Origin of the sequence: Anabaenopsis sp. FSS-46, from assembly GCF_029891665.1 — a bacterium.
Taxonomy (GTDB): Bacteria; Cyanobacteriota; Cyanobacteriia; order Cyanobacteriales; family Nostocaceae; genus Anabaenopsis; species Anabaenopsis arnoldii.
In genome coordinates this window covers 1-57,671 of record NZ_JANQDG010000111.1, presented here as the reverse complement: position 1 = coordinate 57,671, position 57,671 = coordinate 1, and the positions used below count along the sequence as shown (strand labels likewise).

Here is a 57,671-nt window from a genome sequence, read left to right as displayed (position 1 = left end):
ATTAAAAAGAGGTTTGCTGACCAGGGTAAAGAAGATGATAGTAATATTATAGACAAGTACGAGAAAAAGTTAGAATCACCAGCATTTAAGGAATTACTCAAAGAAGAGTTAATTAATTTAAGTGCAGAGCAGGATCATAAAATCATTGAGTTAGCAGAAAAATTACTGAAGCAGGGAGAAGCTGAAGAACCGGCAGCATCTAAGTATAATACAGTCTTTCAAGGAGAAGTGAAGGGGGCGCAAGTAGGCGATCGCAACACACAGAACAATACATTTACCTAACTATATTTACTTAAAAGTCGAGTAATTCAGTGGATCAAACAAGTTCTCAATATCATTCACCCTTTGAACAAGAAGTCAAAAGTGCTGTAGTTGGCGAACATAACGTTATTTACAACTACTTCTACTACAGAGAACAAGTCAACCCCCCAAGCCCATCCAGCCCAGATGATGAAAATCTCCCTTGTCCCTATCAAGGCTTATTTCACTTTGGACCAGAGGAAGCAGATTTTTTCTTTGGGCGGGAAATATTTATCGAACAACTGTATACTGCTACACAAAGCCGTAAATTTATCCCCTTACTGGGTGCATCAGGTAGCGGTAAATCCTCAGTAGTCTTAGCGGGATTAGTACCTAGGTTACAAAAACAAGGTAGTTGGCAATTTACCCACTTTCGCCCTGGTTCAGAGCCATTCCATGCCCTAGCCTTAGCATTAGTTCCACTTTATACCCCCGAATTAAACGCCACAGAAAAAATAGCCCAAGGGCGCACCTTAGCCACATACTTAGAACAAGGCACTATCAGTTTATCCGATGTTTTCGCCCAAATTCAGCAGAACCACCCGACTCACCGGGTGTTACTGATAGCAGACCAATTTGAAGAAATTTATACCCTATGTCCCCAGCAAGAAATTCGCCATCAGTTTTTAGATTGCCTACTAGCTAGTTTAACAAAACCAAGCTCCCAGATGGTTTTAGTTACCACCATGCGGGCGGACTTCCTCGCCAATGCCCTATCCTATCGTCCCTTTGCCGACGTTTTGCAAAATGCTGACCTGAAAATTGCCGCCATGAACCGGGAGGAACTCACACAGGTGATTACCAAACCGGCAGAGAAATTAGGAGTATCCTTTGAGGGGGGACTAGTAGAAAGAATTTTAGATGATGTAGCAGACCAGCCAGGAAATTTACCATTACTAGAGTTTGCCCTAACACAGTTGTGGAACCAGCGCCTGGGTAAACAATTAACTCACAGCATTTATGAAGCAATTGGGGAAGTAGAGGGAGCATTAGCTCGCTATGCAGATGAGAAATATGGCAACTTGACAGCAGCACAAAAAGAAAAAGTCCAGCGGATTTTTATTCAACTAGTACGCCCAGGGGAGGGAGCCGAAGACACAAGACGCATAGCAGTGAAAGCAGAAATGGGGGAAGAAAGTTGGTCGTTAATCAAAGAATTAGCAGATGCGCGGTTAGTGGTGACTAGTCGTAACGTCACCGCACAAGAAACAGTGGAAGTAGTCCATGAGGCGTTAATTCGTAACTGGGGAGAACTGCGGACATGGATAGATAGTAACCGGGAGTTTAGAGCCTGGCAAGAAAGACTCAGAGCCGCCAAGGAACAATGGAAAGCCACGGATAAAGATCCTGGTTCATTGTTGCGTGGGGCTGCACTAGCCCAAGCCCAGGAAAAACTGCAAGAGCGCCCAGAGGATTTAATTGATGAACGAGAGTTTATTGAGCAGAGTATTCAAGAACAGAGCCGCATAGAACAGGTGGAAATTGCACGGCGAAAACGGGAAATCACCACCGCTTGGGGAATTGCGGCGGGTTCCTTAGTAGCAGTGGTGGTCAGTATTGCCTTGGGTCTAACAGCTATGCAACAGCGGAACCAAGCCGAACTAAATGAAGCCGAATCTCTGGGGCGGTATAGCTTGTCTCTGTTTAAAGAACATAATCAGTTAATGGCCCTGGTCGAGGCTATTAGAGCCGGGAAAATCCTTCAGGATAGAAGGGAAAACCATCCCGAGGTAATTGCTGCATTACAAAATATTTTTTACGCCAGCCAGCGCTGGCGCTGGCAAGGGCATGATAGAGGGGTTTCGAGTGTCACCATCAGCCCGGACGGCAAAACCTTGGCTTCTGGGAGTTGGGACAACACCATCAAAATCTGGGATGTAGGTACGGGGGAACTTCGGCGCACCCTCCAAGGGCATGATAGAGGGGTTTATAGCCTCACCATCAGCCCGGACGGCAAAACCTTGGCTTCTGGGAGTGATGACAACACCATCAAAATCTGGGATTTAGGTACGGGGGAACTTCGGCGCACCCTCCAAGGGCATGATAGAGAGGTTAATAGCGTCACCATCAGCCCGGACGGCAAAACTTTGGCTTCTGGGAGTTGGGACAACACCATCAAAATCTGGGATGTAGGTATGGGAGACCTGTGGCGCACCCTGGAAGGGCATAATGGCGGGGTTTTGAGCGTCACCATCAGCCCGGACGGCAAAACCTTGGCTTCTGGGAGTACTGACAAGACTATCAGAATCTGGGATGTAGACACCCAGAAAATCATCCACACCCTGGAAGGGCATAATAGCACGGTTTTGAGCGTCACCATCAGCCCGGACGGCAAAACCTTAGCTTCTGGGAGTGGTGACAAGACCATCAAAATCTGGGATTTAGGTACGCGGGACCTAATCCGCACCCTCCCAGGGCATAATGGCGGTGTTTCGAGCGTCACCATCACCCCGGACGGCAAAACCTTGGCTTCTGGGAGTCATGACAACACCATCAAAATCTGGGATTTAAATACCGGTAACCTGAAGCGCACCCTCCAAGGGCATAATGACGTAGTTTCGAGCGTCACCATCAGCCCGGACGGCAAAACCTTGGCTTCTGGGAGTTGGGACGACAGCATCAAAATCTGGGATTTAGCCACTGGTGGCCTAATCTGCACCCTGGAAGGGCATAGTAGCTGGGTTTTGAGCGTCACCATCAGCCGCGACGGCAAATTAGCTTCTGGGAGTTACGACAAGCCCATCAAAATCTGGGATTTAGATTTAGATTTAGACTCTTTAATACAGCGCAATTGTGATTGGGTGCGGAATTATCTCCAGAATAGTTCCGAGGTCAGTCAGGAAGATAGGGGCTTGTGTGATGACATCCGCTCATCAATCTGAATATAAAGCCTTTTGGTGTGTCTTATGAAGTACACACCAATTTACTCCTTACTCCCTGTTCCCTGTTCCCTGTTCCCTGCTCCCTGCTCCCTGCTCCCTGTTCCCTGTTCCCTGTTCCCTGTTCCCTCTTCCCTAAAACTCAAACACCGTTTACCTCACATATATGGGGCGTAAAGTATCTAAATCCGACCTACCTGAAAAAATCTGTCCTGTATGTCAACGTCCCTTCACCTGGCGCAAAAAATGGCAAGATTGTTGGGATGAGGTGAAATACTGCTCAGAACGTTGTCGTCGTCGTCGTTCTCAAGTTCAAAATTAAAGGGACTGCAAAAAACACTATTTCCTAGTTACATTAATGGGAATACACACGCACATAGCGCAAGGGTGATAAATCATGAGGGTGCAACCAAAAGTAATTATTCATGGGGGAGCTGGTAGTTCTCTCCAAGGTAAAGGAGGTTTAGAGTCCGTACGCCATTCACTACATACCATAGTCGAGGCGGTTTATTCTCTACTACTGTCAGGCGCAACTGCATCTGAGGCGGTGTTGCAAGGTTGCAGAATGTTAGAAGATAACCCCCGCTTTAATGCTGGTACTGGTTCGGTACTGCAATCGGATGGTCAAATTCGTATGAGTGCTTCTTTGATGAATGGCGCATCGGGGCGTTTTAGTGGTGTAATTAATGTTTCACGGGTAAAAAATCCCATTGAGTTAGCACAATTTTTACAAAGTTCCCCAGACCGGGTACTGTCGGACTACGGAGCGGCGGAACTAGCACGGGAGTTACAAATTCCCAGTTATAATGCTTTAACTGATTTAAGATTACAAGAATGGATACAAGAACGCCAGGATAATTTTCAAAGCACTATGGCTGGTGTGGTGGCAGAACCGGAATTAGCCCCAAGTAGTAATGCAGGGCGGGGGACTATTGGCGTAGTAGTTTTAGATACTTATGGTTGTGTGGCTGCGGGTACTTCTACCGGCGGTAAAGGCTTTGAGCGCATTGGTAGAGTCAGTGATTCTGCTATGCCGGCTGGTAATTATGCTTCTAGTTATGCTGGGGTTAGCTGTACCGGTATTGGGGAGGATATTATTGATGAGTGTTTAGCCGCTAAGATTGTGGTGCGGGTAAATGATGGTATGTCTCTCAAGGATGCAATGCAGCGCTCCTTTACGGAGGCGAGTCAAAATCATCGGGATTTAGGGGCGATCGCACTAGATGCGACTGGGGTAATCTCATGGGGTAAAACCAGTCAAGTCTTACTTGCTGCCTATCATAATGGTGAGGCGATTGGTGATACTTTAGAATGGAATGATGGCCAGTTAATCGGCTATTGTTAAATTCACCGGAAGGCTATCTAGTCCCCTCCCCTTGTCAGGGGAGGGTTAGGCTGGGGTGAGACTTCAACCATGAATGAGTTGTAAAGCCTGCGTTAATATTTCTGATTCTTCAACCATAGTGGCTAATTCTTCAGCTTCATAACGCCCTTCAAAGGCTTCTACGGATGCTTTTTTGAGTGCTATTTCATATCCTTGTTGGAGAATATCGCGCATTTGTGCATAGTTGAGATAATTACCCCCTGATTTGCGCCGCTGATTGATTTTTTTGATTTCCCGCACAGCATTGGCCATGGAAATCTCCCAAGAGCGAGTTAAACGTTTTTCTGCTTGCTGTTTAATTAAGTGGATGAGAAGAATAACCCCATAACTATCAATTTTATTGATTTTGTCGCTGAGGCTCATTTCTTCTAACTCATCCACCAGCAGTAAAGCTTGCTCAATTTTGCCTTGTTCTAGAAGTCGCCTGAGTTCTAGTAGTTCTTCCATGTTGAAGACGAGAATTTGGGCTACACTATTAATCTAACTAATTTAACCATCCTTTTTTATCTGCCAATCTGGTTTGACTACCTGACGACTACGAGCAATTACCAAGGAATTATCAGGAACATCTTCTGTGACAGTGGAACCTGCGGCTACGTAAACATCATCACCTAAAGTCACCGGTGCTACTAAAACACTATTAGAACCGGTTTTAGTGCGATCGCCTATGGTGGTATGATGTTTGTTCACACCGTCATAGTTAGCGGTAATTGTCCCAGCGCCAATATTGACTTGTTGACCGGTGGTTGTATCGCCTAAGTATGATAAATGTGCCGCATTAGTGCGATCGCCTAACTGAGTATTTTTCAATTCTACAAAATTACCGACCCGGCAATGACTACCTACCTCAGCATGACCGCGTAAATGAGCATAGGGACCAATCTTACTACCAGTCTGCACCACACTATCAGTAATTACCGAATACTGCACCCTGACATTTTCACCCAAGTGGCTATTTTCAATTAAACACCCAGGTCCAATGCGACTCCCGGTATTAATAAAAGTATGACCTCGCAGGTGGGTTTGAGGTTCAATAATCACATCTGCCTGTAACTCTACCGTATCATCAATAGTGATGCTGTGGGGGTCAATCAGGGTAACACCAGCAGTCATCCATTTTTCTTTGACTCGCCCTTGTAAAATTTCGTATGCTGTGGCTAATTGTAGGCGGTCATTAATGCCTAAAATTTCTTGGTAATCTTCCACATCCACAGCCATCACCTGACCCACTTGAGTCACAGCATCAGTGAGATAATATTCCTTCTGAGCATTATTTGCTTGTAGGTGGGGTAGAACCTGCTCTAATTGCGGCCAATTAAAACAATAAACCCCCGCATTAATGCGGCGATTTTGTCTTTGAGCAGCGGTACAGTCCTTATGTTCCACAATTTGCTGCACTACATTCTCACTATTACAAAAAACCCGCCCATAGCCTTGGGGTTCAGGAACGTGAGAAGTCAGGATAGTAGCGGCGTTATGATTGTCTTGGTGAGTTTGTAATAAGTTTTTGAGGGTCTGAGTGCGTAATAAAGGGACATCCCCATTTAAAACCAGCAAATCCCCAGTATAACCCTGTAAATGGGGTAGTAGTTGCTGGATAGCGTGACCTGTCCCCAGCTGCTCGGTTTGTTCCACAAACTCTAAAACCGGGGATTTGATGGCGGTTTTCACTTCTTCACCCTGATACCCTACAATCACCATCCGTCGTGAGGGTAAAAGCGGTTCTACACTGTCAAGAACTCTTTGTACTAGCGATCGCCCCCCCAAATGGTGTAAAACCTTGGGTAAGTGTGATTTCATCCTTGTACCCCGTCCCGCCGCCAGAATTGCTACAACTACCATAATTTAGTTATCATAGATTTGGCCTCAAATCATACCAGCTTATCAATGTGATGTCATATAGCTGATGTGAGACTATTTTGCTGAAAACCAGCGTTTGCGCCAACTAGAAGTAGGTTCTAGGGGAGAAACTTCCTGTTCTTGGTTCCGTCGTCTGAGGATGACATCAGCAGCATCTATTAATTGTGGGTCGCGGTAAGGAACAGCAGCACGGGTTTGTAAATGCTCTTTTTCCGATTCACCAAGGGGTGGGAGACTATTCCCAGGATATGCCGCAATTGTACCAGGCGATCGCCTACCCACAGGAGGAGTAGAACCGATTTCTAACCCCGCAGCTAACAGCGCCGTGCGCACCGCAGCAGCACAAGAATAAGTTGCTAGCAAACCTTGGGGATGTAAACACCCAGCTACCTTGTGGATAAACTCCACAGTCCATAACTGAGGACACCGGGGAGGAGAAAAGGGGTCTAAAAAAATTGCATCAGCGAGAAACCCTGATTGATGTACCTGGGTAATTAAATTTCTCCCATCCCCAATCAGCAGTTTCCCCTGAAACCGACTTGTTTTCACTTGCTGCTCAACAGCCAATTGAGTTAAAATCGCCTTATACTCATAGTGCCAATTATCAAATAACCCATGGGCGATCGCTGCTTGTGGTACAGATGGATTCAGTTCTAAGCCAATTAACTCTACATCACAATGGGGATTCACCGCCCAAATTGTCTGCAAAGCGGCGGCTGTGTTGTATCCTAGACCATAGCAAATATCTAAAATTCGCAAACTTGGTTTAACAGCAGAGGTTTCTAATCCAGTAGGAGCTACAAACTTTAAAAAACTTTCCTGTTTAGCTCCAAAATGGCTATGAAACAATTCACCAAACTCATCAGAGACAAAGGTGAATGAACCATCTGCTGTTACTTGTGGTTTAAATTCTTCTAAATTTGGCGTTGCACTTGTCATGAATAACACCCAAATTGCTGTTTCCCCTGCTTGGTTATTTGCACATCTTAACGATCCAGATATCGTTATTGTTGATTGTCGCTTTTCTCTGGCTCATCCACAACTGGGAAAACAACAATACCAAGCCACTCATATCGAGGGTTCCTATTACCTAGATTTAAATTTAGACCTTTCTAGTCCTGTTGGTCAACATGGCGGTAGACATCCTTTACCAAATGTCCATGATTTCGCCGAGAAATTAGCAGCAATCGGGGTAAATTCTCAAAAAACTTTAGTTGTAGCCTATGATGATTCCCGCTTCGCCTTTGCATCCCGTCTGTGGTGGTTATTACGCTACCTAGGACATCAGCAAGTAGTCGTATTAGATGGAGGGTTTACAGCATGGCAACAAGCTGGTTATCCTGTCACCGATATCATACCCCAACCCAGACCAGGACAGTTTGAACCAATGGTAAATCCGGACTTATTAGTAAACTATGAAACCGTCAAAACTCGCAAAGACCTACCCACAGTCACCTTAGTAGATTCCAGAGAAGGCGATCGCTACAGGGGGGGACGAGAACCAATAGATAAAATTGCTGGTCACATTCCCGGTGCAGTTAACTATCCTTGGTTGGAAATTACCGACTCATCCGGCTATTTACTTTCACCCTCACAGCAACGCCAAAGATGGGATAAACTAGCAACATCCCCAGAAATTATAGTTTATTGTGGTTCCGGTGTCACTGCCTGTGTAAATTTACTTTCCTTAGAACTAGCTAATATTCACACCGGAAAACTTTATGCTGGTAGTTGGAGCGATTGGATTAGTTATGATTAGTTATTTACCCCCATCTTCCAAATCGGCTATAGCGTAAGCAAACTCACTAAAAGCAGTTTTAATTAACATCTCTTTCATACTTCTGTCTAACCGAGAGTTGCGGATGATATCAGCTAACTCCACAAACAGCAAAGAAAACATATAACGGTCTTGGCGGTCAACTTGTTTTAAACAAGATAAGATAAAACTATAAAGCTCTGTTTGTCGTGGTTTAGTTTGTTCGTCCCACATTTTCAAACCAAGGCGGAAAGTTTTCAGGCGAATTTCATTACTGTTATAAGACGTATCTTTGTAGCGAACTGATACGCGATGGGGGATGTCCATAAGTTTTCGGGATGGAGATTGGGGATAAACTATTATTCATGTGTTTTTTGGTCAATCCGGACATTTTTGATGTAGAGATATAGAAATACCACATCTCCACATCAGATTATTTCCTATCCCTCATTACCTCAGAGAGTTTGTAGGGTTAGCTAAGTTAAAATCTATCACCAAAGTCATCCTCAAATCCATCGCCAAAGCCGCCACCTCCGCCTCTTACACGGAAGTAGGAACCACAACGGGGGACGATGACACGCCGAGGACAGCGTCGTCTTCCTCCACAGAGCAGCTGTTGCTCCTGTGTAGTCAATTCAACCATAAATTCTGGTGCGATGACTGCTAATGTCATAATTATTTACCTCACTTACAAATTAGGCGGTAAAGATATCGCTACCTAACTACATAACTGTAAGAACTGCTGATGAATAATTCATAACACTCAAGGTATAACCTATACTCTACCCAAAGACCAACCTATTCAAAAACTCAGGTGTTTGACTAGTAGTTTATATGATCATGGGCGGGTAAGATGACCTGTTAATGATTTGGGCATTTAGATTATAGGACTTACGCAACTGGCACAGGCGATCGCGAAGCGCTGGATAAAAATAAAAATCCCCTCCCAGCTTGCGGGGTTGGGGTATCAATTGTCATCAACAAGGAAATATTACCGATTCGCCAAATATTGATACATTTGCCAACGGGCGTTAACTTCCCCTTGAGCTTGGTCTAACAATTGTTTAGCAAGTTCCGGGTGACTCTTGGTCAACATCTTGAAGCGATTTTCTTGATACATGGATGGTTCTACCGATTGGGTAGGCGATCGCATATCCAATTGCAGAGGATTTTTACCTTGAAGTTGCCACTCTGGGTTATGGCGATACAACAACCACCGACCTGATTCTACCAGAGATTTCTGATGATTCATCCCTGTAGTCATATTAATGCCGTGGGCGATGCAATGGCTGTAAGCAATAATCAATGAAGGACCATCAAAAGCCTCTGCTTCCAGAAAAGCCTTGAGGGTATGTTCATCTTTGGCACCCAAAGCCACACTAGCCACATAAACATTACCATAGGTCATAGCCATCAAACCTAAATCTTTTTTAGGTGCGGGTTTACCACTAGCAGCAAACTTCGCCACCGCTGCCTTGGGCGTGGCTTTGGATGATTGACCCCCAGTGTTAGAATAAACTTCTGTATCCATGACCAAAATATTCACATTTCGCCCACTGGCTAACAGATGGTCAATACCGCCAAAATCAATATCATAAGCCCAACCGTCACCGCCCACAATCCAAACACTCTTCCTGACTAAGTAGTCAACTAGGGACTTGAGACTGTGAACTTGGGAGATGAGACGGGGGTCAGAAGTGGTAATTTGCTCTAACTGTTGTTTGAGTAACTCTACCCTTTCCCGTTGTTCCCAGATTTCCGCCTCTGATGTTTGTGTAGCTGTCAAGATAGAATTAACAAGTTTTTCTTCTAGTTGACTTCCCAAACTTTGCAATAACTCCGCTGCAAATTCCGCCTGTTTATCCAAAGACAGACGGAAGCCAAAACCAAACTCGGCGTTATCTTCAAATAAACTATTAGACCATGCGGGTCCGCGTCCTTGAGCGTTGGTTGTCCAAGGAGTAGTAGGGAGGTTTCCCCCATAAATAGAAGAACAACCCGTCGCATTCGCAATCACCGCGCGATCGCCAAACAATTGTGTTAATAACTTTAAATAAGGTGTTTCACCACAACCAGCACAAGCACCGGAAAACTCAAACAGTGGTTCTTGTAGTTGTTGTTGGCGAATTTGGTTCACCTTTAACTGTCTGCGGTCAGGGTGAGGTAAACTCAAGAAGAAATCCCAGTTTTGCCGTTCTTGTTCCCGTAAAGGTAACTGGGGAGCCATATTAATGGCTTTCTGGGACGGTTCAACCTTACTTTTAGCCGGGCAAATATGTACACAGATAGCGCATCCTGTACAATCTTCTGGGGCGACTTGAATCGTGAACTTCTGCTGACTAAAACTCTTATCCTTAGCATCCACAGATTTAAAGCTACCCGGAGCATTAATTAACTCATCCGGTAGATAAACCTTAGCCCTAATAGCACTGTGGGGACAAACCATCACGCACTTACCACATTGTACGCAGATATCCGGTTCCCATACAGGTATATCTTCAGCAACGTTACGTTTTTCCCATTTAGCTGTACCAGTGGGAAAGGTTCCATCAGCAGGTAATGCACTTACAGGTAATTCATCACCACGCCAAGCCATGATTTCACCCAGGACATCCCGGACAAATTCCGGCGCACTGTCTAGTAATTCCAGCTTTTGGGTTTTGACCTTTGACTTTTGCGCCGTTGGGGGTATATCAACTTTATGTAAGTTAGTCAGGGTGTTATCTACTGCTTGTAAGTTCTTCTGGACAACTTCCGACCCTTTCTTACCGTAGGTCTTTTCAATAGCTGTTTTAATTTTACTAATTGCTTCTTCTTGGGGTAACACACCTGCTAAGGCGAAAAAGCACACCTGCATAATAGTGTTAATTCTCCCACCCATACCACTGTCACGGGCGACTTGGTTGGCGTTAATAATGTATAATTTCAGTTGTTTACTGATAATTTCTTCCTGGATTTTGGGGGGTAAATGTTCCCAGACTGTATCCGCACTATAGGGACTATTCAGCAGTAAAGTTGCTCCCGGAATGGCAGCTTTTAATACATCTATCCGTTCCAAAAAGCCCCAATGATGACAACCAATAAAGTTAGCCTTGTCTATGAGGTAAGTGGAGCGAATTGGTACCGGACCAAAGCGCAGGTGAGAAACCGTCATTGACCCAGACTTTTTGGAGTCGTAGACAAAGTAACCTTGGGCGTAGTTGTCGGTTTCTTCCCCAATAATTTTAATAGAGTTTTTGTTAGCACCTACTGTACCATCTGAACCTAAACCATAAAACATTGCTCTAACAACGTTATCTGCTTCCGTGGAGAAGTTGGGGTCAAAACTCAAAGATGTATGATTGACATCATCATTAATACCAATAGTAAAGTGATTTTGCGGTTCTGCTTGAGCCAGATGATCAAAAATTCCCTTGACCATAGCTGGGGTAAATTCCTTGGAGGACAGACCATAACGACCACCGATAACTTTCGGCTTATTTCCCCCAGTTTCATGAATGGCGGTGACTACATCTAAATATAAGGGTTCCCCCGCGCTCCCTGGTTCTTTGGTGCGGTCAAGGACGGCGATCGCCTCTACGCTCTTAGGTAAGACCGCCATAAATCTTTCCACATCAAAGGGGCGATAGAGTCGCACTTTCAGCACTCCCACCTTTTCCCCCAAGGCGTTGAGATAATCTACAGTTTCATGGACAGTTTCACAACCCGAACCCATGAGAATAATTACCCGTTGTGCATCCTCCGCACCGTGATATTCATAGATTTGGTAATATCTGCCTGTAATTTCCCCAAATTCATCCATGAGGCGTTGGACAATAGCAGGAGTTGTGTTATAATAGGGGTTAGCAGCTTCCCGGGACTGAAAGTAAATATCGGGATTCTGGGCTGTACCCCGCAATAACGGACGGTCTGGGGTGAGGGCGCGGGCGCGATGGGCTAAAATTAGATTTTCTTTAATCAGCGATCGCAATTGTTCATCTGATAATAAATTGACTTTCTGCACTTCATGTGATGTGCGGAAACCATCAAAGAAGTGCAGAAATGATATACGTGTTTCCAGAGTAGCAGCTTGGGCGATGAACGCAAAATCATGGGTTTCCTGCACCGAAGCGGAACACAACAGGGCGAAACCTGTAGCACGGCATACCATGACATCACTATGATCACCGAAAATTGATAAAGCGTGGGTAGCCAAAGAACGCGCGGCGACATGAACCACAGTACTAGTTAATTCACCGGCGATTTTGTAGAGGTTAGGTATCATCAACAGCAACCCCTGGGAAGCGGTGAAGGTGGTACTCAAAGAACCCGTTTGTAACGCGCCATGTACAGCAGCAGCTGCGCCACCTTCACTCTGCATCTGGACGACGCTGGGAATAGTATTCCACAGGTTGGGACGGTTTGCAGCTGACCAAGCATCTGCCCATTCACCCATGGCTGAGGAGGGTGTGATAGGGTAAATGGCAATTACTTCGTTTAATTTGTACGCAACACGCGCAACAGCTTCATTACCGTCAATGGTTGCAAAGTTCTGGTTCATGTGTGTTCTCTTTCTTTTGTGTGTAGCGATAGAGAATTTGGCAGATTTTATATGTATTTATCTATAATTTTGACTCTGTTGGGAATTCTATCATTTGCTAAATTTTGACATCTGTTGTAAATTAATTTTGTACTCACTCTTATCTGTGTGTGATGGTTGGGGTTTGGCGGTGTTGCTTATGAGTTTTTGGGGTGGTGGTTCGGGTTTTTTAACGCAAAGGTACGCAAAGGTACGCGCAAAGGTACGCAAAGGTTTACCTGTTCTAGAAGTAGAATATATTTATGGCTGGTAGGGTGATAGTTAACCATCTGAATTTTAGCCTCAACATTAATCCTATAATCAGCTAGAATGCTAATATAACAAGCATTTGCCGGTTAAATATCCCATGCTGGAGACTCTACAAACACGATTTTACGAACTAGAACAATTTGCCAATGGCTTAGTATCTTCCCAACTAACCCACATCAGTCTACTAAGTATTGGCATAATTTTTGCAGCTGGTTTACTTACTAGTCTTACCCCCTGTATGCTTTCTATGCTCCCAATTACTATTGGTTACATTGGGGGTTATGAAGCTAAAGGCCGCTTACAAGCAGCAGCTCAATCTACATGGTTTGCTTTAGGTTTAGCGACTACCCTGGCAGGTTTAGGGATTGTAGCAGCTTTTGTTGGTAAAGTCTATGGTCAAGTGGGAGTCGGTTTACCAATTATCGTCAGTATGATCGCCATTCTCATGGGGTTGAACTTACTAGAAGCATTACCCCTACAATTTCCATCTTTAGGTGAAACTAAGTGGATTTCCTCAGATTTACCAGCGGGGGTGCGGTCTTATTCCCTGGGTTTAACCTTTGGTTTGGTTGCTTCTCCTTGTAGTACTCCAGTTTTAGCCAGTTTACTGGGTTGGGTGGCTAGTACACAAGATTTAATTATGGGCGCTGTGTTGTTACTATCATACACAGCCGGCTATGTAGTACCTTTGATTTTAGCCGGTACTTTTACTGCTACTATCAAAAAGCTGCTGGAACTCCGGCGGTGGTCTGGTTGGATTAATCCAGTTAGTGGGGTGCTATTGGTGGGATTTGGTGTATTTTCTTTAATTTCGCGGTTTCCCTTGAGCAGTTTTTAAGCAATGACTACAGAAAATTCAGCATTTACAGCATCTTGGTGGTCAGTACCGGGGCGAATATTGCGCAAGGAGGTTTTACCTGTACTCACTAATTTACGCCTAGCGATCGCACTTTTACTATTAATTGCTGTTTTTAGCATTAGCGGTACAGTCATCGAACAAGGTCAGTCACCGGCATTTTATCAGACTAACTACCCCGAACATCCAGCTTTATTTGGTTTCTTAACTTGGAAAGTAATTCAAGTCGTGGGTTTAGACCATGTATATCGCACTTGGTGGTACTTGGGGTTATTGATTGTATTTGGTGCTAGTCTGACAGCTTGTACCTTCACCCGTCAACTACCAGCTTTAAAAACCGCTCGTCGGTGGAAATATTACCAAGAACCGCGACAATTTCAAAAGTTAGCATTGAGTGCGGAATTAGATGATATTTCTGTGCAATCCTTAAAGCAAATCTTACACAAGCGCAAGTATACAATATTTCAAGAACCGGAAAAACAGGATATTCTTTACGCCCGCAAAGGAATTATGGGACGTATTGGACCTATTATCGTCCATGTGGGGATTGTCACCATCCTCCTGGGGGGAATTTTGGGAGCGATGACTGGATTTATTGCCCAAGAAATGATATCTAGTGGTGATACATTTCAAGTAAAAAACATTATAGACGCGGGACCATGGGCAAACTTCCAAAACCTCAAAGATTGGTCTGTGCGCGTAAATCGGTTTTGGATTGATTACACTCCCACCGGTGGAATTGACCAATTTTATTCCGATATGTCGGTAGTGAATAACCAGGGAGAAGAAATTGATCATCAAAAAATTTTCGTGAATCAACCCCTGCGCTACCATGGAGTCACATTTTATCAAACCGATTGGGGAATTTCCGCGATTCAGATTAAATTTAATAATAGCCCCATCTTTCAATTACCTATGGCTTCCTTAGACACAAAAGGTAAAGGAAGACTGTGGGGAAGTTGGATACCCACCAAACCAGACTTAAGTGAGGGGGTTTCCGTCATCGCCAAAGACTTGCAAGGAATGGTATTAATTTATGATTCCACAGGTAAACTAGTAGATACAGTCCGCACAGGAATGTCCACTAACATTAATGGCGTTAACTTAAAAATAGTCGATGTTATAGGTAGTACCGGATTACAAATCAAATCAGACCCTGGCATCCCCATAGTATACAGCGGATTTGCCCTATTAATGTTAGGCGCAACCATGAGTTATTTTTCCCATTCCCAAATTTGGGCATTAAAAACAAGCGATCGCCTGTATATTGGAGGTAAAACCAACCGAGCCCAAGTAGCATTTGAAAAAGAGATTTTAGAAATACTAGAAACCCTCTCATCCCCAGCAAAAACATAAAAGCAGACAGAGGAACCCTTTGCGTACCTCTGCGCTGACCTTTGCGTACCTTTGCGTTTAAACATCCTTCTGGTGACGCACTTCCACCACAGTATGGACATTACCACGGGGGGTAAAATCTGCCTTAATAGTCACTGCTAGCGGGTCACAAGCAGCCACAAAATCATCTAAAATTTGGTTAGCCGACTCTTCATGGGAAATATAGCGATCGCGGTAACTATTAATATAGAGCTTCAAAGCCTTTAACTCTACCACCCGTTGATCTGGGACATAGGTAATATAAATCGTAGCAAAATCAGGATAACCAGAAAAAGGACATTTACAAGTAAATTCTGGTAAAGTGATACTCACATCATATCGCCGACCCACACGGGGATTAGGAAAAGTAATTAATTGACCTTCTGCAATTTCCCGTTCTCCATACTTCATTTCTGACTGTGACTCAGATACCGTTTCCGATGAATAATTGTTCATACTTTCAAAGATATATAAATAATGGCTCTAATTTTCTTTTTCCCAATCAGGACAATTTTCATCATCCCACCCATGGGGATGCATAGCACAGACTAACAAATTACCACCGTAAACTTGACCGTGATAATTCTGACAACCTATACAAGCAGCATTCCTTTGTGGTGTTGCTTCTACTCCGTAGGGGAAACCAATGTCTGTATCTATCATCACATCTTCCAGTTCCCAGTAAACCTCCAAAATAGGATCTGTTAGTTCCTGTAAATACTGGTCAATTTCCGTAGCTATATAATTTTGTACCTGATCAGATAATTCTTCGCTGACTTCAAAAAATCCATCTATCATGTCACTTACTTCCAGTAAAAAACGCTCTACTTCATCAGCTACAGTTTCCAGGATTTCCCCTAAGTTTTTTTGCCATTCTTCCATAAACTTACGCCCTTACTGAATGTCAACAGGACGTTTAGTGCTACCAGGCTTGCACCACTATAATACATCCTACTAGTCAATGTATATTATCAAATTTCTGCACTTAAGATTCCCGGTTTTCTGTGAAACTTCACTATCTCTGGTAAACCGGATGATTCATTTATCTTAACTCAAACAATAATACACCTAGTTTAAGTATCGCTAGTATTAAATACTACTCTTATTCGCTTTTTTGCAGTTTTTTCAACTGTTCTTGTAGTTGGAGAACTTGCTCACGCAGTTTATCAACATTATTTGCATCTTGGGAATCTTTGACGGTTTCCCCTTCATCTTCTTCTAAAATTTCAATGCGGCGGGGTTCAGAGGCTGGTTTTTGCTCCGGAGTTTCACTAGATTTCGGCGACTGTTGGGCTTGTTTCATCATATCTTCGACAAAACGCCGGGCTTCTTCCGTGTTCATTTCGCCCTTAGCCACCATGTCATCCGCCAGGTTCTGGATTTGCGATCGCAGTTCACCCAACTTACCCCCTGCTTTCTCAGTGGCGTAAGCAGCCAATCCTACACCCAAGTAAAAAGCTTTTTGAACAATATCTCCAAAACCAGGCATTGTTACTCAGCGCTGCTAAAAAATAGGGCGACCCGGATAATACGCCTACTATAAGCATCCCGTATTGCTGCTACCTTCCGGTCCTGACAAGATTTGGGCGTTACAGTCGCGTATGTCCAGGTCTACGACTACTATAACACTAAAATCCCCAAAGTGTGTGTTATTCCACAACAATTTTCCATTCATAAAGCTGATAAGTCACACAGCCATGCTGCACCAATGGGTCACGAGCCACAATGGACTCTGCTTCATCCCTAGAGTCCGCCTCAAACAGTAACATTCCGCCCCTGTCTTCTACCCAATAGCCTGTGCGGGCTTTGTGTCCTTGAGCAATCAAATCCTCAACATAGGCTTTATGGGCGGGGACATATTGGTCAAAGGTGGATTTATCAACTTTACCGGCTTCAATTTTCACAAACAAGGGCATTTAATTAGTACCTCGTAATTTTTTGTATCTGATTGTGAAGTAAAGTTACCTCAAAATTAGCTCATTCATCCGCAAGACTCGATATTTTTTCTTGATCCGGGAAAGACTGGTAAAATCTACCCAGAGAATTGAGAATAAAATACCATGAGTACAACTAAAGGTGCTGATGCCATCGATGAAGCGATCGCCCAGGGAATTGATTTTGATGGTTCCCCCATTCCCCCAGAAAAACTAGAACTGTATAATCAGGTGATGGGATTAGAGGCCAATAGACAACGCAGTGGTGTATCGAATACCATGCGATCGCGGATTGTGCGCATTGGCGCTAAACACATTCCACAACCAGAACTAGATCAAATGCTAGTAGAAGCAGGTTTTGCGCCCCTCAAACCCAAAGAAATCGCTTTTTTCTACGCCGGTAAATAAGTTAACATACAAAAAAAGACAGGCAAAATGCCTGTCCTCATACTCATTGATTTAGCAAAGAATTTAGAAATTAAGTTCAGCAGCTTGGACTTTTTCCACTTGCTTCTTCTTGAGCACAAGCATAACTTGAGCTAACATCACAAGAGCAATGAAGGCAATCAATCCTTGAACCCTTGCGGAATTTTGCAATACAATTTCTACATCTTTCTGACCAAATCCACCCACATTGGGGTTATTAGTCAAAGCATCACCAGCAGTAACAGATTGTCCTTCGGAAACAATCAATTCTGGACCGGGGGGAATGGTATCAATAATGGTATCGCCAGATTCTGTTTGGATGTTAACTAGATATTTGGCACTACCATATTCATCTTCTTGTTTCGCAATCTGAGTAATTGTACCAGTAGCGGAAGCATTGTAAATGGTATTATTGCTCTTTTCGCCAGTAGGATAAACTTGTCCACGTCCACGGTTTGCGCCTAGGTGAACTGAATATTTACCGAAGTGAATATTTTTATCGGTAGCTGGGTTAGGAGAAAGAACTGGGAAGACGATTTCTTGATACTGTTCACCGGGGATGGGTCCTACAAGCAGCACATTCTCCTGGTCTTCAGTGTAGGGTTGGAAGTAAACATCACCTACTTCCTCTTTAAGTTCCTCAGGAATGCGGTCTGCTGGTGCAATTTTGAACCCTTCGGGTAACATCAGTACAGCGCCGACATTCAAGCCAACTTTAGAACCATCAGCCCCAACCTGTTGGACGCTGGTATCATAGGGGATTTTCACCACTGCTTTAAACACAGTATCAGGTAGAACTGATTGAGGAACTTCTACTTCTGCTGGTTTAGCTGCTAGGTGACAGTTAGCGCAAACAATCCGCCCTGTCGGTTCCCGGGGAGTTTCAGGATAGGTTTGTTGAGCCCAAAAGGGATAAGCGGCAGCGCTTTGAGGTAAGGCTAGATCGCTAGTCAAGTAAAATGTCAAGGTAGCGATCGCTATGAGCAATGTTTTGACCATTGCTTTAGCAGTGCGAGTCACACTCGCTGTGGTACAGGCATTTCTCATCTCTATAAGGACAATGATTCTCTGGTTAACTGGTCATTGGTGATTAGTCGCGGCACTTAATTAAGACCACCAAGGTTCTTCACCGGTACGGAAGTCGGTTTCAGTCCAAGGGGTCAAGACGATTTTGTCATCTTCTGCTTTGGCGTGTGCGAGAGCCAAAGATAGCGGTGCTGGGCCTCTGACCACCTTACCAGTTGCATCGTACTGGGAACCGTGACAAGGACACTTAAACTTGTTCTCTGCTACATTCCAGGGAACAACACAGCCTAAGTGTGTGCAGATAGCATTAATACCGTAATCAGCAATAGCTTCTTTGCTTTCTACCACAATATAGGTGGGGTCTCCCTTGAGTCCTTGAACTAAGGGGCGATCGCCTACGTTATGGCTTTCCAGAAACTTACTTACACTAACATTATTACCCAACTCGTCTTTTGCAGTGGTACCGCCACCCGCGCCACCGCTGGCAGGTGGAACAAAGTACTTGACTACAGGGTACAATGCACCCAGAGCCACACCAGTTACAGTTCCAAAAGTCAACAGATTCATGAACTGACGACGCCCCATATCGGGTACGTCCATTGATTCAGAAAATTGAGCCATAATCTACGCGCTCTTTGTGTATTTTGTTCATCATGCTTACAAGAGTACCAACACTTGAGCAACTCCTGTTTAAGTCGAAATGCCAAGGACTACAATGATGCTAAATTTCTTTATTTCAAGATATATTGAGCATCTGTTTTCTTAGCATTACATTTCTTTATATCTCTATCATACTTGAGTCACGGAACGTAACATCATAACTAAATGTAAAATCTAATGGAGGAAAGCTATGACAGGAAAGGAATTACGCAAATTATTACTTGACAAGTGGGGATACTCCTATGATCTGCAGTTCCGCCGCACAAAAGGCAAGATATTTCTACAAATCATGTGGAAGTATCTTGAGCAAGCTTCTTTTCCCTTGACTGAGGCGGAGTACCAAGAACATCTTGATAGCATTGCTAATTATCTTCATGCCTTGGGTGGTGCTGTGCAAGTGCAAACATTTATTACCCAAACCCGGGAGCGTCCCCGTTTAGGTAAGGCTGTGAGTATTCCTCTTGATTTAGGCGAGCGCGCATCGGAATGGATGATGTGATATAATTCCCTACACCCCTACATAGACAATTAGGGGCAAGTATTAAAACTTTTAGCAGCCAATCTGACTTGATATCTTGATATATTTAATAAAATTGCCACAACCATCGTTTTTTTCTTTTGAGGATTCACCCATCTGACCTATCTGATGATTTGCAGTAATAATTATACCCTTGAAACTAATGAGCCTCAAGGGTTATAATAAAATAAAATGCCAGGAACCAGACTTGAACTGGTGACACGAGGATTTTCAGTCCTCTGCTCTACCAACTGAGCTATCCCGGCTGGTTGATTTATTTAACCAACGATTATTTAATTTAGCACAGGCAAAAGAGTTTGGCAAGGGGTTGGAGGAAAAAAATTTCCCAAGATTTCAATTTAGTTTCAACTTCAACTTCACTGACAAGAAAACAGCCAAAAAAAACAAAAACTGCACCACCACAATACTAGGCCCTGATGCCAGGTTAAAAACACCCGAAACCATAATACCAGCAATACTTGTGGTAGAACCTATGATGATTGATAACACCAAAAAGCGGTGAAAGTGATGACTCATCAACTTAGCTGTAGAAGCGGGAATCACTAAAAAAGCATTGACTAGCAAAACACCAACGGCTGTAATTGTCACAGCCACAGCTAGGGAAAGTAGCATTACAAAGGTATAGCGATACAATTGCACCGGAACCCCTTGTACTTGAGCTACATCCGGGTTAAGGGTCAGCAAAATTTGCTGTTGCAGGGTGGAAAATAAAAATACGCCACTGACTACCAGCAAGACTAGCGTCACAATCAAATCTGTATTGTCGATGGCCAGAATATCCCCAAACAATACTCTCATTAAATTTCCCCGATAACCGGGGACGAAGCTAGTCAAGAGCAAGCCAATACTTAATGCTCCTGATAGCACTATTACCAGAACGCTATCGCTGGCTAAATCGGTTTTATCAATCAAATAAAGGACAACCACCCCAAATACTAATGTAAAGGGTAGTAGCATCAAAGTTGGATCCAACTGTAGCAATACCCCTAAGATCACACCAATTAATGCTGCATGACCCACAGCATGGCTGAAAAACGATAGTTGGCGCAATGTCGCAAAACTGCCCAGTAATCCTCCTAGTATTCCCATTAACACAGCACCGGCGATCGCTCGCTGCATGAAAGGAAATTGTAATAAATTTACTAAATCAGCACCGGGAGCGATCGCTACTAAGTTTGTCAGTAAAATCGAGTATAAGTACATAAGGACAATCTATATAAGGTAAATCTTGAAAAACTCCCATCAAACAAATAAGATGATTAAAATTAGATTTAATTTTGAAACTGTAAAACATTGAGTATAATTTAAGAAAGATCACTATAGATATTAGTATTGTGCAAGACTTAGCAGAACAAATTATCAGCCCCGAAAAAGCTCAACGTATGGCAGAATTTTTTAGCTTTTTAGGAGATCCTAATCGTCTGAGGATTCTTTCTTTTTTAGCGACCAAAGAACTGTGTGTAGGTGATTTAGCAGGATTACTAAACATAAGCGAATCGGCGGTTTCCCATCAGCTAAGAAACCTAAGAGCAATGCGACTAGTCCGCTATCGTAAACAAGGGCGTAATGTATTTTATCACCTCCACGATCATCATATTTTCCATCTTTATCAGGCTGTTGCTGAACATTTAGATGAACCGGAATAAAAACAAAAATCAAAGTTATGGCAGAATTTCATTAGCAGTAAATTACGATAATATAGCATTTCCCATGCTCGTGAGGTACATTTTTTTTTAGTTTGAGGGAACAGGGAATTGGTGTGTACTTCATGAGCCTGAAAAAGGCTATAAATACCCCATCTGAAAATATTAATGCTGATGATGGTAAGGACTGAATCCTGGCCCATAGGTTGCTAATAGATTTTGGGGTGAAAGGGCAATTTCAGGTTTACCAGTACATACAACAGTTTGGTTCAGACACAGAACGCGATCGCAATGATGACTGACCATATCAATATCATGGGAAACCTGTAGCACAGTCCAACCTTCTTCGTGCTTTAACTCATTTAACAAGGCGTAAAAATCTGTTATACCCTGGACATCAACGCCGGCAAAGGCTTCATCTAGTATCAATAATTGCCGAGGAGTGACCAAACAATAAGCCAGCAATACCCGCTTCAACTGACCCCCGCTCAGAGTTCCAATAGCTTTATCCTTGAGATGATAAACATCGGTTCGCCGCATCGCCTCCCCTATTGCTGCCGATTTTTGCCTATCTTTTCTCCACAAGGGAAAAAATAAATTGTGCTTTTTGTTGGGGTTTTCCCATCCCAGTCCCACTAATTCGCCTACAGAAATAGGGAAACTGCGGTCAAAGATAAAATTTTGGGGCATATAACCCAATCGGTGACGCAAATTTCCTAACTTGGTCATCGGGCGACCAAAAATTTCAATCTGACCACTACTGTGGGGAATCAAATTTAAAATTGCTTTTACCAAAGTACTTTTACCGGCACCATTAGGACCAACAACAGCCGTATCTGTTCCTGCTAGCAATTCAAACGTCACATCTCTAACAGCCAAATAACTGCCTTGATATACATTTAATCCTTCGACCTTTAAAATAGGAGACATCATTAGTCCTGGATTATCGGTAATTAATCATTAATATCACTGGCGTTGCCATGCAATTACTGACACCCAGCCTCAAGAATTTGCAAGTTGTTTCTCATAGCCTGGAAGTAATACTGTGGATTTGTATCACCCCCAGTAGTTTCTAGAGAATCCAAGTTACGCACAGTTACATTCAAATCTTGAGCAAGACTAGTTAATAACTTATTATCTACCCCTGGCTCGCTAAATACAGCCTTAGCATTATACTTTTTCACAGCGTTAACAGCTCTTTGTACATCTGCTGGTGAAAGTTGGTCTTCAGGAATTTGTACCACAGCAACCTGTTTGAGATTATAGCGTTGAGCTAAATATGGAAAGGCATCATGAAAGGTAATAAAGGTACAGTTCGGAGTCTTCTGTAAAGTTTGCTCAAACTCTTGATGTAATTTATCCAATTCTTGCAGATAAGCCGCAGCATTGGCTTCATAAGTAGCTTGATTAGCAGGATCCGCAGCAATTAATCCATCCCGAATATTTACTACCTGCTGTTTTACTAAAACTGGGTCTAACCACACGTGAGGATTTCCATCACCATGGTCATGACTGTGACCGTGACTATGACCATGTTCTGTTACCGTTTTATCAACCGCGGAAATGGCATTTAACGTTTTAAGACCTTGACTAGCATCGATTTTGATTAAGTCAGGATTTTCGGCATTTTTGATAGTATTGTCCAGAAATTCTTCTAATCCCAAACCATTTTTTACTAATATTGCGGCTGTAGAAATCGCTTTCACATCATCCGGTGTTGATTGGTAATCATGCACATCGGTAGTTGGGGTCACGATAATTGATACATCTGCCGCTTCCCCTGCTACAGCCTTAGTAAACAAATAAGTCGGCAAAATTGTAGCGACAACTTTGGTTTTTTCTGGCTGTACTTGGGGTGTCTGTTCTTCTACCGTACTTGTATTTGATTGGTTACAGCCAATAACCACTGAAAATGTCAGTAGAGCTATTAAAGTCAGGATACCTCGGCTGTGTTTACCTGTTATAGGTCTTAAAAGATTCCAGATCACGGTTTTTATACCCCTTAATGATGACTCTACTTTTGTTGTCAATGAACTTACTTGGATATTATAGAATAAGTCTCATTCTCACACAATATACAGGAGTTACCCAACTAATATCTTGGTGCAGTTAATCGAATAGAGTATAAAATATGTCAATTATTTGATATTGTCGGCACGGAAATAACTAATAAGTGTTACCTAAGATACTGTTTTTTTTAATTTTTGCCTTAAGTATAAAAAGAAGTTGTTAAGTTGTAGTGATAGGAAAATTCTTAAACTCCTGTTAATATCCTGAATATACTTTTTCAGCAAATTATTCTCGAAAATGCTGAGTGTGAGTGCAATCTACGATAAATAAGTGTGAGGAAGGAAATGCGAGAATTCTGGAAGTATCTACCGATTAGCCCAGTATTTGCCTGTAATATCCTGTTGTTTAGTGGCTCTGTCTATGCAGGGGAAATACCGACAACATCAGTAATACAGAATCAAGAAACTCAAGCTCATAACTTGACAACAGGTGAGGTAATAGCCCAAACTACCTCGGTTTCTCAGTTATCTGATGTCAGACCTACTGATTGGGCTTTTCAAGCATTGCGCTCATTGATTGAACGTTATGGTTGTATTTCAGGTTATCCAGATAACACTTTTCGCGGTAATCGCACTTTAACAAGATATGAGTTCGCCGCGGCTTTGAATGCTTGTTTAGATCGTGTGAATGAGTTAATTGCTGAGGCTACTACCAACGTCATCACACAACAAGATATACTCAGACTACAAAGGTTACAAGAAGAATTCTCCGCAGAACTAGCAACACTACGGGGGCGCGTAGATTTACTAGAAGCACGCACATCTAAATTGGAAGCAAATCAGTTTTCCACTACTACTAAGCTGCAAGGGGAAGTAGTGGCAGTTATGAGTGGTGTTTTGGGCGATGATCAAAGCATCACACAGAAGAATACAACCCTGGGACTGCGATCGCGCATTGAATTTGTTACCAGTTTTACAGGGCAAGATACCCTGTTTACCCGCATCGCCGCTAACAATCTTCTCAGCCCTAACATTAGTACACCAGAGGGTGGTTTAGCCTTTGCTGGTGGGACTGGCACTACTGATGCCCAGATAGATACTGTATTTTACAAATTTCCCCTCAGTGCAAACACACAAGTAGTTGCGATCGCCAATAATGGCGCTGCAGATGACATCACCAATACAGTCAATATACTTGACGGTGATGGTAGTCGTGGTGCCTTGTCTACCTTTGGTACACGTAACCCAATTTACAACCAGCTAGGTGGTGCGGGGTTGGGAGTCAGCCACCAGTTCGGTGACAGATTAGCACTCAACTTAGGATATTTAACTAGTACTCCTAACGACCCCTCAGATGGGAGCGGTTTATTTAATGGTCCTTACGGAGCTTTAGCACAGCTGACTCTTAAACCAAGCGATCGCATTAGCCTAGGTTTAACTTATATCAACTCCTACCGCAAGCCCCTAGTTAGCGGTAGCACTAACGCGACCGCAATACCAGCTACACCATTCTCCAGCAATTCCTACGGTGTTCAAGCATCCATTGACATCAATGAAAGATTTGTCTTAGGTGGTTGGGCTGGATACACCAACAGTCAGTTAACAGACAACCCGGGAAAAGCTGAAGTTTGGAATTATGCGGTTACCCTGGGCTTCCCGGATTTGGGTAAAAGAGGTAACTTAGCTGGGATTATTGCTGGTGTAGAACCTAAAGTTACAACTTCTACCATTCCAGGAGTAAGTACAGATCCAAATACCTCCTATCACCTGGAGGCTTTCTACCAGTATCAACTCAGTGACAACATTACCATTACCCCCGGTTTGATCTGGTTAACATCTCCAAATCATAACAATAACAATAATGATGTTGTGATTGGTGCCCTGAGAACTAGATTTAGTTTCTAAAGATCACCAATCTCATATCCCACAAAAAAGACCAGCTTTCCACAGCTGGTCTAAAATATCTTTTTCCGCGTTGTCTTCTCAACAGAGTTAAAACCAAATTGCGCGTTCCCAAAACTAACGGGCAACCTTTCTTAACATTATTGTAACAGTCAACACAGTTTTTTGATAAAAATCTCTAAAAAAACATATATCCCCCGACAATCAGCCTCTATCTAAGAGCATAAATTCAAAATTCCCGCAGGTGGAAATGGCGAAAAATTCTCACGGACTAATCACTAATGACTAATTGCGGCTGTCCCCAGATGATGCGCTCCTGCTTATAAATAGCAATACCCGGCTTGGCTCCTTTGGGTTTGTAAACGTGCTTGGGCTGAGTATAAACTACTGGTACTTGGTCACTCTGACGGCCACGACTGTAGTAGGCTGCAAGATTAGCCACAAATTGTAAATCTACGGATTCGGGAACTGCACCCGGTTCTAAACGTAGTAGTACATGACTTCCGGGTATTTCTTGAGCGTGGAACCATAAATCATAATCTCCAGCCACACGAAAGGTTAATTGGTCATTTTGACGATTATTACGACCGATTAAGACTTCAAACCCGCTGGGGGTATGATAACGATGAAAATTCGTGCTTGTGGTTTCGCCGCGACTGCGATATCCTGGGTCTTCTAAATATTTCTGTGCAATTAACTCGTCACGGATTTCTTCCAAAGCCTGCAAATCTGCTGCTGTTTGGTAGTTTTCTATCTGAGCGACGGCGGCTTCTACTTGCTCTAAATAGTTAATTTCTGAGTTGACATCCCCAAGCAATGGTTCCACAGCACTACGAGCGCGTTTAAGTTTCTGGTGCTGTTTGTAAAGGCGTTGGGCATTTTGGACGGCGTTTTTATCTGGTAAGAGGGCGATGGCTATTGGTTGTTCTGTCTCAAAATCAGTCAGGATAATTTCTGTCATCCCTGGTTGCCATTTTTGCAGGTGAGACATCAACAAATCCGCTTTTTTGCGATATTCATCTGCTTGTTCTGATTGCTGTAGGCGTTGGGCAAAGGTTTGCGCTTTATTACGTATTTTTACTAAAATAGTATATAATTTTTGATTTAATTGATGCCGTAACTGAGAAAATACTTGCTGATTTAATTCGTCAGTGTAGTATCTGTTAACTAAGGTTTGGATATCTTTTTCTGGTGCAACTGCGCCCCAACCCATGACTGTATATCCTTTTGCTGTCCAAGCTGGTTGGAATTTATTCAAATCCAATGCTTGTAGCCATTCTTGCCATCGTCTAAATAGTCGTTCCCAGTCGTCAGGTTGGAGCTGCTCTGTGCTGGTTTCCGGGGCTAAATCTGCCGCAAGTAACATGGATTCCACTAAGGCAGAACTCAAGCCGCTATAACTTTTTAATAACTGAGGCTTAATTGCTCCTGGTACTAAGCTGACCCGTTCTTGCCAGCGTTGAGCAGATTCACTCAAACTAGGAACAGGTCCAGTGAGTTTGGGTGGGGTTTCATAAGGTTGTCCGGTTTGAATGGGACGGACGCTAGATTGATGCTGACCAACTTGATGGGCAGCTGTGATCATCATATTGTTAGCATCGGTGAGGATAACGTTGCTGTATTTGCCCATCACCTCTACATATATATGGTACAGTGCCTCCTCTCCAGGACGGCGGGCAAATTGTAAGTTAACAACACGCTCCCAAGGGGCGATGGCTTGAATTTCCACCAAGGCCAGTCCACCTAATTGATGTACTAATTGTTGGCTAAAGGTAAATGTATCTGGTAATCTTGGGGGTGGTTCGCCAATACAAATATGCGCCGCTTGGGGATGCCAAGAAATCTCTAGCCAGTCCCTTTGTTTGAGGGTGCGTAATGCTACAGCAATAGTATAGCGATCGCGCTGATAAACTTGTTCTAATCGAGATGGCAGCCAGTGAGCGCGTAGTTCGCTACAAGCAGCAGTTAGGGTAGTATAGTCAACTGGTTGCACAAGAGTTATGATGACCTATTAATTACTGGATCAATGCTGGTTCTTTAACTTTTTTCTGCAAAATTTCACTGTAGAGTTGACTTAGCTGGGTGGCTACCCCATCCCAACTAAACTTACTTTCTACCCGTTTTCTTCCAGCTTTACCTAATTCGTCTCGCCATTGTGGATTTAACAAAATCCGATCTATTGCAGCTGCAAAGGCGGCTACATCTTTGGGTGGAGCTAATAAACCTGTGATTTCGGGAACTACAGTAAATTGCAGCCCACCTACATCACTGGCTACTACAGGCGTATAACTAGCCATGGCTTCAATGGCCACTAGTCCAAAGGGTTCATAGTGACTCGGAACTACGCAAACATCAGCCGCAGCGTAGTAAGTCGGCAATATTTCCTGACTCAGGCGACCAGTGAGGGTCGTAAATTCACTCATCCCCAATTCATTAATTATATTCTCGATGCGATCGCGCTCCATCCCATCACTATTACCGGGAGTGCTACCACCACCAATAATTAATTTCAGGTTTTGATCACCACGTAATTGGGATTCGTTGACCGCACGCACCAAGTGTTCTATTCCTTTACGTCGATCAAAACGTCCCACATAGAATACAAGTTTAGTCTCCGGTGCAATTCCCAATTGTAATCTTGCTGTTTGACGGTCAATAGAACCAAAGCTACGAATATCTGTACCGCAGGGAATAATTTCAATATTACCTTGAGGGGAAACCAGCGATCGCATATGTTCCTTTTCCTGGGGACTTGTGGCCACAATTGTTTCTGCCCTCTCCAACACTTCTTTTTCCACTGCCAATCGCTGACTAGCAATTATGGGAATATTTTCTATTGTACTGTACTTAACGGCTCCCAGTGAATGGTAAGTATGAATTTGCCCCGTACCTTGGATTTTATTGAGTTGCATCCCTATCCAGCTAGAGTGCCAGTAGTTTGTGTGCGCCAACTGATACGTTATACCATTGTGTCTTTGGAATTCCAGGAAATTATCCAAAAATTCCGGCATATATGCCAACAGATTATCTCGGGGTACAAACTCTACAGCACCTGCTTTTAAACGAATAGTGCGGCAATTTTCGCTCAATTGCACAATTTTATCTTGTTCTCTACTCAGCCGGGTAAACATATCAACTTGCCATCCCAGCTTCGCGAGTGCTTCACCCACATTACGCACATAAACATTCTGTCCACCTGCCTCTTCCTGACCAATTTCAATCGCCGGGTCTCCATGAACAGAAATTAAGGCAATACATTTGTCGGTAGTAGGTTTCATAGTTTGTCTGTTGCTTATTCTGAGAATGTATCGTCAAAGTTTCGCCTCTTACATGATTATTTAGGAACTTTGAGTAATCTTTATTTTAATTTAATTATGTCCAACAATTTAATCTTTTGGGTACTCAGTCTATAGTTATTTGCGTATACAGCACTTGTGAAGTATAAAATACACAGTTTAATATTATAAATCTTGTGGGTTGGGCATCTTTCCCAGCCTTTTGTACCTCACTCAGATGTAATCTACTGTACATTGATATCTAATGCCAGTAGATAACTGCAAATCTAATTCTCATAAAAGCAACCCTCCCCCAAAGTGAACTTAGAGGAGGGTATGAAGATATGTCCGTCATGACCCGATCTGCTGACATTGCCTAGGCCTAGCTCAGGGTAGACATCGCGATTCTTGATATAATTCACACAACATGGGCATAAAGAATCCTGTGAAATTTTTTTCCATGTGCGTAGATCATAGATAAATTTCAGAAAAATTTGGCACCACACTAATAATCATTTCCTAGAAAAACTCGACAAAGGGGGATTTATAGGGAATTAAAACCTAAAAACCGCGATTTTTAATTTTAATTCCTCTCCCCTCTAGACTCAATTAGCTTTGTGCTGCTAACATCTGCTTGAGCTTTTCTAATTCAGAAGCCCAACGTGGATCTGGACGAATTGCATCTGATTCAGCACTTGTGCTGGTTTCCCGCACAGCACCACCGCCGCCACGCCGTGACTTCTTAGAACCTTTCTCACGACGACCGCCTTCTTTTGGTGTAGGAGCCGGATGACCACTAACACCACTAGCTGCTTTAGCAGGTTGCTCTTCAGCTTCCTCAGGTTTGGTTCGAGGTAATGCTTTTTCTAGCTTGAGGGGCGTCTCTTTGAACAATTGACCATTATACTTTTCAATAATTTGATCAGCTTGCTCGTCATTGTTGACCGTGAGAAAACCAAAACCACGGCATTTGCCAGTTTTGCGGTCTTTAATTAGTTTTGTAGTCACAGCATCGCCTTCAGCGGCAAAAACTGCTTGCAAATCTTGACGATCTATTTCTTCTTTTGGCAAATTGCCTATATATAGGCGAATGGACATGAACTATACCTCCAGATTTGAACGAATATGGCAAGGCAAGAAAAGTATTACTTTACCAAAACTGCTATCAACCAAATTTTTTACTCCAAACTGTCAACCTATACAATACAATTTTTTGTTGGGATCAGGCTTGTTTAATACAAAAGCGCATACAATACTCAGCTAACAGCACCTCAATTATCAGATTCTTCACCTCTTCCCTGTCTTAAGAGCCGGGAATTGTCAACTGCTGCTACGTGACAGGTATCAACCTTGCCACTTCGCTTTTAGTTTTCGTTTCCCAGATCCGAAATCTGGGAGCAAGGGTCAAAACTTGCATACAGACCTGTGTGAGCATTGCAAGACGTTTGTTTTACCATTGGTTAAGACTTTTAACTTTGCGTCCATCAAAGATAAAACTATTTCCACTGTTGGAAACACAGCTTAACCAATTCTTGATGCCAGGGTCAATTGCTAAAGCGTTGTCTGGATTAAGATAGTGGTTGATTGCGGATTCTTTTTTTATAGACGAAATCAGCAATAAAAACTGATTTATTGGCAAGATTCGCACTTCCTTAATGTCTTCAAACTGCAAATTGGATGGCATTAGGATAGGAAACTATCAAAATTGAACCAACGTTTAACGGTGTTTACCAAAGGAATCTTGATGTGATCACCCACAAGTTTTAATGCTTGCTTAGGATAGCTCTGTCCGCAGAATTAAATACCATTTCTTATATTACCATGGTATCATCTACGTAACTAGTTCAAAGCATACATTTTTAATAACAACATTTGTATATCGTAGCATAAAATACTTTTTTTTCCTCAAGGGGGATCATCATAAACAAAAACCAGCCATTGGCTGGTATATTTGTGACTGCATGGGTGATCTAGTCCAGAGGTTCTTATCCCCACAAGGGTTAACTTTGGGGATATACCCCCCTGGATTTTCTAGTAGGGTTTTCAGCCGGGCTTCTGGAGCAAAAGAAGATTCATTGACTCAGGGTGCAATTTTTATCCACATTCCCTAGGAGGTGAGTTTGGCTTTTGGCTGTTGAGTTCAAGGTAGTACTAGCCGGTGAGAAAAATGTATGCACCCCAAGCCTGTGCAGCTACAGCCACAAAAGTAGACCAAATGGGATGAGGACTATAAATATTTTTACCAGTTTGAGTTTGCACTGTGTGAATATCAATCCAGGGTGTTGCTCCTCGGCGAAACCAGCCTGTAACTATAATTTGCCGACCAATTAAATCTTGGGGATTAACTGACTGTCCCAGAGGAATGTGGTGTAATTTCACTAACCCCGTGCTGCACTGAAGTATTAGGTCTTGTCCTAAGCAATTACCCGTACCTCGACGACCCAGGAGCTTACCCACAAGTTGCACGCTTATACTATCAATAGGAAGCGCAGATGGATTAGTTAAGAGGTTGATCAGGCTTTGATCATCCTGGACAGTAGCAGTTTTGATGTCTGGAAAAAATGAACTCATCCGCGACACCATACCGATGCTAAAGCCCATTAGTAGAAAACCCGTAATCACAGTCCAATCTTTGTATGTCCACTGGAGATTTAACCACCTCAGATTGACAGCAGTTTGCCACATCAGCCAAGTGAAACCCGCAAATACCAAACCCAGGGGAATACCCAAAAAAGGAGCGATTTGCAATAAGAATGACTGACTCTTTACCTGATAAGTTGCTTGGGCTTCGGCTACGGTCAACCCCAGGCTATTGAGATTTATTTCAGTATCTATATGCCAATGGCGAGCAATTTGGCTCAGACGTTGGATGCGATCGCCTATTAAAGGATGGCTATTATTAATAGTAAACCAGTGGCGATATGGATGAAGACTATCCCACATCAATAGAGATTCAAAGGGGCGTTGACCAGCAATACTACCCAAACAAAGGCTCTGCTCATAACCGACTGGTATTAAGAAATTTAAACTTTCCAAATGCCAACTTGTTTGTTCTGATTTTTGGATATCAGCAGAAATACCCATAGCAATTTTCAGTAAAGCACGAGTCAGAGCGTTGGGATTACCGGTAATTTCCGCAGCTAGGCGATCGCTATAGTAAAGCCGCAACCGCGACAAACATAAACTAATAGTAGTAAGCACATACCACAATCCATAAATCACACTCGCCAAAACATTGATGGGCTTATACCAAATTCCCTCTGACTTCCTGTTTCCCCATGTCGATATTTGCTCATATAGTCGATGAATGGGTAGTGAAAGCAGCAACACCAGAGACATAACCGCAAAATCCCAATGAGCAATATGTCCTAACTGTGTGGCATAAATAGTCGCAATTTCATCATCTGCCAGTTGCTCTAATAGTCCCTGAGTAACTACAATCCGAGCGTTGTTAGCCAGACTACCATAAGTCAACGCCATTGGTGCTGTTATGGGTAAAATTCGGAGTTTAGGACAGTGCCAGCGACGCTGTTGACAGTAACGTTGTATGACTCTAGCCGTTTCGCGACTGTGGCGATTTAATAAATCCTTGGACAATTCAGTCTGTCCATAAGACTTTCCTAATAGCCTATCTAACAACCAAGGTGATAGTCCCATCATAATCAATAAAACTATCAATAACAATGGCGCAGGGTTGCTGTGCGGCAACTTTTGGACTGTTAGGTAAGGTAATTTGTCTAAAGCAAAGTTAATCAATGCCGTGGTTAAATTGAGTATTACTCCCAGTAACCACAGCAAAGCCATGAATGTTCCCAGTCCTAGCAACCGCAAGGGAATTAACTGAGGCTTACCCAGGGGTTGCCATACCTTAGCACGTTTGGCTTGTCGCCAATAAATACACCGATGAAAGCTGGGACTAATCTCACTCCGAGGAGTTTTTATATAGCTGGAGGATCTGAACAAATTCTGCGGGATCACCGTATTCGGCACGCTACTCAGACTGGCTCGCGAATATTGACTAGTTTCTGCTACTCTCTGTTTCTGGGACTCCACCACCCCAGGGGTCTTAGTTGTTGATGCGGTAGCGTTTTGAGAATTCTCACCAGTTACAAACTCACCTCCGGGATTATCTGATAGCTGGCGTGGCGTAGCCATAGATTTACTACTTTTTTTACGGCTTTTTGCCAAGTGTGTGAGAGCAAGTTCAGCCCATTGTTTAACTCGTGTATCTTGGCTCTCTCTGAGAGTCTGACACAGAATAGTAGCCTTGCGAATTTGGCCAGTGCGTGCATAAGCCATGACTAAACCAACCCTTGCCTGTAAGTTAGCTCTAGGATTTACTTGACTAGTGGCCACAGGTGTAAGTTTAGCGATCGCAGTTTGGTAATTTCCTTGTTTGAGGGCTACTAAACCGGCTTCCAAAGACAGTTCGGCATCTGACAGCTTGCGTGGCGTAGCCATAGGCATAGAAATTTGGTTACTCCAATGTCCAGTAACTGATCCACGGTGGTAAACAAGAGCAAATCCTTAATGCCGTGGTCATTAATTTCACCCGATAGCTGGCGTGGCGTAGCCATTGAGTCCCATTAACACTCATGTTCCTCCAATCCACCGGGGCGATCTGCTTGCAGCGGCGTGGAAAACCCTACGCGCTTCACTTCAACTCACCGATGACCTCCCTGTAACTGTTGACAATTCCATGAAATGTGCAAGAGCAAAACTCCGCTTTCCATATTATCCAGTCTGTCCCACCGTACTTATTCCCTGATGCAAGATGTAGACAACCACGTTAATATTTCTATCTTCAAAATTTTTGCCACAATCTGGACAAATATAAATTTTAGGTGATAGACATTTTTGTCATTTTTCGGCACAGTTACCAAAATGGTGGCTGGTACTGGTATCTGAGGTTATATCCTTTTCAAACTTTCTTCGCTTCATACCCCCATAAATGCACCTCCCCAAGCTGATGACATGGGGGGCTTTTGTCAGTTCGCTGTTTTCCGCTCACCTCAAACCCTCTCCACAGGTTTGGAGAGGGGAGACTTTAATGCCGGTTAAAACCCTTGATTTAGAGGTAATCTAATTGACATTACTAATTGGTGTAATTCCCGCCAAATCTAAGATTGGTGCAATCAGATCCTCCCGCTTTACCGCCATCATGTGGACACCCTGACATAGTTGTCGCGCCATCTGCACTTGTTCAGCAGCAATTTTCATTCCTTCCTCCAGGGGATTTTTTGCGGTAGCCAACCTATCAATAATATACTGAGGAATATTTACACCCGGAACACACCGATTAATAAACTCAGCATTCTTTGCCGATTTCAACAGGAAAATTCCAGCCAAAATGGGTTTATTATGACTCAAGGCTATGATATCCATAAACTTTTCTAGGCGCTCAAAATCTGTAATCATCTGACTTTGGAAAAACTGCGCTCCAGCTTCAATTTTGCGTTCAAATCGCTTTTGCAAACCTGACCAACTCGGAGACTGTGGATCCACAGCCGCACCAGCAAATAAATCAGTCCCCCCATCTGTCAAGGGCTTCTCATCAGAATCAACGCCTTGATTCATTTTCCGAATCATTTGCAGGAGCCGCACAGATTCCAAGTCAAACACCGCTTTCGCATGGGGGTGATCACCTACTTTCACCGGGTCGCCAGTTAAAGCTAAAATATTGCGGATACCCAAGGCATGAGCACCCATCAAATCAGCTTGTAAACCAATTCTATTGCGATCACGACAAGCAACCTGACAAATCGGTTCAATGCCATTTTGCAACAGAATTACTGACGCTACCAAAGAAGACATCCGTAATACAGCGCGGCTACCATCGGTAATATTGACAGCATGAACCCTCCCCTTAAGGGTCGCCGCCATTGAAATCATGTGTGCTACATTCACCCCTTTTGGTGGAGCTACCTCCGCGGTAACTAAAAATTCGCCGGATTGGGCTGCCCGACGAAATGAGTTTAAAATTGTGGTATTTTGGGTATCCTGCATAACATTAATGTTTCACTTTTCTTCAAGGGTATAACGAATTACGCCCAAAAGTGAAACCTTTACAGAGGTAGGGAGTAGCCCAAAGCAGTTTTTACCTGTGCCAAAGTTTGATTAGCAATGGCTTCGGCTTTCTCCCGTCCCTCACGCAAAACAGACTGGAGATAAGCTTGATCTTCTATTATCCCTTGATATTTTTCCTGTATGGGTTTTAACGCATTAATTGTCGTTTCTGTCAATAGTGATTTAAATTGTCCCCAGCCCATATCTTGACATTCTGCTGCTACCTCTTCCTTCTTCTTCCCAGACAGCAGCATATACAGCGTTAACAAGTTATTACACTCTGGACGATCTGGATCACCGAAAGTCAAACCCCGAACTGGGTCAGTTTTACAGCGCTTAATCTTGTATTGAATCTGCTCTGGTGTATCCAGTAAATTAATTCGGCTTAAATCAGACGGATCAGACTTGGACATTTTGCGTGTACCATCGGCCAAACTCATCACCCTAGCGCCTTCCTGACGAATTAAAGCGGATGGTAACTTGATCACTGGTTGATCAGGTTTACCAAATTGATGATTTAACCGCGCTGCAATGTCCCTAGTCAATTCCAAATGTTGTTTTTGGTCTTCACCCACTGGTACTTTATCAGCTTGATACAGCAAAATATCAGCAGCCATCAGCACAGGATAGTCCAACAAGCCGACATTGACATTTTCACCCTGCTTAATCGCCTTCTCCTTAAACTGAATCATGTCTTGTAACCAGTTTAAAGGTGTAATGCAATTAAACAGCCAGGTCAACTCACTGTGGGCAGAAACATGAGATTGCACAAAAATCGTCGAGTGATTTAAATCCAGACCACAAGCCAGATAAAGCGCCACCAGGGTATAAGTATCAGATGCTAACCTTGTGGGATCGTGTGGTACCGTAATCGCGTGCAAATCAGCCACGAACAGGTAATTTTCGTATTCGCTCTGACCTTCTACCCAATTGCGAATGGCTCCCAAGTAGTTACCCAGATGGTAATTACCGGTTGGTTGAACTCCAGAAAGAACACGCTGCTTGCCCATAAATTTCCAATTTATCTCAAATCCGCCCGAAGAATATGGCGGTTACAAAACTCCTTCAATTTTGACACTTTCTGGGATAACTCGCTAATTGCTCATTGCTGCTTTTGTTATGTATCTATGTGACTCATCCATTTACCGATTGTTAATCTCTAGTGACTATCAGTCTACGGACGATGTGTCACATCAAGCTGATTGCTGAGAAAATGTAGAAAAAATGCCATAATAACCAGGCATATAACTTTACGTCAATGAAATTTATCGGCATTGATTTAGGCTGGAAATCCCAACCAAGCGGCTTATGCTGTTTAGAATTAATAGCAGAAAAACTGCACATCATCGATTTAGATCGGCGCGAATGTATTACAGACATTTTCGCCTGGATAGATAACCATGTACCCGCAAATCAACCGGGGATGATGGCCGTAGACGCGCCCACATTGATCCCCAATGCTGTAGGGAGTCGTCTCCCCGATCAACTCACACATAAATACTTTGGCAAATATCACGCCGGATGTTACCCAGCTAATCAAAATTTACCCTTTGCAGAACGTACTGTAAATTTTGGTTTAGAATTAGAGTCTCGTGGATTTGTCCATGCACCCACAATTGAACCCCGAAGACCCGGTAGATATCAAATAGAAGTTTTTCCCCATCCCGCAATAGTTAACTTATTTAACCTAGAACGCATCCTGAAATATAAAAAAGGACGCATCAGTGAGCGCCGCTTAGAATTAATTAAACTTTACAATTACATTATTGATATTTTACCCACCATAGAACCTTCTCTGATCCCTGTACCCTTGGGTGGTTCATTTTCCCAAATCCCTACCACAGGCGCAGCACTTAAAGCAGCTGAAGACAAACTAGATAGTGTAATTTGTGCTTATGTAGCAGCGCACTGGTGGTATTGGGGTAAAAAACATAACTTAGTGTTAGGCGATCGCACAACCGGTTATATTGTCATCCCCACAAATGTGGGGAGCGGGGAATATTGAAACCCCTACTCCCTCATCCTTGAGCTTATTCCGCCCAAGCAATCAATCTCGGCTCATAAGGACTAGATAGATGTTGGTGGTGCGGTAACACACGCAAAGACAAGCCTTGCAAACCAGAGACAGTATAAGTAATGTTAGCTGTGTAAACACTCAACCCTGTTGCATCCTGTCCTTGGTAATCCATGACTACAGGCACTGCATTCACAATTTCACCATTAGCATCAATGCTACCTTGGTATAACTCCACCCGCACATCATCATTAGTCAACGTGGCCAAGTCAACCTTAGCTTTCACAGCAACGGTTTGATTTACCTCAATATCCGTATCTTCAGATACATCAATATCTTTAATTCTGATATTGAACCAGTGATCTCGGAGTTTTGATTTCCAACTAGCTAATTCTTTAGCAGGGGCGTAATTATCGACAGTGAGAATATGATAGCGATCGCTAGCTGGAAAATAAGCCCGTTGAGCATATTCTCCCACCATCCGGGCTGTATTAAAGAAAGGACAATTCAAGCGAATTGCATCTTTCATTTTAGCAATCCACGCACGGGGTAAGCCATCCACATCGTGATACTCGTAGAACAGAGGTATCACTTCCTTCTCTAGTAATTCGTAGAGGGCATTAGCTTCTACCTCATCTTGATAATTAGGATCATCATAATTCTCGCCATGTCCAATTGACCAACCAGTGCGGACATAATCAGCTTCATCCCACCAGCCATCGAGAACACTTAAATTCAGCAATCCATTCATGGCGGCTTTCATACCGCTAGTACCGGAGGCTTCCCGTGGACGGCGTGGCGTGTTTAACCACACGTCACAACCAGCTACCATCAACCGAGCAATATAAATGTCGTAATTAGGAACAAACACTACTTGTTTTTCCAAGTGTTGTTCACGGATAAAGTGATTAATGTCGCGGATTAGTTCTTTTCCGGGGATATCTTTGGGGTGAGCCTTACCAGCGATCACAAATTGTAGCTTGCGATGTTTGTTCCCCTGCAAAATCTGCTTGATTCTGTCTAAATCGCGCATCCACAGGGTCGCACGTTTGTAGGTAGCAAAACGTCGAGCAAAGCCAATGGTTAAAACGTTGGGATCGAGAACTTCCTGAGCTTGGTTAATTTCTGCAGCCGCCGCGCCGCGATCGCGCAAATGCTTCACCAAGTGTTCTCGGACATATAAAACCATGTCTAAGCGACAGCGTTCGTGATTGCGCCACAATTCCTCATCGGGGATCGCATCCATCCGTTCCCACAATGGGCTATCTGGTGGTGCTGATGACCAGTTAGGACCCAAGTAGCGATCATACAACTCTTGAGTAGACTTTGCTACACAACTACGGGCATGAACACCGTTAGTAATTGCCGCAATTGGTACTTCTTCCACAGGGACTTTTTGCCACAAACCCTTAAACATCTGCCGTGACACTACGCCATGCAGCTGTGCCACACCGTTGGAAAATGTCGCCATCTTCAAGGCCAACACCGCCATACTGAAAGGTGCCGATAAATCACCCGTATTTTCCCGCCCCAGTCCTAAAAATTGCTCTTTAGGCAAACCAAAGATTTCTGCATAATACCCCAGGTAATACAAAATCTTATCAGGAGCAAACAAATCTATCCCAGCTGGTACTGGTGTGTGGGTAGTAAAGATATTACTCGAAGCTACCACTTGTCGGGACTCGGCATAACTTAATCCTTCTTCCTGAATTAAGATCCGGATCCGTTCTAAAGCAGAGAATGCTGCATGGCCTTCATTCATGTGGTAGGCCGTGACATTGTAACCCAGTGCTTTCAACATCTGTACACCACCGATCCCCAGCATAATTTCCTGGTGAATCCGCATATCAATATCACCACCATATAGCTGGTCTGTGATGTCGTGGTCGTAAGGGTTATTGGGTTCAATATTCGTGTCTAGCATATACAGTGGTACCATTCCCACCTGTACACGCCACACTCTCGCGTAGACCTTGCGCCCTGGATAATCCACCGCAATCCTTAGTTCTGAACCATCTGGATTACGCTCTAGGTGCAAGGGCATATTATAGAAATCGTTGATGGGGTAGCGCTCTTGTTGCCAACCATCCGCATTCAGGTATTGAGCAAAGTATCCTTGCTGATACAACAACCCCACACCCACAAGAGGTAAACCCAAGTCACTGGCAGATTTGAGGTGATCCCCCGCTAGAACACCCAACCCGCCAGAATAAACCGGTAAACAATCTACCAGACCGAATTCAGCCGAAAAATAGGCATAGCATTCTTTTGGCTTTGAGCTGCGCTGTTTCTGATACCAAGTACGCTCTTGTAAATAATCTTCTAACTGACGAGCCGCCCGATCCATTTGTGCTAGGAAGCCTTCATCTTCTACAACTTCCAAGAGCCGCCCTTGATTGATGGTACCCAGCATTAATACGGGGTTATGATGGCTAGATTCCCATAGATCAGGGTCTAATCGACGAAATAAATCTTTACTTTCAACATTCCAATCCCAATGCAAGTTATATGCTAGTCGTCTCAGGGGTTCGAGCCGCGAGGGTAAGGAAGGGGAAACATTAAATGTGCGAATCGGCTGCATAGTTTGGTAAAGCTCCAAGTTTAATTTTCGGTATTGTTTATGTATTTATTGCTGTTTATACTCAATGTTGCCAATTCTTTTGACTGTGTGTGTAAATAACTTTGTTCAGCATTGATAGTGATTCTTTCCATCGCTGATAAAGTTTACACTAAAGACATTTTTAAGTCTATGGATTACTCACAAGTATGTACTTAGTATATTAAAATTTGACTCTTATCTGTCGGCTAAAAGTTAAACAAATATAAATAAATTTTTCTGAAATCTCACAAGTTTAGCTAAGAAGACTCTATTTGATGTGTCCAAAAGACTCAATAAACATCTGTATCTTCTTCTTTATTGCTTACCAAGCTAGTTAGATGACTATGGCGATTGCCCTATAGACAGAGCCGCTTTATAAGCTAAAATTACCCTGTATCAGGTATTTGAGACAACAGATTCATCTTTTTTTAGTTATTGCACGCAATATTGTATGCTAAACTACTAAGTAAACATTGAGTGTATCTGAGGACATGGCTGGATTAATAAAAATTAAATAAGTATCAATCATAGCTATATTAAGGAATATTTAGGGTTATACGTCCTTTCAGGGAGTTTTTATCAGTAAATCATTCATGTTTCCTCTGAAATATAACTTCTTTCTCCTAACTCTTCCTTTTTTTTTCAGGGATTGCGTATTTTTTTGTACTACATGACTTATGTATAGCCTCAAATAAATAACGTTATTTGTAATTTCTCAGAGGATGTTTGATAAGTTTTCAACAGGTAATTTTTATCTTAGGGAACAGGGAACACACCGAACACACCGAACAGGGAACAGGGAATGGGAAATGGGAAATGGGAAATGGGAAACACACAAAAAACAATAAAATCCAGTCCCCTACCCTTAGAGGATGTTTGTCAAGTATTAAACAACTCAATTAAGCGAGTCTTCTAAGCATTAACCGAATCATGGCGATTTGCACAAAGGTTTCATGGGTCTGGGGTAAAATTTCGTAGTCCTTACTCAATCGACGACACCAATTAAACCAACCAAAACTACGCTCGACAACCCAACGCTTTGGTAACAGAACAAAGCCTTTAGTATTCACCGGACGACGTACAACCTGCAAAACCCAGTGATACGTATCCATCACCCATCTCATAAAGCCTTTGCCTTGATAGCCAGCATCAACCCAAATCAGCACCAACCGATTCAAGCGATCGCTAATTCTGTTCTTGGCTTGGACGAATAATTTTTTTGCTCCTGCTTGATCGGATTCATAAGCCGAGGTGACCACAACCATCAAAACCAATCCCAGAGTGTCAACTAAAAAATGCCGTTTACGTCCCTTAACCAGTTTCCCCGAATCAAAACCGACAGCTTGGGATACCATTGTTCCACTCTCTACAGACTGAGAATCCACAATTGCAGCACTTGGGTTTGGTTCATGGTCTTCGAGAACACGTACCCACTGTTGAAGTCTGTGGTTAATGCGTTCCCATGTACCATCCAGGCGCCATTTTCGGAAGTAATAGTATACCGTTTGCCATTTTGGGAAGTCATTTGGCAACATCCGCCATGGACAACCCGCACACAGAACATAAAATATGGCACTAATCACAGCGCGTAGGTTAACCCGACGGGGACGACACCCCAAATTTATTGGGGGTATCAGCACTGATAGCAATTCCCACTGTTCATCGGTCAAGTCTGTTGGGTATGATTTAGACATGGCTCAAGTAAATCTGTCTCTTTTTTGTCTACTGACAGAATATCGTTACTTGAGCTTTTTTTGACTTGACAAACATCCTCTTACAAGGGGAGGGTTAGTGTGGGGTCAAACAATAGTTGATACACTAATCATGACTTGACAAACATCCTCTCACAGGTATGATTTTTTTCATATCTAGCCATCGCTGTTTGATATATAAATGTATCTAAGTATGACCTCAATATCGGTAATTATTACCCTATGAATAATATTATTGTTAATTGTCAATTAGCTAACATTAACCAACTTGGAACAAACTTATTTATTCAAAATGTTCCCATCTAAGAAAAATATGTTAATCTTAAAAGCAGTTATCACCAAAAAATATTGATGTAATTCAAATTGTGACTTGGTTCCCCTGTAACTCACCGATCTGCAACATGATTAGCGCCGCATACTCCAAAAATTCGTTCCAAGAAATTCGTCATCGCAATCGTGGAAGCGCTTATTTGTTTGCACCAATGGTGAACTTTAATGTGATGGCTCAAGTTGGTGAAACTCCACCCTAAATTTATTCTTGTGTATAACAAAAAGCACTCATAAAAATCCCTGGCTAATTATATGTGAATCCTGTTAAAAAATTATCTGCAAAATTTGGGATCATTCAGCAGAGTAATTTTAACGGGAAGGGATTTGAATGTAAAAAAAAATACTGAGCAGTAGTATATATAAAGCAGGCTGCATGTAGATAAACTACGGATTTATCTGTGTAACCTGCGGTCAGAGGCTATTGGTCTAAAACTCTTAGCCATGTTCGTCAGTCTATGTAGATAGGATAAATTTTGCTGCAACTACACAGACCAAACCTGCAATTCATGTGAATGAATTAACCTGGAGTAAATATTACCCATGCTAATTAGTGTCTCTAGATTTCAAGTTAGTCAAAATTAGGAATTAGTTTCCTATTTATCCATGAGACTAACTAATAATTGGGGAATGATTTTCTACACCTAAAAACAAACTTCATCATTTTAATAATCTTCAGTGTCAGTGCCACTACCAAAACAAAGCTTACCTTCTCAAGAGTTCTGCAATAATTGCCCAAAACTTGAATGAGAGATATTTAACCATGATTAACAAGCAACATACCTCAAAATTGCAACGACTACAAGAACTATTGCTCACGACCCTGTTAGGAGATATTCCCACAATTGCTTTTGGTCCCAAACTGCGAAATCTGGTATATCCCCAGATTTTTTACCAGATGGGGAAACTAATTTATATCCAACACGGCGTGGAATTTCTGGGGACTTCTGCCATTGAGATGGGCAATGGTGTATATATTTTTAAAGGTGTACGCTTGGATGCCCAAGGACACCCAAATAATAAAATTTCTTTAGGAAATGGAGTAGCTCTTGAGCGTTACATTGATATTGGATGTTTGGATAACACTTGTATATCCATTGGTGATGAAACGTTTATAGGTCCCAATGTCTGTATTGCTGGGCCGGGAAATATCAAAATTGGTAAGCATTGCATGATAGCGTCTCATTCGGGAATATATGCCAATAACCACAAATTTGCTTCTGTAACACAACCGATAAAATACCAAGGAATAACCCGTCAGGGAATCGAGATTCAAGATGATTGTTGGCTAGGGCACGGAGTAACAGTAGTAGATGGCGTTACCATTGGTAAAGGTAGTGTTATTGGCGCAGGATCAGTTGTCACTAAAGATATTCCCCCCTACTCTGTGTCCGTAGGTATACCTGCAAGAGTAATCAAAAGTCGAGTTAGCAAAGATTTGGTGACATCGTAGCAAGGACTAAGTTAACGCTCCCCCCACCCTGGTGAAGGCGATTATTACCCAAGACGCAACCAGAACCAGGGTTTTCTAAACCTGGGGATGTAGGACACTAGCGATTTTATATGACTAACGCCACGCTATGGCTATCGCAGTCATTATAAATCCTGTGATTAGTTTGTAAAATAAATTGTACAATGTATGCACTATGGGATAAACAAGACTCGTCACTGTTGAAAAACATCTAAGAGGATGTTTTTAAAGTCATGATTAGTATATCGAATATTATTTGACCCCACCCTAACCCTCCCCTTGTCAGGGGAGGGGACTGGATTTTATTGTTTTTTGTGTGTTCGGTGTGTTCCCCATTCCCCCTTCCCTATTCCCTGTTCCGGTCTTCCCTGTTCGGTGTGTTCCCTGTTCCCTAAGATAAAAATTACCTGTGGAAAACTTATCAAACATCCTCTAAGGAAGATTCACTACTGAAACTGATCTTAAAAAGGGGCGACATTTCGGTAATATAAAGTAGTTATCTTTTCTGTATAGCAGATACACAGGAGATACACTTTTTTCTCACAACCTTTGGAGATATTTGTATGGTGACTTTAAAAATCGCTGTTTATATTGTTGTTGCCTTTTTTGTGGCTATATTCGTCTTTGGATTTTTGTCAAACGATCCAGCTCGTAACCCCGGACGCCAGGATTTAGAGTAGAATAGCCACCAATTATTAACTTTGAGGGGAAGTGCAAAACTCCTGTTCTTCAAGGAGGGGGAGCAGCTGGCTTAATAATCAGCGTTAACATAGTAGTGGCTCTCAAAACAGCCCAAAGACGTAAAACACCAGCGCCCTCTCTGAGCAGCTTCCTAATATATTTAGGCAAAAAGCAAAGGTCGGAAGATCAACGTATAATTGATCCTTCCGGCTATTAATTGGCCATCAGAAAACTGAGTGGGAGCCTGAGAACCCCTGTGTCCAAGATCCGGGATGAAAACTGATTGAGTCAGTCAAAGCCCGAAAAGGGAGAATCCTGGTTTTTCAAAGCCGGGAGAGTTCAATTGTTAGCTTGATGTGCCTAGATATGCTTCATCCAGTTCCCCTACCTCCATCGCCTGCCATTCTCCAAGTGGTATCATCAGCAGATTCTATTTCTCGTGCTAGTGATACTCAGTTTTTCTCATTTATACCCAATCAAAAAAATCCCCAAGCACACAAACAAGCGTCGCCGCCACCAGAGGAAATTCCACTTTTCAATGTGGGAGATGGTACATCCAATACCTCACAAACCTTCACGGATTCTCAGAGTGCTGCTTGTTTGAGTCAACCCCAGACATTTGCTAATCACCGACAGCAGTTGGAAGCACCCAAGAATAAACCCAAAGTGCCAGTCGCAACGGGAAAAGTAACTCCACAACAGCAGGAAACTAATATTTCTGTTCAACAATTTCCCGAAGGCATAAATATTTCAGTTGATACCCCAAATTATACACCAAGTTCTCAACCCGTACAAAATACCCTACAGTTAAAGTCTCGTTACCCTGGTAAGGAAAGCTCGACACCGTCTACTATAGAATTTGGTTCACCTACACCTTCAGCCAGACAAAGAACTATACAAGTTATCTCAGATAGGCAGGAGTATGATCAAATACGGCGAATTGTCACTGCCGAAGGTAATGTAGTAGTCCGATTTGATGGGGCTGTGGTGGATGCTGACCGCCTGCAAGTAAATTTAGATAACTTGGTCGCTGTGGGTTCTGGTAATGTGGCATTAACACGAGGAGATCAAGTCCTGCGGGGAGAACGCTTTACCTATAATTTTATCCAAGACAATGGGGAAATAGAAAATGGCAGCGGCGAGATTTTCATACCTTCAGCCCAACAAGATTTCGCTTTTTCATCCGGTAATTTTACACCGGTTGGAATTGAGGCTCCTGTAAGTGATAGGGTCAGAAGAAATCAGCCCCTGACTCAAATCACTAGCCCCGGGGGTATTGACTTCACATTAGGTGGTATCCAAGCCGGGAATCTCCCTTTACCTATAACCGGAGGTGAAGTCAGGAGACTCCGGTTTGAAGCTCAACGGATTTCGTTTGATCCCCGAGGTTGGCAAGCTTTTGATGTGCGAATTACTAACGACCCCTTTTCACCCCCAGAATTAGAGTTACGTGCATCTCAAGTTACCTCTATCAGGGAGTCTCCTGTTCAAGAAACTATTACTACACGGGGACAGCGTTTAGTTTTTGACCAAAAAGTCTCTTTACCAATTCCCGTAGATAAACAAACTATTGACAGTTTTGAACGCGACGCCTCACCATTTCTAGTGTCTCCAGGTTTTGATGGGGATAAGCGGGGTGGTTTATTTGTGGAACGGGGTTTCACACCTGTTGATACCCAGCAGGTACGTTGGAGAATCATCCCTCAGTTGTTTGTGCAAAAAGCCTTGCAAGGGGGTACAGATGATTTAGCTGCCTTGTTTGGTGTCAAGACCAGTTTAAATGCTGTTTTCAACCCAGGGTTAACACTAGAAGGTGGGGGTGAGTTAACCAATTTAAACAATTTAGAGGAAAATTTGCAGCTTGGTTTGCGCATGCGCCAAATATTAGGCAATGTTAATCCTCACATATTAAATCTAGAATATAGCTACCGCGATCGCCTGTATAATGGCTCTCTTGGCTTTCAAACTGTCCAGAGCAGTCTTGGTGGTCTGATTACCTCTCCTGTGATTCCTTTAGGTAACACTGGTGTTAACCTCAACTATCAGGCTGGCGTACAATATATCAATGCCAGCACCGACCGCCTAGATTTGCTAGCAGCCCAGAGTAACAATAATCGTATTACCCTTGGTCGATTACAAGCTAGTGCAAGCCTCAGTCGGGGGTTTTTACTATGGCAAGGTAAACCATTACCACCTACTTCTACAGAGGGATTACGATATACACCAAACCCCGTAGTCCCTTACGTACAGACAATTGCCAGTGTCACAGGTACACATACTTATTATACTAATAACCAAAATCAAAGCACCCTCACCGCCGCAGTCGGTTTGGTAGGGCAGTTTGGTAATTTCTCTCGCCCCTATTTAGACTATACCGCTTTCAACGTGACTTATTCTCAGGGATTAAATAGCGGGCTGTCACCCTTTTTGTTTGACCGCTCAGTTGATAATAAAGTCCTAAGTCTTGGCGCTCAGGTGCAAATTTATGGGCCATTTCTTTTAGGCTTACAAACAGCAATTAACTTGGAAACTGGTAGAGAAACTAGCACAGACTATATTTTAGAATATAGCCGCCGTACCTATGGCATCACTTTGCGTTATAACCCAATAGTGGAATTAGGCGGTTTCAGCATCCGCATTAGTGATTTTAACTGGGTTGGCGGTACAGATCCATTATCTGGATTTTCTTCCAGAAAATCCAGATAATTAACGATAATTAGTTTTTGACCATAACTCAGTATCAAACCAATAGCAATCAAAGCGAATTAAATTATACATTCTGAATGTAAGTTATTATTAGTACACCAGGGTGAGTAGCGCAAAGTGGAAAATTTGGCAATCTTTCATCCAAAATCTAGTTAGCGTATAGTCATAATCTGTTAGCAAGCTACAAGACTTGATTATGGTTCGAGAACTAGAAAGAATACGTCAGAGTGCAGAGTTCCCAGAAACAGCGCCAGCTGCTAATCCTGTATTTTTTAGAACCTACAGCCGTCTGACAAAGGCAGGGCTGAGGGAAACATGGGACGAGGTATGCGATCGCACCCTTGAGGGGATCATCGAATTAGGGAAGCTCAACCCAGACGAGATTGCCACCCTAGAAAATATGCAACGCCACCTCAAAGCCTTACCCAGTGGACGCTGGTTATGGGTGGGTGGTACAGAGTGGATCACCAAATCCAAAAACTTTTCCGGCGCTTATAATTGCACATCCACAAACCTGCAAGACTGGAGTGCATTTGCATTAATGATGGATTTAGCCATGATGGGCTGTGGTACTGGTGCGGTTATAGAACCCCAACACATCAATCAACTCCCTGTGATCCGTAATCACTTAAATGTCACGGTACAAGGGGAAATTGGTAGCATACCTTCAGGATTACGTTATCAACATACTAAAACCTCCATAGAAGGCAATACCGTTACCATCTATGTGGGAGATAGCCGCGAAGGCTGGGTAGAATCCTACAAATCCCTATTGGAACTCTCCACAAATGAAAGGTTATCCACAGAACTACAGGTAATAGTTGACCTCAGTAATGTACGTAAAACCGGCGAACCCCTCAAGGGCTTTGGTGGAGTAGCTAATCCCGTCAAATTACCAGACCTATATGAAAAGTGTGCATCTATACTCAACAAGGCTATAGGAAGACAATTAAACTCCGTGGAATGCTGTTTGCTGATTGACCAGGCTGCTGTTGCAATTGTTGCCGGAAATATTCGGCGCAGTGCTGGAATGCGTCAGTTTAAGTCTGATGACAATTTAGCAGCAACAGCTAAAGATAATCTTTGGCAACAAGATCAAGAGGGTAACTGGCGCATAGACCCAGAACGTGACCCTTTACGCATGGCTAATCATACCAGAGTTTTTCACCGCCAACCCACATTAGAAGAGTGTATAGAATCTGTTCGTAAACAATACTATAGTGGCGAAGGTGCTATTCAGTGGGCTGGGGAATCCGTAGCCAGAGCTAATTGTGATTTGCTCAATACACCACAATTAAAAAAAGATTTTCTGCAAGCTTATGATCAAGGAAAAGCCAAAGAATGGATACAACAACGTCACCCAAAGATTGATTCTCAAGAATTAGAACATCGTTTAAACCGCTATGGCTTAAACCCCTGTGGTGAAATCATAGGCTCTAACTTTCACTGTAACTTATCAGAAATTCACTTAAACCAAATTGACCCAGAAGACTACAAAGAACAAGAAAAAGCCTTTACTGCTGGGGCTTTATCTGTAGCAGCACTGTTAAACCATCAATTTTTAGAGCCACGCTACCAAAAGAGCCGGGAATTAGACCCGATTGTTGGGGTCTCCTTTACCGGATTATTCGATTTCTTTGTTCATGCTTTTGGTGTAGACTGGTTGCGCTGGTGGTCCGAAGGTAGACCAGAAACACCCCAAGGTTTGGCTTGGAAAGAGCAAGAGGCAAAATATCTTAGCTACTGGAAAGATACAGTACACCGAGTTGTTTGGGACTACTGCGATCGCCACAACATTAAACGGCCCAATCGCTGTACCACCGTCCAACCCAGTGGAACTAAATCTTTATTAACAGGTGCTAGCCCGGGTTGGCATCCTCCCAAATCACAGAGATTTATCCGACGGATCACCTTCAGGAAAAATGACCCAGTAGCACTAGCCTGCATTGACTACGGGTACAGCGTCATTCCATCCCAATCAGACAAGGACGAACAGGGAAACTTACTAAATGACCCATTTGACCCCCGTGTAACTGAATGGCTAGTAGAAATTCCTGTATCCGTATCTTGGGCTGACTTACCAGGAGCAGATGAAATTGATGTTTCTCAGTTTTCCGCCTTAGCTCAATTTGACTTTGCCCTCCAAGTTCAGCGTTGGTATGTAACTCACAACACATCAGCAACAATAGAACTACGTTCTGAAGAAGTTGAACCGTTAGGACAGCGAATTTATCAAGCCATCCAAAATCATGAAGGCTATATTTCCGCCGCGCTGTTAGCCCGGTTCGATGACTTGCAATCATTCCCACGCTTACCATTTGAGCCCATAGACAAGTCAACCTATGAGCGTTTAACTCAACAAGTTAAAGCACGCCGCAGAACAGATAATTTCTGTACCGTTTTGAGTCGCTATGATTCGGGTGAATTAACAGAGGTTGGGCCTAGTGGATGTGATTCTGATAAGTGTATGTTTCCTATTGAATCTCCTGCATCTTAGAACCAAAATCCAGTAGGGAGATATTGCCTTGTAGAGACGCGTTCAATTGCGTCTCTAGTTTTTCAGGTTAGGATCATTTAAAACTACAGCAGACTCTCAAATATGTTCATTGATGAATTGTCACCAATATTTCAACAATTAACCAAGCACCCAGTTTCATTTATGGGGGGATTTTTTTCTGGTGTGCTGCGACTCAATCTCAAGGACGATCCGGTCAAAAGCTGGCTGGATAAACACATCAATTCTACTTGTCACACCACCAGTCCAACTAGTGAAGCCCACAATGGCAAAGCTCGCGGCCCTCAGCAAATTTCTATTGATTGAGATTTAGACCTATCCTAAAATGGACTAAACCAGAATTGAGGTTGAACAAAAGTATTATGGGTAGGCATTTGCCTGCCCTGCATGATCAGTTTAATACAGTTTGTTAAATCTCATACTTTGAAAAATGTCACAATCAGTTATCATGTGAGCGTATGGCTAAGTTCAGTCCCTTGGCATCTTGAGTTGAAGCGAAAGCAAGCATGATGATCGCTGTCCTACAACATCCGCCATGGGTGAGTCAGAACAGACTATGCAAAATTTGCAGTTTGTTCATATCTCTTTCCCCAGCTGAACTGATCGCTTTTTGTTACAAATTACGTGATCCACATGACTATTTACGTTGGAAACCTCTCTTACCACGCTACTGAAGAAGACTTAAGAACTGTATTTGCCGAGTATGGTCAAGTCACAAGAGTGGTCTTACCTACTGACCGCGAAACAGGTCGGATGCGAGGCTTTGCATTTGTTGAAATGAAGGAAGATGCTCAAGAAGATGCAGCTATTACCGAGTTAGATGGCGCAGAATGGATGGGCCGTCAACTGAGAGTCAATAAAGCCAAGCCCAGGGAAGACAATCGCGGCGCGAGTTGGGGTAAAAAAAGAGATTATTAACAATAGCAGATTTTTATACCGACGGAAAATTAATTGCTCAATTTGACCAGTCCTAGAGCAGAAAGCCCACTCCTTCTTGGGGTGGGATAAATTTCCAGCAACTTTAGTTGCAGTCAAAACCTACTGACATTAATTTAGCGGTAAGGCAAACAATAGAAAAAATGAACTAGGTAAGCTAGTAAAACTCCTGATATCAAAAAAATTTGCTCATAAAGGTATACAAGCACTAACAGGCTATTTCCAGGAGTTCAGAGAACTTTCACAGGCAAAAGCCAAAATTTCAATTCTTTAGTTTATCTAAAATCATATTTGAGTTATCAAAATACCTTTCTAAGATAGAGGCAGCAACCAAAAGTTGTCATTAATAAATCCAACTCACAAGCACAATGCTAGGGAGTAACAAAAATGACTCAAGCTCCAGAATCTCTAGATTTTTTTATGAATGATGCTACGGATAAGAGCTTAGATCGTGATTGTACAACATTATCGCGTCACGTACTCCAACAATTTAAGACTTTTTCCCCAGATGCACAGGATTTGAGCGCGCTGATGAATCGTATAGCCCTGGCGGGTAAACTAGTTGCTCGTCGTCTGAGCCGCGCAGGTTTAATGGAAGGAGTTCTGGGATTTTCTGGAGACGTCAACATCCAAGGGGAATCTGTCAAAAAGATGGATGTCTACGCCAACGATGTATTTATCTCCGTGTTTAAGCAAAGTGGCTTAGTCTGTCGCCTCGCTTCCGAAGAAATGGAAGAACCTTACTACATCCCAGAAAACTGCCCTATAGGTCGCTATACCTTGTTATATGACCCAATTGATGGCTCATCTAATACCGACACCAATCTCAGTTTGGGTTCAATTTTTTCTATTCGTCAGCAAAAAGGCGATGATATTGATCGTCAAGCATCGGATCTCCTGAGCAACGGACGGGAACAAATCGCCGCCGGATATATACTGTATGGGCCGAGCACAATGCTGGTTTATACTATGGGCAATGGTGTTCATTCATTTACCCTTGACCCCAGCTTAGGGGAATTTATCCTCTCGGAAGAAAACATCCGCATCCCTAATCATGGTTCTGTTTATAGCGTTAACGAAGGTAATTTTTGGCAGTGGGAAGAATCAATGCGAGAGTATATCCGCTACGTTCATCGCACTGAAGGCTATACCGCTCGTTATAGTGGCGCTATGGTGAGTGACATCCATCGCATTTTAGTTCAAGGTGGCGTATTTCTCTATCCAGGGACAATTCAGAAACCAGAAGGGAAATTACGCTTACTTTATGAATCTGCTCCCTTAGCTATGTTGATTTCACAAGCAGGCGGTCGCGCCACCACAGGATTAGTAGATATTTTGGAAGTAGTGCCGAAAAAGCTACACCAACGCACACCTTTAATTATTGGTAGTCAGGAAGATGTGGCCAAGGTGGAGTCTTTTATTCAAAACGGACACTAGTACCGCTCCTAATTCCTAGTGCTGAGACTAAAAATTCTTTTGATTAATTGGCAATGAGTAGTTGATTCACACCGAGGAGCTAATAGATACAATAAATCTCTACCAAGAATTAACAGTTAACATGGCTATGTTATTCGAGAATATCTGGAATTGCGGACGGATCAGATCCCTGGTGATGAACTAAAAATTACCTCAGCGGGTCGATGTCATGAGTGATGATTAACGCCACAATTCAAAAGAAAACATCAAAAATTGATGTATTGTGCGTTGCTTCTCTGGTGATGGCAATAGCGTAGCGTGGCGTAGCTATAGCAACACACACCAGAAGTATCATCAACAGAAGTAAAATCATGGGTATGTCCACCAATCATTTGCTCGAAATTAAAAAACTTGGTCAAAGTCTCTGGATGGATAATTTGAACCGTAAAATTATGAAATCAGGTGAACTGCAAGACTTGGTAGAAAATCAGGGTATCTGTGGGATTACTTCCAATCCAGCCATATTTGAAAAAGCGATGGCTGGGCCAAGCTACGCTATCGCCAACAATACCATGTATGATGCGGACATTGAAGCTGGCATTCGGAAGGGATTACCCCCAAGAAAAATTTACGAATCCCTAATTTTTGCAGATATTTGCAACGCATATGATCTGCTGCACCCAGTATATGAAGCATCCAATAAACTCGACGGTTATGTGAGCATAGAAGTAACACCCACCATTGCCCATGATCCCCAAGCCTCAATAGCAGAAGCTCGTCGCTACTGTCAAGAAATTGGGGGGGAAATGTCATGGTAAAAATACCTGGGACACAGGCCGGTTTAGCAGCAGTAGAACAGGCCATATCCGAAGGTATCAACATCAACATCAGCCTAGTGTTTGCCGTAGACAGTTACATCAAAACAGCAAAGGCTTATATGCGGGGCTTAGAAAAACGGGCGGGAAAAGGTGATAGCGATAGCGTGGCGTTAGCCATAGACCTGAGTAAAATTGCTTCCCTAGCTAGCTTCCTTCTCAGTCGCATTGATACTAAAATTCATGCCAAAATAAAAAGTGGCATTACTGATATCACCCAAAAAGCCAAACTGCAAGCAGTCAAAGGCAAAGTCGCGATCGCTAACGCCAAAATTGCCTACCAGGAATACAAAAAAATTATTCAAAGCCAGAGATGGCAAGCCTTGGCGGACAAAGAAGCGAATGTACAGCGATTACTTTGGGCCAGTACCAGCACCAAAGAGCCAAAATACAGTGATTTCATGTATGTTAACCAATTGATTGGGCCCCAGACCGTTAACACCTTACCACCCGAGACAATTGCAGCTTGCGCAGACCATTGCGATGTAGCATTGCGCTGAGAAAGCGGCGTTGCAGAAGCCTATCAACTCATGGAAAGCCTAAAAGACCCAGACATTAACATTGATCTGAATGTAGTCATCGAGGAACTTCTAGTTGAGGGTATTGATAAGTTCGTCAAACCTTATGAGTCCTTGATGAACTCTTTAGAAAACAAAGTCAAGTTATTGTCACCAGTATAGACCTTCAAGGCACAAATTTATTTGTAGATGCAATAGCCAAGCGTGGCGTAGTCAGATATCCAGCGTCTCATCAACACACCACTTAACACCCACTGAAAACTTCTATGGTTAGTTTGCTAGAAAATCCCTTGCGCGTTGGCCTGCAACAACAAGGGATGCCCGAGCCTCAAATTATTATCATCTTTGGCGCATCTGGTGACCTTACCTGGCGTAAATTAGTCCCTGCCCTTTACAAATTGCGCCGAGAAGGACGCATACCTCCAGAAACCACCATTGTCGGCGTTGCCCGTCGAGAGTGGAGCCACGAGTACTTCCGTGAGCAAATGCAAAAAGGCATGGAAGAAGCTCATGCTAAAGTACCTTTAGGTGAACTATGGCAAGACTTCTCCCAAGGTCTGTTCTACTGTCCAGGGGACATAGACAATCCTGAAAGCTACCAAAAGCTCAACACCCTTTTAAAGGAATTAGACCAGAAACGGGGCACAAGAGGAAACCGAATGTTCTACCTCTCCGTAGCTCCTAACTTCTTTCCCGAAGCCATTAGGCAACTAGGAAGCGCCCGAATGCTAGACGACCCCTACAAACATCGTCTGGTGATAGAAAAACCCTTTGGTCGCGACCTAGCATCAGCCCAGAGTCTGAACCAAGTAGTGCAAAAATATTGCCAAGAAAATCAAGTTTACCGCATTGACCACTACTTAGGTAAAGAAACAGTTCAAAATCTGCTGGTGTTCCGCTTCGCTAATGCCATATTTGAACCGTTATGGAACCGTCAATTTGTTGACCACGTACAAATTACCGTCGCAGAGACCGTAGGAGTAGAAGACCGAGCCGGCTACTATGAAAAAGCGGGCGCTCTCAGGGATATGTTGCAGAATCACCTGATGCAACTTTACTGTCTCACGGCCATGGAAGCACCTAACTCTATGGATGCCGACAGCATCCGCACAGAGAAAGTAAAAGTACTGCAAGCCACGCGTTTAGCTGATATCCCCAATTTGTCACGGTCAGCAGTACGTGGTCAATATAGTGCTGGGTGGATGAAAGGTCAACCAGTGCCAGGATATCACGAAGAACCGGGAGTAGCCCCCAATTCCACTACACCCACCTATGTAGCTATGAAATTTCAGGTTGATAACTGGCGCTGGCAAGGTGTACCTTTTTACTTACGTACAGGGAAGCGGATGCCAAAAAAAGTAAGTGAAATATCTATTCACTTCCGCGATGTTCCCTCTCGTATGTTTCAATCAGCATCTCAACAAAGAAATGCCAATATCTTAGCCATGCGTATTCAGCCAAACGAAGGAATTTCCTTGCGTTTTGACGTGAAAATGCCAGGGGCTGAATTCCGCACCCGTTCGGTGGATATGGACTTTAGTTATGGTTCTTTTGGTATTGAAGCTACTTCTGACGCTTACGACAGACTGTTTCTTGATTGCATGATGGGCGACCAAACATTATTTACTCGTTCCGACGAAGTAGAAGCAGCTTGGCAAGTAGTAACTCCTGCTCTTTCAGTTTGGGATGCACCAGCAGACCCAGCTACTATTCCCCGGTACGAAGCTGGTACCTGGGAACCTACAGAGGCGGAATTATTAATTAACCAAGATGGTCGTCGCTGGCGCAGACTGTAAAAACAATAACTAACGAACACTGACTAAAGTACTATGATTTCCCAAGCTCCAACAATTTTCTCTCTTCAGGCTCCTAAAGATATTTCCATCAGCGAAATAGAAACCGAGCTTAATCAAATTTGGCAAAGTTACGGCATCACAGGTGAAGACGGTACTCTTCCTGCTGCTACCAGAGCCACAACATTTACTTTGCTAGTTTACGAACCGGAAGAAACTCAATATCTGTTATCGGTTCTAGGATTTTATAAAGGTCCTTTAGATGGCATTCTCGGTCCACAAATGGGAGCAGCCCTCAGGCAAGTTCAAGTGAAGTATGGACTTCCCGAAACCGGCACAGCGACACCGGAAACCGTGGCTATACTAAGGGAAGAATTCGCTAAACGTCAGGGAAATACGGCAACATCTGAAAGTGTTGCTTATAATTTCAGCCCCACAAGCCCCTCTATCGCTGATGAAATTGCTCTACGTAATCCCTGCCGCATTATTGCTCTGTTCCCTATTGCCGGGGAAGATGAAGGGGTTAGAGCTTCAATTTCTGCCTACTGTCCGATTCAAAAGCAGTCTTCTAGCACTCTTATCTGTTGTGAATATATTACTTTGAGTGGAACGGCTGCGGCTTTAGAACGCGTGGGAGGTATGATCCCAGCATTATTAATTGGTGGCTTACCCAAGTTTCTCTGGTGGAAAGCTACACCAGACCCTAATAACAATCTCTTTAAGCGACTGGCAACAGTTTGCAATAATGTGATTGTGGATTCTTGCAATTTTAACAAGCCAGAAGGTGATTTACTTAGCTTGCAAAAGTTGGTAGAAACTGGTGTTCCTTTGGCTGATTTAAATTGGCGACGCCTGTCGGCATGGCAAGAATTGACGGCTCAAGCTTACGACTCACCCCATCGTCGCGCGGCTCTTAAAGAAATTGACCGGGTGACTATAGACTATGAGAAGGGTAATCCTGCTCAAGCATTATTATTTTTAGGTTGGTTGGCTAGTCGCTTGCAATGGTCACCAGTTTGTTATAAAACAGAATCTGGTGATTATGAAATTACTCAAGTTCGTTTTGTTGCTCAAGATCAGCGACAAATAGAAGCGGAATTAGCCGGGGTTCCAGTTGCTGATGTAGGTGATGTTGTGGGTGATTTAATTGCTCTACGTCTAAGCTCCACAAATCCCCAAGCGGACTGTGGTACCGTTATTTGTACAGAAACTGGCGGTTGTATGCGCATGGAAACCCACGGGGGGGCTCAGTCTGCTGGTATGTTTCAACAGGTCGGCTCCCTTTCTGAACAAAAGGCAGAGTCTTTGTTAAGTCAGCAGGTGCAGCGTTGGGGTCGGGAGTTACTTTTTGAGGAAAGTTTGGCTGTTGTAGCCGAGATTCTGCTTTTAAACAGTTGAAAAGTATTCTCTAGCAGATGCAAGTTTCTTTAGTAGAGACGTTCCGACGGAACGTTTCTACAGGATAGCGTAGCACCACCCGATTGCTATGGCTATCCTTTTTCTTATGTCATAATTACTATGGTGCAGTTAATATTTTTGATGATTGCCAGTCTATGGCTTTAGTTGTCGCAGGAGAACGGAGTGGAGTGGGTAAGACAACGGTTACCCTGGCTCTTTTGGCATCTTTACGCCGTCGTGGTGTATCTATACAGTCTTTTAAGGTGGGTCCAGATTACATTGACCCTATGTTTCACGCTTATGTTACTGGTCGTCCTTGTCGCAACTTAGACCCGGTACTAACTTCGGAGGCTTACCTTAAAAGGTGTTTTGTTGATCACAGTCAGGAGTGTCAATATTCCCTGGTGGAAGGGGTGATGGGTCTATTTGATGGAGTCAAGGGGGTAACAGGGGGGGAAAAACCTTCCTTGAGTACAGATTTTGCTAGTACAGCACATATTACCAGACTGCTAGATTTACCTATACTGTTAGTAATTGATTGTAGCCGTTTATCTGGCTCTGTGGCTGCGATCGCTCACGGTTATTGTTCTTTAGATCCGAGAATAAAAATTGCTGGGGTGGTCTTAAATCGCGTCGGGAGCGATCGCCATTTATCTCTACTTAAAGACTCTCTAGCAGTATTACAATTACCTATAGTGGGTGTACTGCGTCGTCAGGATAATATCACTATACCCGATCGTCATTTAGGTTTAGTGCCTACAGCAGAACTTCCGAAATTGGAAGCTGTTGTTAATGTTCTGGCTGATTTAGGCGATACCTGTTTTGACTGGCAATATTTATTACCATTGTTGGAGAATCCCAAGGGGGACACAGACGGGTACAGACCTTCCGACGGAACGTCTCTAGACTTTAAGGGAGAAGGGGGAGGAGAATTATTCCCACATTCCTACGGTTATCCTCTCAAAATTGCAGTAGCGCGCGATCGCGCTTTTAATTTCTACTATCAAGATAATCTCGATTTACTGCAAAATCTAGGTGCTGAAGTCGTTTTCTGGAGTCCTCTAACAGATACCCAACTACCTCCTGATATACAAGGAATGTATTTTGGCGGGGGTTTCCCGGAGGTTTTCGCTGAGGGTTTAGCAGCCAACATTTCTGTGCGTAATGCGGTTAAAACAGCAATTTTAGCAGGAGTACCCACCATAGCCGAGTGTGGGGGATTAATGTATTTATGTAAAGAAATTATCGACTTTGAGGGTAAACCTTGGCAGATGGCGGGGGTCTTACCCACATCTGCTATTATGGGCAAAAATTTAACTTTAGGGTATCGTCGAGCGGTAGCCTCACAAGATAACCTATTAGTATCAGCAGGTACAAGCATTTACGGTCATGAATTCCATCGTTCTGAGTTAAACCCTAAACCTGAGCAAAGTTTATTTAAAATTTATCCCTACGATGGTGATGGCTTGGAAGTAGAACACAACAGTCAACATCTGGGAACTGATGGTAATATCGACAGCTTGTGTGGGCTACATCTGAGAAATCTGCACGCATCTTATATTCATGTACACTGGGGACAAAATTGGGAAATCCCCCGCAGGTTTCTGCAACGCTGTCTAGAGATATCAGAAAAGAAAAAGTAGTACAGACAGAGGACGTGTAACTAATTGTAAATTATTTGCTTAAAACGAGAAAATATTACTAAATCACGCTAGACTAAAAGTAGTTGATTTAATGAGATATTGATGCAGCATGTCACTCCCAAGGAAGCAGCTAAAATCCTTGGTGTCCATGTCTCCAGTCTCAGGAGATGGGAAAACGAAGGCAAGCTTAAAGCAATCCGTACACCAGGAGGTCAAAGGCGGTTCATCCTCGAAGAAGTCGAAAAAATCGGCGGAATACCCCGGACAATTACAACTATTTGCTACGGACGAGTATCGACTCATTCCCAGCAAGACTATTTGCAACGACAACTTGAACACTTACGCACAAGA

48 protein-coding genes, 1 tRNA gene, 1 other RNA gene and 1 pseudogene (1 of these 51 running past the window's edge) are annotated in these 57,671 nt (G+C 43.1%); 26 read left to right on the top strand and 25 right to left on the bottom strand.

Features of this window, described 5'->3' with window-relative positions:
- The 4 genes from NWP21_RS13060 to NWP21_RS13045 form a co-directional block, all read left to right on the top strand.
- Positions 1 to 282: the 3' portion of a hypothetical protein gene (locus tag NWP21_RS13060; protein WP_280793043.1), read on the top strand. The gene continues 111 nt to the left of window position 1, outside the view; only the last 282 of its 393 coding nucleotides appear in the window; its start codon lies off the left edge, out of view; it ends in the stop codon at positions 280 to 282.
- A gap of 29 nt (positions 283 to 311) precedes the next feature.
- A complete protein-coding gene (locus NWP21_RS13055; protein WP_280793042.1) occupies positions 312 to 3,182 on the top strand; it encodes a WD40 repeat domain-containing protein in 2,871 nt (956 codons plus the stop codon).
- 163 nt (positions 3,183 to 3,345) lie between these two features.
- Positions 3,346 to 3,501, top strand: coding sequence for a DUF2256 domain-containing protein (locus NWP21_RS13050; protein WP_271732329.1), 156 nt, complete (start codon positions 3,346 to 3,348; stop codon positions 3,499 to 3,501).
- A gap of 75 nt (positions 3,502 to 3,576) precedes the next feature.
- Positions 3,577 to 4,524, top strand: a complete 948-nt coding sequence (locus NWP21_RS13045) for an isoaspartyl peptidase/L-asparaginase (protein ID WP_280793041.1) — start codon at positions 3,577 to 3,579, stop codon at positions 4,522 to 4,524.
- Positions 4,525 to 4,587: 63 nt separating this feature from the next.
- Here NWP21_RS13045 and NWP21_RS13040 read toward each other — a convergent pair whose 3' ends face one another.
- The 3 genes from NWP21_RS13040 to NWP21_RS13030 all read right to left on the bottom strand — a co-directional run bounded on the left by NWP21_RS13040 (position 4,588) and on the right by NWP21_RS13030 (position 7,362).
- Positions 4,588 to 5,010, bottom strand: a complete 423-nt coding sequence (locus NWP21_RS13040) for a DUF29 family protein (RefSeq protein WP_280793040.1) — start codon at positions 5,008 to 5,010, stop codon at positions 4,588 to 4,590.
- Positions 5,011 to 5,052: 42 nt separating this feature from the next.
- Positions 5,053 to 6,405 carry a bifunctional UDP-N-acetylglucosamine diphosphorylase/glucosamine-1-phosphate N-acetyltransferase GlmU gene (gene glmU / locus NWP21_RS13035; protein WP_280793039.1) on the bottom strand — a complete coding sequence of 451 codons (1,353 nt, stop codon included), beginning with the start codon at positions 6,403 to 6,405 and terminating at the stop codon, positions 5,053 to 5,055.
- A gap of 72 nt (positions 6,406 to 6,477) precedes the next feature.
- Complete coding sequence (locus NWP21_RS13030; protein WP_280793038.1) at positions 6,478 to 7,362, bottom strand: MnmC family methyltransferase; 885 nt, start codon at positions 7,360 to 7,362, stop codon at positions 6,478 to 6,480.
- Here NWP21_RS13030 and NWP21_RS13025 point away from each other — a divergent pair.
- On the top strand, positions 7,361 to 8,182 hold the full coding sequence (locus NWP21_RS13025) for a sulfurtransferase (RefSeq protein ID WP_280793037.1): 822 nt from the start codon (positions 7,361 to 7,363) through the stop codon (positions 8,180 to 8,182). The two genes, NWP21_RS13030 and NWP21_RS13025, sit on opposite strands and share 2 nt — an antisense overlap.
- Here the strand turns inward: NWP21_RS13025 and NWP21_RS13020 are convergent, their stop codons facing one another.
- The 3 genes from NWP21_RS13020 to nifJ form a co-directional block, all read right to left on the bottom strand.
- A complete protein-coding gene (locus tag NWP21_RS13020) occupies positions 8,183 to 8,506 on the bottom strand; it encodes a hypothetical protein (protein ID WP_280793036.1) in 324 nt (107 codons plus the stop codon).
- 154 nt (positions 8,507 to 8,660) lie between these two features.
- A complete protein-coding gene (locus NWP21_RS13015) occupies positions 8,661 to 8,852 on the bottom strand; it encodes a hypothetical protein (protein WP_280793035.1) in 192 nt (63 codons plus the stop codon).
- A gap of 318 nt (positions 8,853 to 9,170) precedes the next feature.
- Entirely contained in the window at positions 9,171 to 12,719 is a 3,549-nt protein-coding gene (nifJ, locus tag NWP21_RS13010; RefSeq protein WP_280793034.1) for a pyruvate:ferredoxin (flavodoxin) oxidoreductase, read from the bottom strand.
- 127 nt (positions 12,720 to 12,846) lie between these two features.
- On the opposite strand from nifJ, the gene NWP21_RS13005 reads away from it, so the two are divergent.
- The 3 genes from NWP21_RS13005 to NWP21_RS12995 all read left to right on the top strand — a co-directional run bounded on the left by NWP21_RS13005 (position 12,847) and on the right by NWP21_RS12995 (position 15,219).
- Positions 12,847 to 13,011, top strand: coding sequence for a hypothetical protein (locus NWP21_RS13005; RefSeq protein WP_280793033.1), 165 nt, complete (start codon positions 12,847 to 12,849; stop codon positions 13,009 to 13,011).
- 93 nt (positions 13,012 to 13,104) lie between these two features.
- The gene (locus NWP21_RS13000; RefSeq protein WP_280793032.1) at positions 13,105 to 13,845 is read left to right on the top strand and encodes a cytochrome c biogenesis protein CcdA; all 741 of its coding nucleotides are present in this window, start codon (positions 13,105 to 13,107) and stop codon (positions 13,843 to 13,845) included.
- A 3-nt stretch (positions 13,846 to 13,848) separates the two neighbouring features.
- A complete protein-coding gene (locus NWP21_RS12995) occupies positions 13,849 to 15,219 on the top strand; it encodes a cytochrome c biogenesis protein (protein ID WP_280793031.1) in 1,371 nt (456 codons plus the stop codon).
- A 57-nt stretch (positions 15,220 to 15,276) separates the two neighbouring features.
- On the opposite strand, the gene queF is transcribed toward NWP21_RS12995, so the two are convergent.
- The 5 genes from queF to NWP21_RS12970 all read right to left on the bottom strand — a co-directional run bounded on the left by queF (position 15,277) and on the right by NWP21_RS12970 (position 17,153).
- On the bottom strand, positions 15,277 to 15,693 hold the full coding sequence (gene queF / locus NWP21_RS12990; protein WP_271732352.1) for a preQ(1) synthase: 417 nt from the start codon (positions 15,691 to 15,693) through the stop codon (positions 15,277 to 15,279).
- 27 nt (positions 15,694 to 15,720) lie between these two features.
- Positions 15,721 to 16,119 (bottom strand): hypothetical protein, encoded by a 399-nt coding sequence (locus NWP21_RS12985; RefSeq protein WP_271732354.1) that lies wholly within the window; start codon positions 16,117 to 16,119, stop codon positions 15,721 to 15,723.
- A 220-nt stretch (positions 16,120 to 16,339) separates the two neighbouring features.
- Positions 16,340 to 16,726: a hypothetical protein gene (locus NWP21_RS12980; protein ID WP_280793030.1), complete on the bottom strand. Its 387-nt coding sequence runs from the start codon at positions 16,724 to 16,726 to the stop codon at positions 16,340 to 16,342.
- Between the two features lie 26 nt (positions 16,727 to 16,752).
- Positions 16,753 to 16,849: signal recognition particle sRNA small type (ffs, locus tag NWP21_RS12975), an RNA gene on the bottom strand.
- 37 nt (positions 16,850 to 16,886) lie between these two features.
- Entirely contained in the window at positions 16,887 to 17,153 is a 267-nt protein-coding gene (locus NWP21_RS12970; protein WP_271732357.1) for a YciI family protein, read from the bottom strand.
- 144 nt (positions 17,154 to 17,297) lie between these two features.
- Between NWP21_RS12970 and NWP21_RS12965 the strand changes: the two genes are divergently transcribed.
- Positions 17,298 to 17,579, top strand: a complete 282-nt coding sequence (locus NWP21_RS12965; protein ID WP_271732358.1) for a DUF4090 family protein — start codon at positions 17,298 to 17,300, stop codon at positions 17,577 to 17,579.
- A 63-nt stretch (positions 17,580 to 17,642) separates the two neighbouring features.
- On the opposite strand, the gene petA is transcribed toward NWP21_RS12965, so the two are convergent.
- The gene (gene petA, locus NWP21_RS12960; protein WP_271732359.1) at positions 17,643 to 18,644 is read right to left on the bottom strand and encodes a cytochrome f; all 1,002 of its coding nucleotides are present in this window, start codon (positions 18,642 to 18,644) and stop codon (positions 17,643 to 17,645) included.
- Positions 18,645 to 18,704: 60 nt separating this feature from the next.
- Positions 18,705 to 19,244, bottom strand: coding sequence for a cytochrome b6-f complex iron-sulfur subunit (gene petC / locus NWP21_RS12955; RefSeq protein ID WP_271732361.1), 540 nt, complete (start codon positions 19,242 to 19,244; stop codon positions 18,705 to 18,707).
- A gap of 229 nt (positions 19,245 to 19,473) precedes the next feature.
- Here petC and NWP21_RS12950 point away from each other — a divergent pair, with 229 nt between their 5' ends.
- Positions 19,474 to 19,782: a DUF3067 family protein gene (locus NWP21_RS12950; RefSeq protein WP_271732362.1), complete on the top strand. Its 309-nt coding sequence runs from the start codon at positions 19,474 to 19,476 to the stop codon at positions 19,780 to 19,782.
- Between the two features lie 211 nt (positions 19,783 to 19,993).
- Here NWP21_RS12950 and NWP21_RS12945 read toward each other — a convergent pair.
- Together NWP21_RS12945 and NWP21_RS12940 are read right to left on the bottom strand one after the other, a co-directional pair.
- Positions 19,994 to 20,066: transfer RNA gene (locus tag NWP21_RS12945), tRNA-Phe, on the bottom strand.
- Positions 20,067 to 20,154: 88 nt separating this feature from the next.
- Complete coding sequence (locus tag NWP21_RS12940; RefSeq protein WP_280793029.1) at positions 20,155 to 21,024, bottom strand: metal ABC transporter permease; 870 nt, start codon at positions 21,022 to 21,024, stop codon at positions 20,155 to 20,157.
- A gap of 179 nt (positions 21,025 to 21,203) precedes the next feature.
- Here NWP21_RS12940 and NWP21_RS12935 point away from each other — a divergent pair, with 179 nt between their 5' ends.
- Complete coding sequence (locus tag NWP21_RS12935; protein WP_334310751.1) at positions 21,204 to 21,467, top strand: metalloregulator ArsR/SmtB family transcription factor; 264 nt, start codon at positions 21,204 to 21,206, stop codon at positions 21,465 to 21,467.
- A gap of 162 nt (positions 21,468 to 21,629) precedes the next feature.
- Here NWP21_RS12935 and NWP21_RS12930 read toward each other — a convergent pair whose 3' ends face one another.
- Positions 21,630 to 22,397, bottom strand: coding sequence for a metal ABC transporter ATP-binding protein (locus NWP21_RS12930; protein WP_280793028.1), 768 nt, complete (start codon positions 22,395 to 22,397; stop codon positions 21,630 to 21,632).
- Between the two features lie 53 nt (positions 22,398 to 22,450).
- Positions 22,451 to 23,449, bottom strand: a complete 999-nt coding sequence (locus NWP21_RS12925; RefSeq protein WP_280793117.1) for a zinc ABC transporter substrate-binding protein — start codon at positions 23,447 to 23,449, stop codon at positions 22,451 to 22,453.
- 369 nt (positions 23,450 to 23,818) lie between these two features.
- Between NWP21_RS12925 and NWP21_RS12920 the strand changes: the two genes are divergently transcribed.
- A complete protein-coding gene (locus NWP21_RS12920; protein ID WP_280793027.1) occupies positions 23,819 to 25,378 on the top strand; it encodes an iron uptake porin in 1,560 nt (519 codons plus the stop codon).
- 268 nt (positions 25,379 to 25,646) lie between these two features.
- Here NWP21_RS12920 and NWP21_RS12915 read toward each other — a convergent pair whose 3' ends face one another.
- The 6 genes from NWP21_RS12915 to trpS all read right to left on the bottom strand — a co-directional run bounded on the left by NWP21_RS12915 (position 25,647) and on the right by trpS (position 35,726).
- The gene (locus tag NWP21_RS12915; protein ID WP_280793026.1) at positions 25,647 to 27,368 is read right to left on the bottom strand and encodes an NFACT family protein; all 1,722 of its coding nucleotides are present in this window, start codon (positions 27,366 to 27,368) and stop codon (positions 25,647 to 25,649) included.
- 22 nt (positions 27,369 to 27,390) lie between these two features.
- The gene (locus NWP21_RS12910; protein ID WP_271732369.1) at positions 27,391 to 28,653 is read right to left on the bottom strand and encodes a glycosyltransferase family 1 protein; all 1,263 of its coding nucleotides are present in this window, start codon (positions 28,651 to 28,653) and stop codon (positions 27,391 to 27,393) included.
- Between the two features lie 606 nt (positions 28,654 to 29,259).
- Positions 29,260 to 29,748 carry an RNA-binding protein gene (locus NWP21_RS12905; RefSeq protein ID WP_271732370.1) on the bottom strand — a complete coding sequence of 163 codons (489 nt, stop codon included), beginning with the start codon at positions 29,746 to 29,748 and terminating at the stop codon, positions 29,260 to 29,262.
- A gap of 1,053 nt (positions 29,749 to 30,801) precedes the next feature.
- Positions 30,802 to 33,111: a M48 family metalloprotease gene (locus tag NWP21_RS12900; protein WP_280793025.1), complete on the bottom strand. Its 2,310-nt coding sequence runs from the start codon at positions 33,109 to 33,111 to the stop codon at positions 30,802 to 30,804.
- A gap of 621 nt (positions 33,112 to 33,732) precedes the next feature.
- Positions 33,733 to 34,656 (bottom strand): methylenetetrahydrofolate reductase, encoded by a 924-nt coding sequence (locus tag NWP21_RS12895; protein ID WP_280793024.1) that lies wholly within the window; start codon positions 34,654 to 34,656, stop codon positions 33,733 to 33,735.
- 59 nt (positions 34,657 to 34,715) lie between these two features.
- Positions 34,716 to 35,726, bottom strand: a complete 1,011-nt coding sequence (trpS, locus tag NWP21_RS12890) for a tryptophan--tRNA ligase (RefSeq protein ID WP_271732375.1) — start codon at positions 35,724 to 35,726, stop codon at positions 34,716 to 34,718.
- A gap of 248 nt (positions 35,727 to 35,974) precedes the next feature.
- Between trpS and NWP21_RS12885 the strand changes: the two genes are divergently transcribed.
- Positions 35,975 to 36,721 (top strand): DUF429 domain-containing protein, encoded by a 747-nt coding sequence (locus NWP21_RS12885; protein WP_271732376.1) that lies wholly within the window; start codon positions 35,975 to 35,977, stop codon positions 36,719 to 36,721.
- A 25-nt stretch (positions 36,722 to 36,746) separates the two neighbouring features.
- On the opposite strand, the gene glgP is transcribed toward NWP21_RS12885, so the two are convergent.
- Both glgP and NWP21_RS12875 read right to left on the bottom strand, forming a co-directional pair.
- Positions 36,747 to 39,311, bottom strand: coding sequence for an alpha-glucan family phosphorylase (gene glgP, locus NWP21_RS12880; RefSeq protein WP_271732416.1), 2,565 nt, complete (start codon positions 39,309 to 39,311; stop codon positions 36,747 to 36,749).
- A gap of 917 nt (positions 39,312 to 40,228) precedes the next feature.
- Positions 40,229 to 41,023, bottom strand: a complete 795-nt coding sequence (locus NWP21_RS12875) for an IS5 family transposase (protein ID WP_280793023.1) — start codon at positions 41,021 to 41,023, stop codon at positions 40,229 to 40,231.
- Between the two features lie 419 nt (positions 41,024 to 41,442).
- On the opposite strand from NWP21_RS12875, the gene NWP21_RS12870 reads away from it, so the two are divergent.
- The 13 genes and pseudogenes from NWP21_RS12870 to NWP21_RS12810 all read left to right on the top strand — a co-directional run.
- On the top strand, positions 41,443 to 41,571 hold the full coding sequence (locus NWP21_RS12870) for a hypothetical protein (protein WP_271732378.1): 129 nt from the start codon (positions 41,443 to 41,445) through the stop codon (positions 41,569 to 41,571).
- A 560-nt stretch (positions 41,572 to 42,131) separates the two neighbouring features.
- Positions 42,132 to 42,821 (top strand): acyltransferase, encoded by a 690-nt coding sequence (locus NWP21_RS12865; RefSeq protein ID WP_280793022.1) that lies wholly within the window; start codon positions 42,132 to 42,134, stop codon positions 42,819 to 42,821.
- Positions 42,822 to 43,402: 581 nt separating this feature from the next.
- On the top strand, positions 43,403 to 43,519 hold the full coding sequence (locus NWP21_RS12860) for a photosystem II reaction center protein I (protein WP_200987887.1): 117 nt from the start codon (positions 43,403 to 43,405) through the stop codon (positions 43,517 to 43,519).
- Between the two features lie 367 nt (positions 43,520 to 43,886).
- Complete coding sequence (locus NWP21_RS12855; RefSeq protein WP_280793021.1) at positions 43,887 to 46,226, top strand: DUF3769 domain-containing protein; 2,340 nt, start codon at positions 43,887 to 43,889, stop codon at positions 46,224 to 46,226.
- 196 nt (positions 46,227 to 46,422) lie between these two features.
- Positions 46,423 to 48,723 (top strand): ribonucleoside-triphosphate reductase, adenosylcobalamin-dependent, encoded by a 2,301-nt coding sequence (gene nrdJ, locus NWP21_RS12850; RefSeq protein ID WP_280793020.1) that lies wholly within the window; start codon positions 46,423 to 46,425, stop codon positions 48,721 to 48,723.
- A gap of 102 nt (positions 48,724 to 48,825) precedes the next feature.
- Positions 48,826 to 49,047, top strand: coding sequence for a hypothetical protein (locus tag NWP21_RS12845; protein WP_271732382.1), 222 nt, complete (start codon positions 48,826 to 48,828; stop codon positions 49,045 to 49,047).
- Between the two features lie 327 nt (positions 49,048 to 49,374).
- Complete coding sequence (locus tag NWP21_RS12840; protein ID WP_271732383.1) at positions 49,375 to 49,659, top strand: RNA-binding protein; 285 nt, start codon at positions 49,375 to 49,377, stop codon at positions 49,657 to 49,659.
- A 405-nt stretch (positions 49,660 to 50,064) separates the two neighbouring features.
- Positions 50,065 to 51,114, top strand: coding sequence for a class 1 fructose-bisphosphatase (gene fbp / locus NWP21_RS12835; RefSeq protein WP_271732384.1), 1,050 nt, complete (start codon positions 50,065 to 50,067; stop codon positions 51,112 to 51,114).
- A 356-nt stretch (positions 51,115 to 51,470) separates the two neighbouring features.
- A pseudogene (gene tal, locus NWP21_RS12830) lies at positions 51,471 to 52,648 on the top strand (transaldolase).
- A gap of 104 nt (positions 52,649 to 52,752) precedes the next feature.
- The gene (gene zwf / locus NWP21_RS12825; protein WP_280793019.1) at positions 52,753 to 54,282 is read left to right on the top strand and encodes a glucose-6-phosphate dehydrogenase; all 1,530 of its coding nucleotides are present in this window, start codon (positions 52,753 to 52,755) and stop codon (positions 54,280 to 54,282) included.
- Positions 54,283 to 54,315: 33 nt separating this feature from the next.
- Positions 54,316 to 55,677, top strand: coding sequence for a glucose-6-phosphate dehydrogenase assembly protein OpcA (gene opcA / locus NWP21_RS12820; protein WP_280793018.1), 1,362 nt, complete (start codon positions 54,316 to 54,318; stop codon positions 55,675 to 55,677).
- Positions 55,678 to 55,832: 155 nt separating this feature from the next.
- Positions 55,833 to 57,320 carry a cobyrinate a,c-diamide synthase gene (locus tag NWP21_RS12815; RefSeq protein WP_280793017.1) on the top strand — a complete coding sequence of 496 codons (1,488 nt, stop codon included), beginning with the start codon at positions 55,833 to 55,835 and terminating at the stop codon, positions 57,318 to 57,320.
- A 102-nt stretch (positions 57,321 to 57,422) separates the two neighbouring features.
- Positions 57,423 to 57,671 (top strand): MerR family DNA-binding transcriptional regulator (locus NWP21_RS12810; RefSeq protein ID WP_280793016.1); only part of this gene is annotated, 249 nt, incomplete at its 3' end.

What these genes read in the sequence shown, in the direction of transcription:
- NWP21_RS13050 (WP_271732329.1), top strand. Translation starts at nt 3,346, where the DNA reads ATGGGGCGTAAAGTATCTAAATCCGACCTACCTGAAAAAATCTGTCCT.
- NWP21_RS13045 (WP_280793041.1), top strand. Translation starts at nt 3,577, where the DNA reads ATGAGGGTGCAACCAAAAGTAATTATTCATGGGGGAGCTGGTAGTTCT.
- NWP21_RS13040 (WP_280793040.1), bottom strand. Translation starts at nt 5,010, where the DNA reads ATGGAAGAACTACTAGAACTCAGGCGACTTCTAGAACAAGGCAAAATT.
- glmU (WP_280793039.1), bottom strand. Translation starts at nt 6,405, where the DNA reads ATGGTAGTTGTAGCAATTCTGGCGGCGGGACGGGGTACAAGGATGAAA.
- NWP21_RS13025 (WP_280793037.1), top strand. Translation starts at nt 7,361, where the DNA reads ATGAATAACACCCAAATTGCTGTTTCCCCTGCTTGGTTATTTGCACAT.
- NWP21_RS13030 (WP_280793038.1), bottom strand. Translation starts at nt 7,362, where the DNA reads ATGACAAGTGCAACGCCAAATTTAGAAGAATTTAAACCACAAGTAACA.
- NWP21_RS13020 (WP_280793036.1), bottom strand. Translation starts at nt 8,506, where the DNA reads ATGGACATCCCCCATCGCGTATCAGTTCGCTACAAAGATACGTCTTAT.
- NWP21_RS13015 (WP_280793035.1), bottom strand. Translation starts at nt 8,852, where the DNA reads ATGACATTAGCAGTCATCGCACCAGAATTTATGGTTGAATTGACTACA.
- nifJ (WP_280793034.1), bottom strand. Translation starts at nt 12,719, where the DNA reads ATGAACCAGAACTTTGCAACCATTGACGGTAATGAAGCTGTTGCGCGT.
- NWP21_RS13000 (WP_280793032.1), top strand. Translation starts at nt 13,105, where the DNA reads ATGCTGGAGACTCTACAAACACGATTTTACGAACTAGAACAATTTGCC.
- NWP21_RS12995 (WP_280793031.1), top strand. Translation starts at nt 13,849, where the DNA reads ATGACTACAGAAAATTCAGCATTTACAGCATCTTGGTGGTCAGTACCG.
- queF (WP_271732352.1), bottom strand. Translation starts at nt 15,693, where the DNA reads ATGAACAATTATTCATCGGAAACGGTATCTGAGTCACAGTCAGAAATG.
- NWP21_RS12985 (WP_271732354.1), bottom strand. Translation starts at nt 16,119, where the DNA reads ATGGAAGAATGGCAAAAAAACTTAGGGGAAATCCTGGAAACTGTAGCT.
- NWP21_RS12980 (WP_280793030.1), bottom strand. Translation starts at nt 16,726, where the DNA reads ATGCCTGGTTTTGGAGATATTGTTCAAAAAGCTTTTTACTTGGGTGTA.
- NWP21_RS12970 (WP_271732357.1), bottom strand. Translation starts at nt 17,153, where the DNA reads ATGCCCTTGTTTGTGAAAATTGAAGCCGGTAAAGTTGATAAATCCACC.
- NWP21_RS12965 (WP_271732358.1), top strand. Translation starts at nt 17,298, where the DNA reads ATGAGTACAACTAAAGGTGCTGATGCCATCGATGAAGCGATCGCCCAG.
- petA (WP_271732359.1), bottom strand. Translation starts at nt 18,644, where the DNA reads ATGAGAAATGCCTGTACCACAGCGAGTGTGACTCGCACTGCTAAAGCA.
- petC (WP_271732361.1), bottom strand. Translation starts at nt 19,244, where the DNA reads ATGGCTCAATTTTCTGAATCAATGGACGTACCCGATATGGGGCGTCGT.
- NWP21_RS12950 (WP_271732362.1), top strand. Translation starts at nt 19,474, where the DNA reads ATGACAGGAAAGGAATTACGCAAATTATTACTTGACAAGTGGGGATAC.
- NWP21_RS12940 (WP_280793029.1), bottom strand. Translation starts at nt 21,024, where the DNA reads ATGTACTTATACTCGATTTTACTGACAAACTTAGTAGCGATCGCTCCC.
- NWP21_RS12935 (WP_334310751.1), top strand. Translation starts at nt 21,204, where the DNA reads ATGGCAGAATTTTTTAGCTTTTTAGGAGATCCTAATCGTCTGAGGATT.
- NWP21_RS12930 (WP_280793028.1), bottom strand. Translation starts at nt 22,397, where the DNA reads ATGATGTCTCCTATTTTAAAGGTCGAAGGATTAAATGTATATCAAGGC.
- NWP21_RS12920 (WP_280793027.1), top strand. Translation starts at nt 23,819, where the DNA reads ATGCGAGAATTCTGGAAGTATCTACCGATTAGCCCAGTATTTGCCTGT.
- NWP21_RS12910 (WP_271732369.1), bottom strand. Translation starts at nt 28,653, where the DNA reads ATGAAACCTACTACCGACAAATGTATTGCCTTAATTTCTGTTCATGGA.
- NWP21_RS12905 (WP_271732370.1), bottom strand. Translation starts at nt 29,748, where the DNA reads ATGTCCATTCGCCTATATATAGGCAATTTGCCAAAAGAAGAAATAGAT.
- NWP21_RS12900 (WP_280793025.1), bottom strand. Translation starts at nt 33,111, where the DNA reads ATGGCTACGCCACGCAAGCTGTCAGATGCCGAACTGTCTTTGGAAGCC.
- NWP21_RS12895 (WP_280793024.1), bottom strand. Translation starts at nt 34,656, where the DNA reads ATGCAGGATACCCAAAATACCACAATTTTAAACTCATTTCGTCGGGCA.
- trpS (WP_271732375.1), bottom strand. Translation starts at nt 35,726, where the DNA reads ATGGGCAAGCAGCGTGTTCTTTCTGGAGTTCAACCAACCGGTAATTAC.
- NWP21_RS12885 (WP_271732376.1), top strand. Translation starts at nt 35,975, where the DNA reads ATGAAATTTATCGGCATTGATTTAGGCTGGAAATCCCAACCAAGCGGC.
- glgP (WP_271732416.1), bottom strand. Translation starts at nt 39,311, where the DNA reads ATGCAGCCGATTCGCACATTTAATGTTTCCCCTTCCTTACCCTCGCGG.
- NWP21_RS12875 (WP_280793023.1), bottom strand. Translation starts at nt 41,023, where the DNA reads ATGTCTAAATCATACCCAACAGACTTGACCGATGAACAGTGGGAATTG.
- NWP21_RS12870 (WP_271732378.1), top strand. Translation starts at nt 41,443, where the DNA reads ATGATTAGCGCCGCATACTCCAAAAATTCGTTCCAAGAAATTCGTCAT.
- NWP21_RS12865 (WP_280793022.1), top strand. Translation starts at nt 42,132, where the DNA reads ATGATTAACAAGCAACATACCTCAAAATTGCAACGACTACAAGAACTA.
- NWP21_RS12860 (WP_200987887.1), top strand. Translation starts at nt 43,403, where the DNA reads ATGGTGACTTTAAAAATCGCTGTTTATATTGTTGTTGCCTTTTTTGTG.
- NWP21_RS12855 (WP_280793021.1), top strand. Translation starts at nt 43,887, where the DNA reads ATGCTTCATCCAGTTCCCCTACCTCCATCGCCTGCCATTCTCCAAGTG.
- nrdJ (WP_280793020.1), top strand. Translation starts at nt 46,423, where the DNA reads ATGGTTCGAGAACTAGAAAGAATACGTCAGAGTGCAGAGTTCCCAGAA.
- NWP21_RS12845 (WP_271732382.1), top strand. Translation starts at nt 48,826, where the DNA reads ATGTTCATTGATGAATTGTCACCAATATTTCAACAATTAACCAAGCAC.
- NWP21_RS12840 (WP_271732383.1), top strand. Translation starts at nt 49,375, where the DNA reads ATGACTATTTACGTTGGAAACCTCTCTTACCACGCTACTGAAGAAGAC.
- fbp (WP_271732384.1), top strand. Translation starts at nt 50,065, where the DNA reads ATGACTCAAGCTCCAGAATCTCTAGATTTTTTTATGAATGATGCTACG.
- zwf (WP_280793019.1), top strand. Translation starts at nt 52,753, where the DNA reads ATGGTTAGTTTGCTAGAAAATCCCTTGCGCGTTGGCCTGCAACAACAA.
- opcA (WP_280793018.1), top strand. Translation starts at nt 54,316, where the DNA reads ATGATTTCCCAAGCTCCAACAATTTTCTCTCTTCAGGCTCCTAAAGAT.
- NWP21_RS12815 (WP_280793017.1), top strand. Translation starts at nt 55,833, where the DNA reads ATGGCTTTAGTTGTCGCAGGAGAACGGAGTGGAGTGGGTAAGACAACG.